Consider the following 56907-nt stretch of genomic DNA (forward strand, 5'->3'; position numbering starts at 1 on the left):
CAGGCCGTGGCATTGCCGGGGTGAAACAGCGATTGAATGACGATCACCGTGGCGAGCACAAAGGCGACGAAGCCGAGGATCGGCAATGCCCTGCGAAAGACCTTGGCGATCAGAAGAAGGCATACGCTGAGCAGCAGCCAGACCCAGGCTGCGTGGAACGAGGGCGCGATAAAGGGAACGACAATGGCTGCACCGATGTAGTACAGCTTGGTAATCGGGTCTACGCTGTGTACCGGCGAATGACGGTTAACGTATAAACTCATGGACTTCAAGGAACTTCACCGTCTTTCTTTCTGCTCGCGATGATTTTAAATCGATTCCGTCTTGTTGTTGTTTTTGTAAAGCATGGTCAAGCTCTGCGGCAAAATGCGATAAATCCCGTATGCCGCCAACACGGTGATCACCTTGTCCGGCAAGTCGACGACCAGTTCATCGAGGAACGAAGCCAGCCAAGTGGAGCCGGTCTGCGACATGACGTAGGTAAACAGGGCATCTCCCCAGAAATTGCCCGTCTGGCCTCCCCAAAACCAGACATTGAGCGGCGTAGAGATGATGACAGCCGTGATCCCGACGGCCAAACCGACAACGACCGCTTTTCCCCAGCCGGAAATCCAGCCCTTAAACGCCATGTAACCGGCGACTAGTCCCATAAAGACGCTGGTCAGCGCGTAAATAAACGAAATCGGATCAACGGTCAGGCCATAAATGATATTGTTGATCAAGCCGGACAGCGCCCCGATGATCGGTCCCGCCAGCATGCTGGACAGGACGGTGCCGATGGCGTCGAGCCACAGCGGCAGCTTGAGGACGCCTGCAAACAATTTGCCGATGTAGTTAATGCCGACCGCGACCGGAATCAGAACAATCGCGGCGACGGAGAAGCGGAAAGACCAGATGCTTTGGTTCGCGCTCATTTCACAGCCTCCTCGCAAGTTGTTGCTTCATTATGGACACTTACAATCGTCTCTAGTGCCACCAGAATTTCTCTCTCCTCGCCCTGTTTGCAGGCGGCACTGGCGTCTACATACTCGTTGATGCCTGTTTCCAGATCGCCGTCAGCCTCAACCACGACATTCAGGATGGAGGCGACCTTCAAGCCTTTTAAGCCGCCGATGACAAACAGAGCGGCGGTCTCCATATCTGCCGCCAATATCCCCTTGTCAGACCAATAGCGGTCGATTTGTTCCTCCCTGTCCGTGTAAAAACTGTCGTGGCTGCGAACTCTTCCGCATTGGTGGCGAATATTCAGTCGCTTTGCCGTCTGATTGAGGTACATCAGCAATCGGTGATCAGGAATGGCGGGATACGATTTTTCTATATAGGTAGTCGAGGTTCCGTCATCCCGCACCGCCCCGGAAGCGATGACCAGATCCCCCGGCAGGAGCCCTCTTTGCAAGGCGCCGCAGCTGCCGATGCGGATCATCGTTTCAACGCCGATCTTTTTCAATTCTTCCACGGCGATTCCCAGGGAGGGGCCGCCGATCCCGGTCGAGGTCACGAGTACCCTTACCCCTTTGTACATGCCGGATACGGTACGAAATTCCCGGTTGTACATCAACTCTTTCGGTTGCTCCAAAAATCGGGCGACTACGTCGACCCTTTGCGGATCTCCAGGCAGTATGGCGTATCTTGCGCTGTCAGCTGCGCCGATGCGAATGTGGGGTTGGACCGAGTCTGCCACGAATGATGACACCTTCCTTCAGGCTGTGCAAGCCAAATCACTGAAATTTGCTCGCTATTTTCTCTTCCTTTAATTTTTCGATATCTCTGATGAAAATACCCTGACTATGAAGATCGATGATTCCTTTTTCCTTCAGGCTTTGCAAAATCCGGTTGATACTCCGCTGGGTTACGGCAAACTGGCTGCTGAGCTGCGTCTTGTTGACGTTTATCCACAGCTCGTTTTCTGCTTTTCCGGTTTGCACCAGGGATTCGACCAAAAAACTGCATACGCGATGGTACAAAGAATAAAGCGTGTCGTCTCCTACCTTTTGGGATAAATTGTAAAATGCTTCAGACAAGTACTTGATCATCAGCCGATTCAAGTTCATGTCTAATTCCAGCCACCGAAAGAACAGCCCCCTTTCCAATCCAATCAGCTTCAGATCGGTAAGCGCCTTCACGTTGCAGACAAATGGTTTCCGTTCGAAGATTTCCAACTCGCCGATGAGATCTCCCTTCTGGTAAACCGTAAGCGAGTACTCCCGGCCATTCTCAGCCAAAATATTGATATCGGCCGAACCTTCCACGATGATGTGCAGGCAGTCTTGCACGTCTCCCTGGCGGAAGACGGTCGAACCGCGGGGGTACTCGGCGAGCTTCCACTGCCGCAGGATGTCATAAGGACAGTGCTTCAGCAATTGATAGATCTTCGGCTCTTCTTCGATCAGTTTGATAACAGCGCTTACATCCATCTGTTCACCCCCTATCATACCGGTTTCCATACTGGATAAACAGGACGGCTGTCCCCGTCCATCAACATTATAAGGCTATTTTGAGCCGAATTTGCAACCACTTTGGGAAATATGTCCCGATCGCAAGCCCCAGGACCTTTGTCCGGGCCTCACTCCGGTTTTTGCTGAAAGTACTTGTCGTAAATCTCCTGCAGCTTGCCGTTTTCCTTGATCGTTTTGAGCCCTTGATTGATCTTGTCCAGAAACTCGGCATTTCCTTTCCGCACCATAATCCCGTAATACTCTTTGTCAAAAGAATCGTCCCGCAATAGTTTGTACTTTTTCTCTTTCATTTTCGGCAGAAAGTACTGCAGGAATCCGTTATCCGCGATCACCGCATCCACCCGGCCGTTAAAAAAATCTTCGATTGCCCCCAAAAAGTCATCGTAGCCCCGCAGGCCCTCATAGGTCTTGCCAAAGGCCTTTTGCAGGACGACTTCCCCTGTGGTGGCCGACTGTACGGCAATTTGTTTCCCCTTTAAATCAGCCAGCTTGGCAGCAGGCGAATCCTCCGGCACCATGATCAGCTGGGTCGCTTCAAAATACGGGTCGGAGAAATCAAATTTCTTCTTCCGCTCATCCGTGATCGTAATAGCGTCAATACCGGCGTCGATCGAACCTTTCTCAATTCCGTCAAACAGCGGATCCCAGCCGGTGGGCATGATCTCGATCTGGAAGCCGGCTGCTTCTGCGATCGCGGTAATCACGTCCACGTCGAAGCCGGCAACCTTGTTTTTGTCCATCATCTCAAACGGCGGAAAGGTCACCTCCATTGCGACGACGTATTTTTTCTCCGGAACGGCTACCTGCTTTGTCCCTGCCTCCTTGCCCGACTCCTGCCCTGCTTTCTGCCCTGCCGTCTGATCAGCCGTGCCGCATCCGACAGTAAGCAGCGAGAGCAGCATCAGTGTCGTTAGCGCTTGCAGCCAATATCTGTGAATTCTCACGTTCATCACCCTCCTTCTAGGCGCTATAGTTATGAGGGTATTTGTGTTCAAATATTTTGTCAATTGTATTTTTCCCTGCATTCCCCCCACCTTCTGGTACTCTAACGAACGGAAGGAGGTGAGAGTGATGGATAAGCATCTGTACTTTATCGTCAGCCTGAAAGATGCTGTGCGGCTCAACAGTGAACTGCTGCGGCGCGGGATTTCCCGCTACTATCTCCAGCCCCACGGTGAGGGAGTGGCATTCGTCTTCGAGAAAGTATCCCGTTTTCGACGAGTCACGTTGCAACATCTCTTCCGTACAGATGGCGAACTCCAGTAGAATGACGGCCAGCCCCTCCTTGCGGGGGGCTGGTCAATCCACTACCGCTTTCAGACAATATCTGATAATAATTAGGAATGATGAAAAAGAAAGAGTGATATTCATGACGAACAGAGTACGGCTTCGCGACCTTGGCCTCTCGATTGGAAGATATGAAACAGGCAAATGCAATGCGATCACGGATATTCCCGGCGTCATGGTCGGGCATGTCACCCTGTCTGAACAAATCGCCGATGACCGCGCGATTCGCACCGGCGTGACAGCCATCCTCCCGCACCCGGACAACCTCTTCCGGGAAAAGGTGCTGGGAAGCTGCCATGTGATCAACGGGTTTGGCAAAACGGCGGGAACCATCCAGCTGCAAGAGCTGGGTACGATCGAAAGTCCGATCCTCTTGACCAATACCCTTTCCGTCCCTGCCGTACTGGAAGGCACAATTCGCTACCTCCTTGGGCAAAATCCGGAAATTGGCAATACGACGGGAACCGTAAATGCCATCGTGGGAGAATGCAACGACGGCTATCTCAACGATATACGCGGACTGCATGTCAGACCGGAACACGCCTGCCTGGCGATTCAATCCGCGAAATCCGGCCCGGTGGAAGAGGGCTGCGTCGGGGCGGGCACCGGGATGTCCTGTTTGGGGTACAAGGGCGGGATTGGAACCAGCTCGAGAATCGCCGCGTTCGGACAGCGGCAGTACACCATCGGCGCGCTGGTGCTGAGCAATTATGGCGAGAGGGCAGATTTGCGCCTGCCCGGCGGCGGAACGCTGCTGCCTCGTTCATCGGCCGATCCCGAAAAGGAAAAAACCCCGGATGGGTCGATCATGATCATTCTCGGAACAGACGCTCCGCTAAGCGAGAGACAGCTCGGGCGGATCGCCAAGCGGGCCGCTTTCGGACTGTCCCGAACCGGCTCTTACGCGGCACACGGCAGCGGCGACATCGTCATCGCCTTCTCGACGGCCCACCGCATTCCCCACCGCCCCGAGCCGGAGCAGGAAACCCTCCCCTACGCCTTTTTGAGAGAAGACGGGGAGTGGATCTCCCGCCTGTTCGAGATGACAGCGGAAGCGGTAGAGGAAGCGATCTGGAATTCCCTGTGCATGGCGTCTACTACGGTGGGACAGAAAGGGCGGGTGCGGGAGGCGATTCCGTATCATATCCTGCTGACGGAGAGGGTTTGACAACCTTCTCCCTGTTGAAACTCACGAGAAGAAACGTCAGGAAGAGCCTCCCTGTTTAAGCATAGCGGGAGGCTGTCTATTAACTGTGGAAAAAGGGAGGGCTGCCCTTGGTAATGTTGAATTTAGAGTAATTTGGGTGGATTTGGCGCAATCAACCGCCTTAAGCCATACCAAGAAATCGGGAGTATTTGTGAGAAAAGAATGGATTTTATTGATTTTTTTACCCGACGTCGACTTTCACTTTCTTTTCAAAACGACCAGGTTGCCCTTCATTCCTTCTTCGCTATAGCCTTTTCCGACCGTCATCTGGATCGGCAGCACCGGGCCGCGTTTAAAATACCGGCCAAAGTGCCGGTCCACCGATTGTTCGGTCACGACGACAAAATGTCCTTCCTCTGCCTTGTCGCGACAGCCTCTGAGCAGCATCACCCCGCCGGGTTTGAGCACCCGCGCGACTTCCTCCGCAAATCGCCCTCGATTTTCTTCGGAGATACTGTGAAAACAACCGCGATCATTGACCATATCCACGCATTGGTTTTCCAACGGCAAATCCAAGGCATCGCCCAGACGCCAGTCCACCTGAACCTCCGCTGTGTTTGCCCGTTCCCTGGCGATGTTCAAGGCGGCGGCACTCAAATCGACGCCGATTACGCGATATCCCCGCTGGGCAAGAAAAATGGCTTCGCTGCCCGCGCCGCAGCCTACATCCAAAGCGGTAATGTCAGGGGGAAGGTCCATGCAAGCCACGAACGCGACCAATTCTTGAGACGGGTGCGGGAGATCCCAGTAGTCTCGAAAGTTTCCGCTCGTATACACTTCATCCCAATCTCTCATCCTGTCAACCTCCGTTCTTTTGTTAATTGTAATTATCGCTTATCACGGTCGTCAAAGGACTGCACTGTGTCCGATTGAAGCCGACAACAGGTTTTGCACAATGAATCGACTGCCTGCAACCCTCAAGACCTCACCAACTCACCCGCATGCTTGGCAATTACCGCTTTGATCGCCATGTAGTCGACTTCCTTCGGCAGCTGCTCCTTGATTGGCTTTAGCTTTTCGGCGCCCAGTTCGCGAATGGCATCCAGAATGGCCGCTTCATGGGCTGCGGGTATAAACGAATCCCAATCCACGTCATGCCCCTCCTGACCGCAGCGGATCAGATGATCCTGAATCGTCACAAGCCCCAGCTTTCTTTCGGCAGCGATCTCTTCCAGCGTTTTTCCCTCTTGATACATCTGCAGCGTCAACAGATGGCTGGAGACCTTTTCCCTTTTCGCCTCGTCAGCAACATCCGTCTGCTCCTGCCCGCTGTCAGCGCGGGACAGTCCGTGCTCCTCCACATATTGATGGATCGCCGCCAAAAACGGGGCGGCGTATTTTTTCGCCTTTTGTTCGCCTACTCCTTTTACCTGCAAAAACTCTGCTTCGCTCATCGGGCAGCTTTGGCTCATTTCCCGCAAGGCGCTGTCCGCGAAGATGATGTAAGGCGGAACCTTGTCCCGCTGGGCAAGTTCGCGGCGGAGCTGGCGCAGCTGTTCGAACAGCGTGTCATCGCCGCTTTGCCGGACCTGCCGCATCCACACGCGCTGGTAGACCCGCTCCTCACCTCCAAGCACCGGAAGCGCCTTCGGCAGCAGGGAAAGTACCGGATACTGACTGTCCGTCATCCGTATGTACTCTTCCGCGATCAGCAGATGGATGAACTCGCTGATCTGGGCCTCCGTGTACTCCGCCATGATCCCGTATGTCGACAGCTGCTCAAACCTGAACTGGCGCACCTTCTGGGTGTTGGCTCCCTTCAGCACCTGGGCCACCAGTTTGACGCCAAAGCGCTCGTTCATCCGCCGGATGCAGGAGAAGATCTTCTGGGCGATCGTCGTCATGTCCGTCAATTCTGCCTCGCTGCTGCAATTGCTGCAGACGCCGCACTCCAGCAAGTCCTGTTCGCCGAAATACTGCAGCATGTACTGCTGCAAACAGCGGGTCGTATGGCAGTAGCCCACCATGCTCTGCAGTCTTTCGTATTCCAGCGGCTTGCGGTCTGCCGCCTCCACCGACTGCTCGATCAGGTACTTCTGGATCTGCACGTCCTGCGGAGCGAAGAGCAGGATGCACTCGCTCGGTTCTCCGTCCCGGCCGGCGCGGCCCGCCTCCTGAAAATACGCTTCCATATTCTTCGGCAGATTGTAGTGGATGACGAAGCGAACATTGGATTTGTCGATGCCCATGCCAAATGCGTTGGTGGCAACGATCAGCCGAATCTCGTCAAAGAGGAACGCTTCCTGGCTGGCCGTCCGCTCCGCGTCGCTCATGCCTGCGTGGTATTTGCCTACAGCGTACCCCTTCCTCTGCAGAAACGCGTGCAGGTTATCTACCTCTTTCCGGGTCGCGGCGTAAATGATCCCCGCCTGTTCCGGATGGGCGGTGAGGTACTTCAAGACAAACTCAGACTTATTCCCGCTTTTCACCACTGAAAACGCGAGATTTTCCCGATAAAATCCCGTGACAAATACTTCCGGGGCAAATAGCGACAGCCGCTCCACGATGTCGGCCTGAACCTCAGGGGTAGCCGTCGCCGTAAAGGCCGCCACGATCGGCCGGGCGGGCAGTTTTTCCACAAAAGCGGCGATGGCCAGATAGCTGGGGCGAAAATCATGCCCCCACTGGGAGACGCAGTGGGCTTCATCGACGGCGACCAAGGAAATCGGCAGCTGATCCACGAGTGTGCCAAAGCTGTCCGTCTCCAGCCGCTCCGGAGCCACGTAGATCAGCTTGAACTCCCCTTTTCTTGCCCGGGAAATCCGTTCAGCCGCCTCCCGATAATCCAGCGAACTGTTGATGTAGGTCGCCGGGATGCCGACGCTGTGCAGTGCATCTACCTGGTCTTTCATCAGCGAAATCAGCGGCGAGATAACCAGGGTAACCCCCGGCAGCAGCATGGCGGGAATCTGGTAGCAAATCGACTTGCCGCCGCCCGTCGGCATGATGGCAAGCGTGTCTTTTCCTTGCAGGATGCTGGTGATAACCGGTTTTTGTCCGTCCCGAAAGGTCTGATAGCCGTAGTAACGTTGCAATGCTTTCTCTGCTTCATGCAGCATATACGAGACCTCGCTTTTTCTGTATTGCTTCTATTATACAAAAAGACTGAGAAAATCTCCTAACAGCCGGATGGGCAAAGCAATTTTTGTCAGGAGCACTTCCTGAAAAGACGGAACCATTCTGGCGCAAAAGAAAACGGGCCTGCCGATCCTATTTTCAGGATGGGCGAGCGCCGCCAAATCAGGCCAGTATGATGTCCCTGATCCCTTGAATGTCTGACACAAGATACGTCGGATTTTCCCGGAGCAGTTCTTCCCTCGAACCGTATCCATACGTGACGGCGATCGAGTCGATCCCCGTGTTGTATGCCCCGATTACGTCGTACTTTCTGTCGCCGATCATGATGAAGCCGCGTTTTTCCCTATCAGGATACTGCTCCAGCGCGTACTCGATCACCTCTGTCTTTGCGAGCCGGGTGCCGTCCAGATTGCTGCCGACCACCAGATCAAAGTAATCGTCAATCTGAAAATAACGCAATATCTCCTCCGCAAACGGCGTCGGCTTTGAGGTGGCCACCACCAGCTGCCGCCCGGATCGCTTCAACTCCTGCAGTAGCCCGGGAATCTCCGGGAACAGCACGTTTTCGTACATCCCCTTCTCCTTGAAGTACTCTCTGTAGTAGTGGATGGCCCGGTCCGTCTCCTCCGCGTTGAACCCGTACCACTCAGGAAAGGAATCCTGCAGCGGAGGCCCGATAAACGGCTCCAGCTTGTCCAGATCTGGCTCATCAATGCCTAAGTTTTTCAGGGCGTACTGCACTCCTCTGGTGATGCCGATCTTCGGGTCCGACAAGGTGCCGTCCAGGTCAAATAGAATCACTTGATAGCTGCGCATGTTGCTCCCCCTGACTGTTATTAAGTGTACTTCCGCCATTTTAACACAGATGGGCGGGGCAAACGCGTACCTGGTTTCCGCTCGCGCCATATACATAGTCTAACGAAAAGCCTAACGTCAGGAGGAAAACGTCATGGCGATCATGCCGCCTATCCTGCGGCAGGGAGATACCATCGGCATCGTCTCGCTCGGCAGCCCGCTTTCGTCCAATACGATCGCGGCGCGGGTCAACACGCTGCGGGGCATGGGGTTTGAGGTCGTATTCGGCCAATACGTCTTTGGCAACCTCGGGCTGGTCTCCGCCACGAAAGAACAGCGGGCTTACGACCTGATGAACATGTTCGCAGACAAGGACGTGAAAATGATTCTGCCCGTCCGCGGCGGAGTCGGTGTAGCCGATATCCTGCCCTACCTCGACTATCGTATGATTCGGGAAAACCCCAAGATCGTAACCGGCTACAGCGACATTACGGTGCTGTTGAACGTACTGGCCCAGAGAAGCAGGCTGATCACCTTTCAAAGCCTCATGCTGATCGACTTTCGGCCAACCACTCCCGCCTACAACTTCGAACAGTTCTTTACCGCCACCTCTACGGTCACCGCTCCCCGGCTCATTCAGAACCCGCCGGGCATGCCGCAGATCAGCAAAGTGCAGGGAAACGTCACCGGCCCCATCGTCGGCGGCAACCTTACTTCCTTTGTCGACACCTTGGGAACAGCGTTCGAGATCGACACCAGAGGAACGATTCTGCTGCTCGAAGAGACCCATGAGCCTGCCAATCACGTCTACCGCATGCTGGAGCACCTGTGGCTGGCGGGAAAATTGGACGATTGCCTGGGCATTGTCATGGGAGAATGCACCAACTGCGAAGTATCCTACCGGACGTCTTACGATGATTTGATCAATGATGTACTCGTCCCGCTGGGCAAGCCGCTGATGACGAACGTAGCCACTGCACACGGGCTGTACAAGGCGGCGATCCCGATCGGCGCCAGGGTGAACCTGAACACGTTCACCAATTCCCTGACGGTGCTGGAGCCGACCGTTGCTCCTTAAGCTTCGTCGCCCCTATTTCGCGAGAGCAAGTCCCTGGTGAAACGGAGCCATTCCCGAGCGGCAAAGGACAGGTAGCGGTCTTTGTGCCAGATGACTGCGAGATGCCAGGGGATTTCCGGGTCGACCAGGCGAAGCGTGCAGACGCGTTCCTCGTCCAGCTCCCGGCAGATTGTCTCCGGCAAGAGCGCTATTCCCAGATTGGCCGCCACCATCTCGCTGATGAAGTCCCACTGCGAGCTTTCGTAGACGACACGGGGCCCGAAGCCGGCGCGAATGCATTCAGCGAGGATCCGGTCGTGCAGAGCGAAGTCCTCCCGGAACAAGATAAACGACTCCCCCGACAGCTCCGGCAGGGAAACCCTCGACCGGCCGGCCAACGGGTGGGACGGGTGGACAAGCAGTCTCAGCTTTTCGTTGACAAAGGAAAAATGGTGGAAGATCTCGCCCTTGGTCGGCAGTACGACGACGCCTAAATCGAGCGTCCCGTTTTCCACGTCAGCCTCTACTTTCTTCGCACCGTCCTCGACGAGCTGGATCGTCACGTCCGGGTATTTCTCGTGAAAGCTGCCGATCACCCGGGGAAAAAAGCTGGCCCCAACCATCGGCGGCAGTCCGATGCGCAGGTGGCCTCGCTTTAGATTCATCAGGTCGCCCAACTCCGCTGACAAATGCTCAAACGATGAGACGATGGGCTGGGCCTGGGAAAAAATCACCTGGCCGGCATCCGTCAGCTCCACCTGCTTGCCCGACCGGTCAAACAGGACAACCCCCAGCTCCGCTTCTATGCTTTTGATCATTTTGCTGATCGTCGGCTGCGTGATGTGCAAAGCCTGTGCCGCCTTGGTAAAGCTCTTGCTGCGGGCAACCTCGAGAAAATACTGCAGATGGCGGATATCCATGACAACTCCAACCTCCAGACTATAGATAAAATGAATCGAGATGATTCCATATATGTATTTTACCTATGATTATAGATGGCGTACACTGTACCTGGAGAGGAGAGAAAACCGTGTCCACTGTAATAAAAAGAATCTGGCAGATCGCCCTGCTGATCGTCATCACGATGGTGATGAACGGTCTGGTCAGTATGTTTCACTTGCCCGTACCCGGCAGCATCCTGGGCATGATCGCCGTCTACCTGCTGCTGCAGGCACATATCATCAAGCTGGAGTGGCTCGAACTGGGCGGCAGTTGGCTGTTGTCGGAACTGCTGCTGTTTTTTATTCCCCCGGCCGTCGGCGTCATCCAATTTGCCCAAGTGCTGAAGGCGGATGGAGAGCGCCTCTTGCTAGCTGTCATTCTGAGTACGGCTGTGGTCATGGCCTGTGCCGGACTGATCGTGCAGTATATCGCCAAGCGAAAGGAGAAGGGACGGACATGATGACCGGCCTGATCAGTTTTATTCTGACGATCGTCATCTACTACGGTGCGAAGCGGTGCTACGCCCGTTGGCCGAAAGTGTATCTGTCGCCCCTCTTGGTCACGCCTGTCCTGTTAGTCGCTATTCTGACCTGGACTCATCTTCCTTATCAGGCGTACAATGAAGGCACTCGACCGCTGAGCTACCTGCTTCAGCCAGCGACGGTGGCGTTTGCCATCCCGCTGTACAAGTACTCCGCTGTCTTGAAGAAACACGCCGTCGAAATTGCCGCCGGGGTGCTGTCCGGCTCCGTCGCCGCGGTGTTCTCGACCGCGCTGCTGGGCGGCTGGCTGCACGTCAATCCGCAGATGATCCACAGCCTGATCCCCCACTCGGTAACGACGCCGATCGCCATGGGGGTATCGGAGCGAATCGGCGGTGTGCCCACGCTTACCGCCGTGTTTGTAATCATTACCGGGCTGGCCGGCGCGCTGATCGGTCCCTGGCTCATCCGCTTGCTTCGCATTCACAGCGAAGTGGCCCGCGGTGTGCTTCTCGGTACGAGCGCACACGGAGCGGGGACGTCGAAAGCGTTTGAGATCAGTCAGGTCGCCGGGACCATCTCCAGCATCTCGATGATCCTCGCCGCGCTGATAACGCTGTGCGCCGCGCCGTGGATGGCTTCGATCCCCATCCCGTAAAGAGAAAAAAGCTTCCGCGTCACGCTGAGCCAAATCGTGACGCGGGAGTTTTTTTGACGATTGCTGGGGGATTATTTTTTAGGCATATGCTCCAATTCTTTTACCTGCACTTCGATCGGGATGATATCCATGTTGACGTGCAGGGCAGTCGAAGCGTACTCATCGCTGTCGTAGTACCCCTTCGTCTGCGCGGTCTTGCTGAACACGACGGAGAAGCCGCTGCCTTTGCCGTTCTTCTGATCGAGGGCGAAAGTCAGGCCCCGGGCTTCCTTGGCCGTATTGTCCATCAGATCGTCCAAAAGGGCCGTCTTGGCAGCATCACTTCCAAAGATGTTGGTATTCAGCTCATTGCCCTCGTAGTATTCCTGGCCAGGGCGGATCAGCGTCTTCGAGGAGTGGACCGTAAACTCCTTTGTGGCAAAGTTGTACCGGTCGCCTTTTTCCAGGTAGGATACGTCTATTCCCAGGTAGGCCCCCTTCTTTGTGAAGTCAGCCTTTGAGGCATCGACCAAAAACATTCCGCTTGCCCCGATGACTTCAATCTCATCGCCGCTGACGACCATCGCCGAGTTTTCGTCAATCCCGAACCCGTAATTGATTTTTTCATGCACTAGGGCGACGACCAGGCGGCCGAGCCTTCCCCGCTTGCTGAAGTGCTGGTCGGTAATCCCCGCCTCAAAGAATCCGAGGCCCTTCGTCACCCAGAGACCAGGCTTTTGCTCGTCATACGTGACGCCTTTTTGCAGCGCCTCAAGCGAGGTGGCATTCAGGATCATCGGATCAGACATGATCGCCGCACCCGCGGAAGAGCCTGCAACCAACCCGCCCTTCCTGTACACGTCCCAGACGGCGTCAAGCGCCTTGGAGTTGGAGCCGTCCTCATTGTAGAACGCTTTGGTAACCCGCGACTGGTCGCCGCCTACGAAGTAAAGTGCCGTACATTCAGAAATGGCCTCGACGATTTCGTCGTTATTCACTTGATCTTTGTAGTTTTTCTCAGTAATTTCGATGATCCGGACATTTTCTGCCGGCACACCGTAATCCTCAAAATCCTGCTTCATGCTCCGCGATGAAGACATGGATGCGCTGGCTGTAGGAAAAATGCCGATGACCGCATCCTGCTTGCCTCCGGCCAATTCAATCATTTTATTGTAAATCTCGGCGTTGCCGGTCTCCAATCCCCCGCCGATGATGACGAGGCTCCCCTTGACAGATGCATCGGCCGTCTCTTCTTCCGCTGCAGCGGACGACATGCCGACAGTCAACAACGCAACGAGCAGCACAGCGGATAAAAAGGATGAAAAAATCGATCGCAGCTTGTTTTTCATTTGATAGATTTCCCCTCTCATTTTATAATTGTTATTTCTCGTCCCGCTACATCTCCGTACACTTCACTCCTTTCAATTGAAAGACCGGTTCGAGCCTGCCGACGGTCTCTCCCCTCCTGTTTTTGATCGCAGGAAGGCGATATGCATGCAGCATCTCTTCTTCCTGTGGGGTCAGCACTCCCAGTTGTTTGAGCGCTTCAGCGGCAGCGGGATAGGAAGCACGCGGCGTGCCGTCCTCTACCTTGATCGCGATCCCGATGCCTCTATCTAGCAATCCCAGACAATAGACGCCCTCTGCTCCGCCCTTTGCCAGGACCTTTCCCCCGCATGTTCGCATGACATCCGTACAAAACTCATTGGTACCGCTGACCATCTCCGGATACCGCACCATCGCTTGGGTAATTCTCTTTACCGCCAGTCTCGTCAAGTTGGATTCCAGGCTTGCGGGATTGGAGAGCCGGGCGTACATATAGGCCAGCTTGTCCAGGGGCAGGGCGAATGTGGGTACCCCGCAGCCGTCAATTGCCGTCTGCAGCTCTTCCCCGGCCACTCCAGACAGTTCGCTAACAGCCTCCGCTACCTTCCTCTGTACAGGATGATCTGCGTGATGGTAACGAGCGGCATCGCTTTGCAGATGAAGGGCCAGCGCCAGCATTCCCGCGTGTTTTCCAGAACAGTTGTTGTGCACCGGCGTCGGCTCCCCTCCCCTTTTCAACAGGGTGAGGTAGCTCTCATGGCTGTACGGCGGATGTATGCCGCACTGCAGATGCTCCGCCCCGAGTCCAAGCCGGAACAGGATCGACTCGACCACCTGCGTATGCTGTTCCTCGCCGTTGTGGGAAGCGCAGCACACCGCAATTTCCTTATCGTTGAACAGGTAACGATCCGCCGCACCGGATTGGATCAAGGGGATCGCCTGGACCGGTTTTAACGACGAGCGGCTAAACGTCAATCTTTGGACGTCGCCGATCCCGAACAACAGGTTGCCTTTCTCGTCAACGACAGCAATGCTGCCCGTGTGTCTGCTTTCAATGTACTCTCCGCGCTTTGCTACTACGATGGTTTCGGCCATGAATATCTACTCCTTATCGTAAGAGATGACATGCTACGTAATGGTCTTCTGCCGCTTTTTGCAGGGCTGGCCTCTCGGTTTTGCAGATGTCGAGCGCTTTCGGGCAGCGTGTGACAAAAGCGCAGCCCTGCGGCGGATCGACGGGAGAGGGAACGTCCCCGCGCAGGATGATTCTTTCCTTTTTTACCCGCGGATCGGAGACTGGGATTGCCGACAGCAGGGTCTCTGTATAGGGATGGAGCGGATCCGCGTAAAGCTTCTCCGCTGAACCGATTTCCGCCAGCCGGCCCAGATACATCACCCCTACCCGGCTGCACAGGTGTTTGACCACTCCCAAATCGTGCGAGATAAATAAGTAGGTGAGCCCAAACTCCTCCTGCAAGTCCTGGAGCAAATTGAGGATTTGCGATTGTATGGAGACGTCCAGGGCCGATACGGGTTCGTCGGCCACAATGAGCTGCGGCTTGAGAATCAACGCCCTGGCAACGCAGATGCGCTGCCTCTGCCCGCCGGAAAATTCATGGGCATACCGCTTCAGGTAGCTGCTGTTCAGGCCGCATACATCCATGATCTCGGCGATCCGCTGCTGCTGCTCGTCCCTATCCGCCACATGATGCGCCTGCAGAGGCTCGGACAGAATCTGCTCAACGGTAAGGCGGGGGTTTAGCGAGGCATAGGGATCCTGAAAGACCATTTGCAAATCTTTGCGCTTTTTTCGCAGCTCTTCTCCAGACAGCATCGCCAAGTTAGCTCCTGAAAAGTTGACCTGACCGGAAGTCGGTTTGATCAGGTGCAGAACGGCTCTTCCGGTCGTAGACTTTCCGCAGCCCGATTCGCCGACCAGCCCCAGCGTTTCCCCGCGAAAGATCTCAAAGGAAACATCGTCCACTGCCTTGACGAATGACCTGGTGCGGCGAAACAGGCCGCTTTTCACGGGAAAATGCACCTTCAGATGATGTACTTCCAACAGTGGTTTTGCCATGACTCTCCCCCCATTCCTTAAGCGTGCAGCCAGCAGCGGCAGGCGTGTGTTTCTCCGATGGAAATAAGCTCTGGTGCTTCTTTGGCGCAGCGTTCCATGACAGAAGGGCATCTATCCCGAAACCGACAGCCCTGGGTAATCGATCCCGGCGCGGGCACTTGGCCGGAGATCGAGTACAGCCGGCGTTTTTTTTCTTCGATCTTGGGGATGGATTGCAGCAATCCGCGGGTGTAGGGATGTTTTGGATGGTGGAACAGCGTGTCGACATCCGCTTCCTCGACGATCTCCCCCGCGTACATGACCATCACCCGGTCGCACATCTCCGCTACCACACCCAGGTCGTGGGTGATAAACAGGATGGCAGTCTGTGTCTTCGCTTTCAAGCTTTTCATCAGATCCAGGATTTGTGCCTGAATCGTCACATCGAGCGCTGTCGTCGGTTCGTCGGCGATGAGCAGCCCGGGATCGCAGGCCAGACCGATGGCGATCATCACCCGCTGCCGCATCCCCCCGGACAATTCGTGCGGATAGCTGGCGTATATCTGCTCCGCTCTGGAAATCCCGACCAGCTTCAACATTTCAATCGATCTCGCTTTCGCCTGTTTTTTGGTCAGGCTGGTGTGCAGGCGAATCACTTCGTCCAGCTGCCGCCCAATCGTAAAGACAGGCGTGAGGGAGGTCATCGGCTCCTGAAAAATCATCGATATCTCGTTGCCGCGGATTTTATTCCAGTCTCTTTCTTTTAGTGCCAGCAGATTGGTGCCGTTATAGCGGATTTCCCCTTCGACGATCCTGCCCGGCGGCGACGGAACGAGTCCCATGATGGACAGGGACGTGATGCTTTTTCCGCAGCCTGACTCCCCGACCAGACCGAGCGTCTCACCTTTGCGGATATGGAAGGAAATGTTATTTACTACGGTGTACTCCTTGCCTTCATTGCGAAAATTCACTTTGAGATTTTTTACATCCAATACGATTTCTGTCACGACTCACACCACCTAATCCTTTAATTTGGGGTCCAGCGCATCCCGCAGCCCGTCACCCAGCAGATTGAAGCTGAGCACGGTCACGACGATGGCAAGACCGGGAAAAAAGGTGGGATGAAACAAATTGCGGCTGTTGTCCTTGGCTGCACTCAGCATGGCTCCCCACTCCGGTGCGGTAATGTCGCCTCCGAGTCCCAGGAAGCTGAGCGAAGCGCCGATCAGGATCGCCGTGCCAATGCGCATGGTCAGGTATACCATGACGATCGACAACGTCCCTGGAAAGATGTGGCGCATGAGAATGACCCGATCCTTTACGCCGATCGACTTGGCTGCCTCCACATAGGTCATTTGTTTTAAGGAGAGCGTGCTTCCCCGGACGATCCGGGTAAAGATGGGAACGGTAAACACTGCGACGGCAAAGATAATGTTGACGATACCCGGCCCGAGCAGAGCGATGACGGCGATCGCCAGCAAAATCCCGGGAAATGCCAGCAGCACATCGGTGCATCTCATAATCAACGCATCCAGCCAGCGGCCGTAGTAACCGGCCAGCAAGCCGAGAAGTGTTCCGACGGCAGCCCCGATCGACACGGAGACAAACCCGATCAACAGCGTCTCCCTCGTTCCGACCAGGACTCGGCTGAAAATATCCCGGTTCTGATGATCCGTTCCAAACAGGTGCAGGCCGGAAGGCGGCTGGTGCTTGTATAGATTGATCAAGTCTAGCGTCAGCTCCCCCGGCACCAATTTGGTCACGATCGGCTTGGACAGCGGCTGGTTCACCGCTAGCGGGATGAGCGCGGAAACGCCATCCAAAGACACCTTTACAGCCGTTTCTCCCGCTCCGACGGCTTTGATGGCGCCATCACTGCCCGCCTGCACCACATCCGGCTGCAAAGAAGTAAAGGTCAAACCCCGACTGTCACTCGATACCCTGGTATTTCCGAAGCCGTCATTGGCCGCCGGTTTTACCGCCGGCATGGCTGCGTTCTTCTCGATATAGGCGGTAATTTCATTTAAGCCCGACAGTTCGGTACCGTCCGTTAATACAGCTTTTACGGCTGCTGTTTGTTCGTCGCCAAGCTCCAGTGAATGCTGCGGGACGTCGGCGATCAGTTGGGAGACGTACGCCTGGCCGTTGTCCGTACCCGAGACGACCACCTTAAAGCGGGACGCTGCCTCCCCGGCTGAGAGGAGGATCGTGGTCGCACCGTCGCCATTCGCGTTGACGATGACATACTCCCCTGCCTTTCTCGCTGACGCGATCTGTCTGTCATCGCTGTCAAGCTTCAATTGGCCGAGCTCCTCCGCGCGTTTCACCGTTCCGTCGCTCATCACCGCTTCCACCTTCACGCTCGCACTGGTGAGCGGCCCTGCTTTAATGCCTTTGGCCGCGTATTGATCTGTCACCGGCCGATAGGGATCATAGGGAACAAGCCAGGGAGCGAGCACCGCCACAGCGATGATGCCAAGGATGATGATCAGTGAGATGACAGCAAACCGCTGCCTGAGAAACTTCTGTAAAAAGACCTGAAAAGGAGATGGCGATTTTTGCTGATTCATCATAATGGTTCTCCCTCTTACTCGTAGCGAATTTGCGGATCCAACAGGCCGTAGCTGACATCGACCAGCAGGTTCACGACCAAGAACTGGACGGAAAACAGCAGGATAAGCGCCTGGATGACCGGGTAATCGCGCGTCAGGATGGAATCGATCAGGTACGACCCCAACCCCGGCCAGGCAAACACCTGCTCGACCACGACCGCCCCGCCCAGCAAAATGCCGAATTGCAGTCCGGTCATCGTCACCACCGGGATGAGCGCGCTGCGCAGAACGTGCGTCATCACGATGACCCAGCCTTTTTGCCCTTTGGCTCGTGCCGTCCGTACGTAGTCCTCGCGAAGCACATCAAGGACGCTCGACCTGGTAAATCGCGCGACGATCGCAGCCACTCCCAACCCCAAAGTCAAGGAAGGCAGGATGAGATGCTCCAGCCCGCCGCTGCCGCTGGTCGGCAGCCATCCAAGCTGTACGGCAAAGATCTGCATCAGCACGAGGCCAAACCAGAACTCGGGAATACTCAGTGCCGTAATCGTCGTGACCATGCCCAGCCTGTCCCAAATCGTATTGCGCTTCGTCGCCGAGATGATCCCTACGGCAAGTCCGATCACCACTGCCCACAGCATGCTGGCCAGCGTCAGAACGAGGGTGTAGCCGTATCGCCTCACGATCTCCTCTGACACGTTTGACTTCGTCCGATAGGAGATGCCAAAGTCGCCCTGTGTCACGATCTTCTTGATGTAACGGCCATACTGCACGTACAAGGGATCATTCAGCCCCTCTTTTTGCTTGAGCATTTCGTATGCCTCTGGACTGATCTCCGTCCCGTACAGGACGCGGATCGGGTCTCCCGGCGTCAGGTGAACAAATAGAAAGGAGATAATCGAAACGACGATCAAGAGCGGAATCATTCCGGCGACCCGTCTGACAATGAAGCTGAACAATCCGTTCACCTCTTCTCGTGAAACGGTGAGCCAACCGGGCTGCTCCAGTGGGCAGCCCCGGACGGCTCCCGTTTACCCGTTAGTTCTTTTCCGCATCGTTGACGAGCACCGTGTCGCTCGGCAGCACGGTTACGCCCGAAACGTCCTTGGATTTGGCCACGACGTTGTCCGGGACGTGCAGGAACACCCATGGCGCATCCTCGTAGATGATCTGTTGAGCTTGCGCGTATTTTTTCAGTGCCTCTTCCTGGTTTGGCGTGATGAGTGCGTCGTCCAACAGCTTGTCTACTTCTTTGTTGCTGTAGAATCCGGAGTTGTTGAAGCTCGGCGCGAAGCTGGCAGTGTGGAAGTTGGGACGAAGCCCGTAGTCCGCTTCCCCGGTTCCCGGGGACCAGCGGCCAATCCAGAGATCTGTCCCCTTTTCATGGTCCAGCATGTCGAACAGCGTGCCGCTTTCATACGGCTGTACCTTTGCTTTAATTCCAATTTTTTCAAGTTGGATCGCCACATTTTCTGCAATCGCGATGAATTCGCTTGAGTTTCTCGTCCAGAGCACAGCGTCGAAGCCGTCTTTGTAGCCCGCTTCCACCAGCAGCTGTTTGGCTTTGTCCGGATTGTACTCGTATACTTTTTGCTGGCTGTAGCCGAAGGTATGGGGGGCAATCGCGGAGTCAGCCACCTGGGCATAGCCGTCGACCACTCCAGCGATCAACTCATCCTTGTTGACGGCGTAGTTCATCGCCTGCCTGACCCGCTTGTCCTGGTATTTTTTCAGCTTCAGGTTCATGCCGACGTAGTAGACATTCAGCGACGGTGCGGTAAAGAGGTTGAAGCTGCTGTCCTGGCTGATTTCTTTGGCGCTCTGTGTCGGCAGTTTGGAGATGACGTCCGCTTCCCCGGCCTTCAGCATGTTAATGCGCGTGCCCGCTTCAATCACCGGCTTGTAGACGATGCTCTCCACCTTGGCTTTGTGTGCCTGATCCCAGTAGTTCTCATACGGGACGACCTTTACGTACTGGTTGTCCTTCCATTCGGCGAACTTGAACGGCCCGGTACCGACAGGATTGCGGTCCAGGTTGAAGCTGGGATCGGCTTTCTTTTTGTTCAACACCTCGAGAGATTTGAATGCGGCGGACGGGTGAGCCAGATACGATACCATCGCCGAGTTGGGTTCGGCAGAGACGATCGTGACATGGGTCGGATCTTTGACGATCACTTCTTTGATAAAGGAGAAATAATTATTGCGGGCCAGCCCGTTCTTCTCGTCGCGGACGAAGTCCAGATTCGCTTTTACCACCTCTGCGTTAAACGGCGACCCGTCGTGGAACGTGACGCCTTCGCGCAGCGTAAACGTCACCTCTGTCGCATCGTCGTTAAACTTGTACTCGGTCGCCAGCATCGGGACCGGCTTCATCTGATCGTTGAACGTCATCAGCCCTTCGAACATCGGCCGCTGTACGGTGAGTGAGTTGCCGTCCGTCACGTTTTGCGGGTCCAGCGAGACCGGTTCCGCTTCCACTGCGACGGTGATCGATTTTGGCTCCGCGCTTTGCTTTGCCTGACTGCTCTCTGGTGCCGGCGCCGCACTGGTATTGGGCGGCTCTGTTTTGGTTTCAGTCGGTGCCGGCGAACACCCGGCGAAAAATCCGGCCGCCAGCATAATACCAAGTCCTAAACGCATACCTTTCCACTTTGCCAACAAATGCATCGACCCCCTGATGATTTTTTGTAAATGATCTTGCACCGTAATGAAGTAGCAATCCTTGTGCCAATGAGACGGCGGAATCAATCGTGCAGTAATTCGTTAAGATAAATCGTTATATTTTGAATTTTTCTATTACGCGGGCGATTTAATGGTTATAATAATGAGAAAAAGATCAGACAAAAACAACCATTTAGACCCATATAGGAAAGGACATTTCCCGCATGCCCGTAAAAGAGATTATCCTCCTCACCGGAACGAAAGAAACGAGAAAAACCCTGGTTAAACAGCTGGAAGAAGTAATCGGAGATTTCGTCCGCATCCATCACGAATCGCTTGAGGAGAACATATCCGGTGTCTTTTCAAACAAGTTGATCATCCTTTCCTCTCCCGAGATCACGGAGGAGACTGCTCCCTACATCGGAGAGAGCTGCAAAGTGCTGGTTGCCAAGCGTACCGTTAATTTTGAACATATCGACAAGCTGTTGTTTCTGGCGCCCAAGACCAAAGCACTCTACGTAAACGACGGGCCTGACACCGTCTACGAATCGATCGAAACGCTGCTGCAGCTAGGCATTAATCACATCGAGTACATCCCCTGTTACCCGGGGAAGAAAAACATTCCCGAGGTGGAGTTCGCGATTACGCCGGGAGAGGTGGATTTGGTTCCTCCCTTTGTTAAAGAAGTGGTGAACATCGGCCCGCGATTGATCGATATCACGACGGTCATGACGATCCTGCAGGAGCTTGACCTGCTGAAACAAAAGGGGGATATCGTCTCGGACAAGTACATCAGGAAAATCATCGACCTGAGCAAGAAATTGTCGATGACCAGCCGCCAGTCCGACCAGCTAAACAGGCATTTGAAGCACGTGCTTGACGGGGTGAACGACGGAATACTGGCCGTCAACAGCAAGGGGATGATCACGGTATGCAACGAAAACCTGACGAACATGCTGGGCCTCTCCCCGGGAAAAACCGTCGGCCGAACCCTTCAGGATGTCTTGCGAAACGCCGAGTTGGCATCGTTCATTTTGAACGACTCGGAGGAAGAGACCGGATGGTTTTCGCTTCACTCCGGAGATGTGCTCATCCATCGCTTCCATCTCAAGACAGAGAATACGATCGTCGCTACCTTTCAGAATGCGCACGAAACGATCGAACTGGAAAAATCCTATCGCCGCGAGCTGTTAAAAAAAGGATACATCGCCAAATTTACCTTTCAAGATATCAAGGGCGTGAGCAGCAGCATCCATAAAACCAAGGAAATCGCCAGGAAAATCGCTAAAACCAATCTGACCGTGCTGATCGAAGGAGAAAGCGGAACCGGAAAGGAATTGTATGCGAGCGCAATTCACAACGCTTCCCTGCGGCAGGAAGGGCCGTTTCTCGCCGTCAACTTCAGCGCTCTGCCGGAAGATCTGGTCGAGAGCGAACTGTTCGGATACGAAGAAGGGGCATTTACCGGGGCAAAAAAAGGCGGGAAAATCGGCCTGTTTGAACAGGCCAGCGGCGGGACGATCTTTCTTGACGAAATCGGCGATATCAGCCTGAAGCTGCAGGCCAGGCTGCTTCGGGTGCTGCAGGAAAAAGAGATCATGCGGGTCGGTGGAAACAAGATCATCCCCGTAGACGTCCGGGTGATTGCAGCCACCAACAAGGATCTGCTGAAAATGATCGAGGCCGGCACGTTTCGCGAAGACCTGTACCACCGCCTGAAGATACTCTACATCCGTCTGCCGGAGCTGAGAACCCGCAAGGAGGACATCTATCCGCTTATTCGCCACTTTATGTTCCAGAGCGGCCGCAGCCAGATCGAGATCAAGCCTGACGTCCTGGAGAAGCTCATGCGCTACCAGTGGTACGGCAATGTCCGGGAATTAAAAAACACCATCGACTACATGCTTGCCGTCTGCGACGGCAACGTCATCACCACCGATGACATCCCCAACGAGAGCTTCTTTCAGCGGAAATCGCGGGAAAATCTAGAGGTGCAGCCAGCAGCTGAAGAGCTGCCTGCCGATCGGGAGGAAGCGTTGTTTATCCTGGAGGCTGCTTTTCATGCGAACGAGGCGGGGCAGCCTATCGGGAGGAAAAAACTGGCGGAAAGAAGCGCACATTGGCGAAGGCCTCTCAGTGAGCAGCAGATACGCAAGCGCCTGGCCCTTCTTGAGGAGCGCGGATACATTGTCACCAACAGAGGCCGTACCGGGATCAAACTGACCCGGCTGGGGGTTGATTACCTATTGGCAAATCGGCCTGATTTGATCGGGAAGCTGTGAGGTAGCCGTCAGTCACAGTCAGCTTTGACTTTTCCCCATCGAGGTGGGATTTATGTATTGTTCCGTTTGGCAGGATAGTTGAGATTGATACGCCTGCGGACTGCTTCCCTATGATTCGCCAGCATTTCACTACAAAACGAATGTCTTTATTTCCTTTTTCAGAACAGTTCATGCAGATCAGGCGGCGCGACCGAAGTAATGTGCCCGGGTGAGAGCCCCCGGAGGAACGACATGTTAGTTACCCGGAAAGGGACAAAACCTTACAGACAGTGTACCTGCTGTATGCTTCCATAAAAAATATGCTGCAAAAAAAGACTCTGAACAAAGTGGCGAGACATCTGTTGTTCATGGGGTGCACAACGATCGGCCTGTACTCGGTCGCCGTTTCTATGCAGCGTATCATGATCATGTTTTCCAGGAACTTGTACATGTCGATCACAACTGAAAACGTATGGATTCTGTTCATCGGAATTGCTGTAAGTCAATTTCGTAAATCGGGCACACAACTTTTAATATGTCATTCGAAAATAGATAAGGAGAGCAACTTTTAGTCGAGTACTCTCCCCTTCTGGTTTGAATCTATAAGAGCTGGTTGTCGCGCTGAACGGACGCCACTGGTCTTGCCTGTTCGGCGAAAACCTGGTCTTTCAAAGTTTGGCTCGAATCGGGTGCGGAAGCCGGCTTAGGCGCAGCCTTATCTGATTGGGTGCCCTTTGCATCGTGCGGTTGTTTGGTTTCTGACATGTTGTACCCTCCATCATTCGTAGATGATAGCTTTACTGTTGCCGGAAAACTGGGATTTCATGTATCAAAGCGCATTGCAGTTGAACTGGCCTCAGCATTCGTGGACAGATGAGCACCTGTTGGAAAACGGGAGAATTACATTTATGTTCGTTGCTTTTGAAGGGGCGCCCATGATCCTCCGCCTGTACGGCAGGGGCCGAGTCATACTGCCGGAGTCGCCTGAATGGGACGAATGGATCAAACGCTTCGATCCGCTTCCGGGCATGCGGCAGATCATTTTTGCGGACATCCATGAAGTCAAGACTTCATGTGGAACTGGCGTACCGTTCTTTTCTTATACGGAAGAACGCGATGCTCTCCATAAGTGGGCCGAAGCCATGGGCGAGGAAGGTCTTGATGCTTATCATCACAAGAAAAACCGGATCAGTATGGACGGGCTCGTAACTCCCATCGGTCAAAAATGGAAAGACCGACTGTAAATGGATAAACAGCAGCCCAAAACCCGCCTCTCCTGCGAGTATTGGACTGCTGTTTTTGTTACGAGCCTTGATCTGGAATCGCGCCCTGCTGTGTCAAATACGCCAAGATAAGGCGAACTGACTCCTCGACGGACACCTCTCCGCTCTCGATTACCAACTCTGGAGCTGCCGGCTCCTCATACGGGGAAGTAACGCCGGTAAATTCACCGATCTCCCCGCTCCTCGCTTTCTTATACAGTCCTTTGGGATCCCGCCGCTCGCACTCCTCAATCGGGCAGCGGACGTAAATCTCTGCAAACTCGCCTGGTTCGAGCAAGCTGCGGGCCAGTTCGCGGTCTTCGCGGTAAGGCGAAATGAATGCCGTCAGCGTAATGATACCGGCGTCGACAAACAGTTTGGCCACCTCGGCGATCCGCCGGATGTTTTCTTTGCGGTCTTCCGGGGAAAAGCCGAGACCGCGGTTTAACCCGTGCCGGATGTTGTCGCCATCCAGCACATAGCTGTGCAAGCCGCGCTCGTGCAACTGCTGTTCGACGGCATTGGCCAAGGTGGATTTTCCCGCACCCGAGAGTCCGGTAAACCACAAGACGCAGCTTTTGTGACCATAGAGCCGCTGCCGGTCGCGCTTGGTGACAGCGGCGGGATGCCAGACGAGATGGGGTGCCGTTTCAAGGGTCATCTGTTTCTCTCCTCTCCCGCTGTCATCGAGGCGATGCCCGCAGCCCGGCAATCAGTACCTGGACGACCTCCGGCCGGCTGAATTCCGGCGGCGGCGCTTCCCCTCTCGACAGCATCTCCCTTACTTTAGTCCCGGACAGGGCGACGTGGTGAGCGCTGTCGTGCGGACAGGTCTTGCTCGAAGCCATGTTTCCGCAGCTTTTGCAGTAGAAGCTGTTCTCAAAGAACAGCGGCGTAATGCCCAGCTCGTCGGGACTGAAGCGGCGAAAGATGTGCTGGGCGTCATATGTGCCGTAGTAGCTGCCCACACCGGCGTGGTCGCGGCCGACGATAAAGTGGGTGCAGCCGTAGTTTTTCCGCACCAAGGCGTGGAAAATCGCTTCCCGGGGGCCGGCGTAGCGCATGGCGGCGGGAAAGACGGCAAGCTGTACGCGGCTGGCCGGGTAGTAATGGCGCAGCAGGACCTGATAGCTCCCCATGCGGACATCGGCGGGGATATCATCTGCTTTGGTCTCGCCCACGAGCGGATTGAGGAAAAGTCCGTCGACGATTTCCAATGCCGCCTTTTGTATGTACTCGTGGGCGCGGTGCACCGGATTGCGCGTCTGAAAGCCGACCACCGTCTTCCAGCCCCGCTCGGCAAACAGCTGCCTGGTCTCGGCCGGATCGAAATAGTGCGAGGCAAACGCCCCCTTGTCCGGCCTCCTCAGCAGGGTTACCGGTCCGCCGAGATACACGCCGGGGCGTTCCAGCAGTTTTTTTACCCCCGGATGATTGATGTCGTCCGTGCCGTATACCTGCCTCGCTTCGCGCACCTTGTCCGGCCGATAGATATCGGTGATTTGCATAAGGCCATACACTTCGCCCTGGTACTCCAGCCTGACCTGGTCGCCTACGGCCAATTCGGCCGCAGCTTCTTCCGGCACCGGCAGGGTAATCGGGAGGCTCCATACCTGCCCGCCGGCAAGCCTCATCTGCTCCACGACTGAATCGTAATTAGCCCGGTCCATAAAACCGCTGATCGGGCTGTACGCTCCGATCGCGATCAACTCCAGGTCAGAGAGCGCGAACGCGTCCAGCTCCACTTGCCGCGATGCCTGCGACAGATCGGCCGATGGATCGAAGCGATTGATCAATGTACCGCCGTGCGGTTGGCTTGTACTCATCGTGATCCGTCCTTTCTCCTATTTCGATGACGCGGGCGGCAGATGCAGGCCGCATTCCGTTTTGCCGCTGAACGCCCACCGCCCGGCCCTCGCGTCCTCTCCTGCTTCAACTGCCCTGGTGCACGGCTGGCACCCGATGCTGGGATAGCCTTGGTCGTGCAGGGGATTGTAAGGGAGCCCGAAAGCGTGCAGGTACTCCCAGATCTCCTGCCACGTCCAGTGAATCAGCGGACAGATTTTCAATGAGCGGAATTTCTCGTCCCGGTTGACAAACTCTACATTCGCCCGCGTCGGCGACTGCTCCCGCCGCAGACCGGACAGCCAGGCCAAAGCGCCATCCAGCACGCCGGCGAGCGGACTCACCTTGCGCAGTTGGCAGCAGAGGTCAGGCTGTTTTTGCCACAGCTCCTCCCCGTACGCGGCCGCTTGATCGGCAAGCGTCAGCTCCGGCTGAGTCATGGTGATGCGCAGGTCGGGGTACCGTTCGCGAACGCGTTTGATCAGTTCATAGGTTTCGGCGAAGTGGAGATGGGTGTCGAGAAAAAAGACGCGCGCATCCCGTTTGACCTGACTGATGTGGTCCAACAGCACGATCCCTTCCGCGCCAAAGCTGCAGGCGTACACCAGCTCATCGCCAAAGGCGGCGTATGCCCACTTGATCACGCCCATCGTGTCTGTGGCGGACAGCTCTGCGTTGACAGCAGCGAGTAGTTTGTCTGTTGCCGATTCATAACGGATACTCATATTCCCCCTCCTCGCCCGTTAAAATTGGGAAGTTTCGATCACATACCCTACTCCTTGCCGGCCCAGCGGTTTCTTTTCCACCAGGCTGAGCTGTTTGATCGCCATTGGAGCGATCGTGTGGCGCAGGATATTGTTTTCCGCCGAGCTGAATGCTTTTTCGTCGGATGACGCTATAACCACAACGGTCAGCAGCCGCTCCTGTTCCAATACCGCCTCCAGCTTATACAGGTACGTCTCTGTTTGCTGTTCCCCCATGTTTTCCTCCCCCTGTTTGGCGTTCCTTAAGCTGTTTGCAGGATCGCATCAACCTGCCGCTGGATCGCCTCCAGGCCGACGCGCTCTACGTAGCGCCAGTACGGTTCGCCACCCTGCCGCTCTTCTTTGTAGATCGCGATCAGCTGCGCAAGGAACGGTCCAAGATCGTCAGCCATGATCCGCGCTTTCAGTTTTTGATTGAACCGCGCCTCTTCCAGCGTGCCCCCAACGTAGATGTCAAAGGCGTCAACCATGCCGTTTGGCGTCTTGACCAAAGCCCCCTGCAAGCCGATATCGCCAATCTGCCGCTGTCCGCACGAATTGGGGCAGCCTACCATGTGAATCCGCAGCGGCGTGTCGAGCGCCACCGTCTGGTCCAGGTACTCCGCCAGCGTGCGCATCCGCTCTTTTGTCTCGACGACAGCCAGATTGCAGTACTCGATCCCCGTGCAGGAGACGGCGTAGCCGACAAACGTCTGGGGAGCGAGCGTAAAGCGGGTCGCAATGATCGGCTCGGTGCGGAAGGCCTCCAGCTTTTCCTCGGGGATCTGGCGGATCAACACATTTTGCGAATTGCAGGTGCCGATCGTTCCGTCACCGTACTCGTCTGCCAACCGGGCCAATTCGGACAGTTCGTCCGCGTTCATCCGCCCCACGGGAACAGACAGGCCGGCGTAGTAGAAGCCTTTCTGCCTCTGTTCGTGAAGGCCGTAAAAATACCCGGCATTCCATCCCTTCAGCAAGTCTTCCCCCCGCGTCTCCAGCGGGCCGATCAGCTTCACCAGCTCCTCGCGAAACTTTTCTGCGCCCCAATCGGCGACGAGGAATTTGAGGCGGGCGTGTGTCCGCTTTTGCCGGTAGCCAAAATCTCGGAACAGCGTGGTCACGCCTGCCGCTACCTTAACCACCTCTTCCGGGCGGCAGAAGACGTCCAGCTGCTGTGCCAGATACGGTTTGGCCGACAGTCCCCCGCCGACCCAGACGTGAAAGCCGACCACTTCTTCCGTGCCGATCGTCTTTTTAGCCGGAGAAAAGGCCAGGTCGTTGATCTGGGCGTGGGCCGCATTGTACACATTGGCCGAGATCGACATCTTGTACTTGCGCGGCAGATTGGAAAAATCCCGGTTCAGCAGGAAAAACTGCTCCAATTCCTTGATGATCGGACGCGTATCCAGCACTTCATGCGGGTCAATGCCGGCAAGCGGATTGCCCACGATCGTCCGCGGACAGTCCCCGCAAGCCTCAAACGAGGACAACCCGACTTCCGACAGCCGCGAAAAGATGTCGGCCAACGATTCCACCGTCAGCCAGTGAAACTGCACCGCTTGCCGCGTCGTCACATCCACCAGATCGCGGCCGTAGTCTTTTGCAATGCCTGCCAGCGTCCGGGCCTGCTGGCTGGTCAGGATGCCTCCGGGAATGCGGACGCGCATCATGAAGTGACCGTCTTTCGGACGCTGTTGGTAGATGCCCGCCCACTTAAACCGGTCGAAATCGGACGGCTCAATCGAGGTATACCCTTCTTTCGAGTAGCTGTTGACGATCGTCTCGATCACGTCCAGCCCGTCTTTTTCCAGTTTGGTCAACTCCATTTTGTTCAGATTGGGATCATCTGCCCATTTCCACTTTCTTTGCTCGGACACGGGTAAACACGCTCCTTTTTGACGAAATATTCGGACCTCAGTTCACAGCGGTGAGAAAGATGCTTACGAATGATTATAAACGATAATTCCTATATGTTTAGTATGAATTATAGTCAGGTTATTTTTTTCTGTCAATGAGAAAAAATTCGAAAAAATCGGAGTCAGACCTGATCGCCAAGCAGGAATGGAACCCGCCGAAGCAAATATATGTTCCTATGATCAGATGAAAGGGTGAGCATGATGAATCTCTCTCAAGAAAATCATTTTTTACAGATAAACTGCCAAACCTGGAATCAAGAGGCACACCGTTTCTTCGGCAGAACGCCGCTACCCGATTATGGTCCCTTTGCACCAGGCGAGGAAGAACTTCGGTTGCTTGGTGATGTGGAGAATAAAAGGGTGTTGGACATCGGCTGCGGCAGCGGCCATTCGCTGCAGTACATGGCTTTGCGAAAAGCAGGTGAGCTGTGGGGTTTGGATTTATCAAGTACACAGATTGAAACCGCCAGGCAGCTGTTACAGGATAAAACGCCACAATTACGATTGTTTGCGTCACCGATGGAGGCAGACCCTGGATTGCCGCACGGCTATTTTGATATTGTCTACTCAATATTTGCTCTCGGCTGGACGGTAAACCTGCATAAAACCTTCAATAACATTTGGAATTATTTGAAGCCGGGAGGCGTGTTTGTTTTTAGTTGGGAACATCCTTTGTATAACCGGGTTGAATATCAGGATGATTCTTCGATTTTTCACAAGTCGTATTTGCAGGAAGGACCTTATTACCATGAAAAATGGCCCGCACCAGCCGTTATGCATCAGTACAAACTGAGTACATATGTAAATGAGCTGATTGGCACGGGCTTTCAGATAGAGAAAGTAATCGAAGAAGTCTCAATCCCCGATGATTCGAGTGAAAACAACCGAAACGCATGGTATTTTATAGAGAAAGCAAAGCTTGTTCCCGCTACTCTCATTATGAAAAGCAGAAAGCCCGGATGAGAGCTGTTTCATTCGAACAACCTCCCGGCTCTGCAACGGGTAATATGCCGTTTCAAGCCGGGAAAGCTGTTAAAATATCTACTTCAGATACAGTTCTCCAGAACCGATAATGACGCAATTCCCCCCGATCTTTACTTCCTTGTATGCGTTCCCCTCCTTCACAATCGTGATGTCAATATAACTGGGCCTCCCCATTTCCATTCCCTGTTCGCTTCTCATGAGATACACTCCGTTGTCAGTTGGCGGGATGACAGCATGTTCGACTAAATAAGCTCCTAAAGGACCGCTCGCTGCTCCCGTAGCCGGATCTTCCGGAATTCCCATGGCGGGCGCAAACATCCTGCTGTGAACGGAAGAGCGGGATTCCTCGGTTTCCGGCGTAAATGTAAAAATATGTTTTGTCTCGGGATTGCCGCTAAAATACTTCTCCCATATGTCCATACGGAATTGCATCTTTTGCATGGCTGTGAGTGAGCGGACCGGGATAAACAAAAACGGCACTCCTGTGGAAACGGTCTGAATCGGCAACGCCGGATCCAGATCTTCTGCGGATAGGGACAGCAGGTCTGCTGCTAACTGAGTCTCACCGTATTTTTCACCAAAAACAGGCAGCGGCTGATTCATTTCCACTCTGGAGATTTGAGCATGGACCTTAAAAACAGTTACGGGGATATCCCCTACTCCTTCCTCTATGATCCATTCATTCGCTCCTTCTTTTGTCCCCAACAAACCTTTTTCCGCCAAGACGTAAGCGGCCCCGATGGTTGGATGTCCGGCCATCGGCAGTTCAACTTTTGGCGTAAAGATTCGAAAACTCTTTGTCTTTTTTGGATCACGCGCCGGTCGGATAAAGACGGTTTCGGAAAGGTTTAGTTCCCTGGCGATTTTTTGCATGGTTTCTGTGTCCAAGGCTGCCTCTTCTTGAAAAACAGCCAGCTGATTGCCTCCAAAGGGCGCAGCGGTAAAGACGTCGACCAACGTGTAAGGCAAGGTTTTCATACAAATCCTCCCTGCTTTTTTCTTTCATCATATTCCGGTTCTTTACATTAATCAAATGAATGTTCATAATAATTATCATGAAATTAATTCATAATTGGAGTTGATGGGCTATCACATTGCTGCAATTTGAAATTTTTCGGGCCGTTGTCGATGCGGGAAGCTTTACAAAAGCGGGAGACAAGCTTGGCCTGTCCCAATCTGCTGTCAGCCATGCCATCAAGGGTCTGGAAGCCGAACTGAACCTTACCCTTTTGCACAGGGGGCGTTCAGGCATCTCACTCACTTCCGAAGGGGAAGCGATGATGGCGTATGTGAGGCAAATTCTGCATCTGACAGAAAAAATGAAACAAGAGGCTGGCCGGTTGAATGGGATGGAGGTCGGAACACTTCGAATAGGAACGTTTCCCAGTGTTTCAGCGTCCTTGCTGCCTTCCATTTTGGAAAAATTCCATTCCGCGTATCCTGGGATCCACGTTGAATTCCATGAAGGTGGTTACACGGAACTCAAACAAATGGTATCATCAAATATCATTGACATCAGTTTTCTCACTTCAAACGATAGCGCGAACCTCGACTTCATCCCGTTGTTTCAGGATCATCTGCAAGTGATCCTGCCGGGAAATCACCCCTTGCAAACGAAGAAACAGCTAAGTGTTCGAGACATCGCATCCTACCCTTTTATCATGCCAAAAGACGGATGTGACGATCTGATCAAGCAGCTGTTTGCAAAACATCATCTGCAGCCGAAGGTTTATTGTGAAATCGCAGACAACCAGGCGATCATCGCGATGGTGCAAAAAAACTTAGGTCTCAGCATCGTTCCGGAATTAGTGGCGCATGGCAATCACGACGGTCTAAGCAGAGTGCGGTTAAAGGAACAGTGCTTTCGAACGGTGGGATTGGCTCTTCAAAACCTTCCTCAAGTTTCTCCCGCCGTTGCTGCCTTTATCAACTTGACCAAATCCGTAGTCGGCGGCCATATCATTCATGAAGGTCGTAAATAGAGTAACCCCAAAAAGAACGGAGGAATCTCATATGAAATATCGCAGATTAGGCAAAACGGAAATGAAAGTCTCGGTAATCGGACTGGGCACCTGGCAGTTTGGCGGCGAATGGGGCATCGATTTTTCCCAAGAGGAGGCAGACCGGGTCTTAAACCGTGCAAAGGAACTGGGAATCAACCTGATCGATACGGCGGAGTGCTACGGGGATCACCTGTCGGAGCAGTTGATCGGGAACTTCCTTAAAAAAGACCGCCGGGAAGACTGGGTCGTCGCCACCAAATTCGGCCACCAGTTTCACGATAAATTCAAACGGACGGACAAGTACGGGGCACAGGATGTGCAAAAGCAGTTGGAAGACTCGCTGCGGGCACTGCAAACGGATTACATCGACCTGTATCAATTCCATTCCGGTCCGGATCAGGCATTTGACAACGACGACCTCTGGACCTATCTCGACAAGCAGGTGCAGGCAGGCAAAATTCGCCACCTGGGCCTCTCCTTGAACAAGCAAGCCAGCATGCATCAGACCGGGTCGGCGACAAAGGTGAAGGCGAGTACGATTCAAGTGGTGTACAACCGCCTGGATCGAAAACCGGAAGCGGAGGTATTCCCCTCCTGCCAAGAGCAGGATTTGGGCGTCTTGGCCCGCGTACCTTTGGCGAGCGGCTTTCTGAGCGGAAAATACAAGCCGGGTTCCGTCTTTGCGGCAAATGATGTGCGGCAAAACCACGATCAGGCGCAGGTGGAGCAGATGCTGAGGGAAGTGGAGCAGATCAAGCAAAACGAGGTGTCGCAAGGGGTGGACATGGCGCAGTGGGCTTTGGCCTGGTGCTTGCGGCATCCAGCGGTGACGACAGTCATTCCGGGCTGCAAAAATCCGGCGCAGGTGGAAGCGAATGCGAAGGCGGCTGAGTATGTAGAGGAAGATCATCCTCAGGCTTGGCGAGAATAGCCGGATACGCAGGGGGAAATGCCCCCTGCTTTTTCTTTGGAGTACATTAGGGATGGAAACAGAAAAAAATGGGCTCGCTTCGTTCGTGGCACGCCTGCGAGGAAGCGGGACTGGCCGTCTACATTACAAAAAACGGCACGTCGACCAAAAATGACTGGGAGTCAATCAACGTAGAATTTGGCCGACAAGCGTGTGCCGTTTTTTTTCGTTCCGACTGGGTGGGCGTGCCAAGGCCTCTGCTTGCTCCTAATGACAGCCTGTTACCTTCTGAAACAATCCGTATGCTTCGTTCCATAGCGCTGCTTCCTGGGGTTCATAGCTCTTGATTGCCAGCGATTCGCGAAGGAGTGCTCGGGCCTCGCGGATATCGCGGAGTTGGCCGTGGGCGATCAGTTGGACGGCGAGGTTGCCAAGCGCAGTCGCTTCGGCGGGGCCAGCCCAGACCGGGCAGCCGATGGCATTGGCGGTCCATTGGCACAACAGGGCGTTGTTTACGCCGCCGCCGACCAGGTGCAGGCCGGCGAAATGCTTCCCGCTTAGCAGCTCTGTGCGCACCAGGACGAGGCGGTACTTCATCGCCAGGCTCTCCAGCACGCAGCGCAGGATCTCGCCTTTCGATTCGGGAACGGACTGCCCGGTGTCCCGGCAGTACTGCTGAATCTGCTTTGGCATATGGGCCGGATGCAAAAACATCGGATCGTCCGGATCGATAAAGCGTTGAAACGGCTTGGCGCCACCTGCCAACGCGACCATCTCTTCGTAGCCGAGACGAGTCCCGCCGACCGCCCAGCAGCGCCGGCACTCCTCGAACAGCCACAGCCCCATGATATTCTTGAGCAGCCGAAACGTCCGATTGACGCCGCCTTCATTGGTAAAATTCCACTCCAACGCCTGATCGTTGATCACCGGCTGCGGCACTTCCGTCCCCAGCAGCGACCAGGTGCCGCAGCTCAAATAGGCAAAGTCCGGAGAGAGTGAGGGGATCGCCGCCACGGCCGAAGCGGTATCGTGCTCCCCTACGGCGACCACGGGCAGCGGCGGACACTCCAGCTCCGCACACAGGGAGGGCTGCAGCGCGCCGACAACCTGCCCGGGCTCGACTGCCTCGGCGAACATTTCTGCTGGCAGGCCCAAGCCTTGCAGGATGTATTCGTCCCATGAACGGGTCAGCGGATTGTACAGTTGGGTCGTGGAAGCGTTGGTCCATTCGCTCTTCTTTTCTCCCGTCAGGAAATACCGCAAGAGGTCGGGCATCATCAAGAAGCTCGCTGCCTGTTCGAGCAGCGGGGAACCCGACTGCTTCAGCGCATACAGCCGATACAGGCTGTTGATTGGCATAAACTGGATACCCGTCCGGGCAAAAATCTCCCGCTTCGGCAGGATGGCGCACACCTCTTCCAATTTGCCGTCGATCAGGCTGTCGCGGTAATGATAGGGATTGCCGAGCAGCTCCCCGTGCGTGCCGATCAAGCCAAAATCGACTCCCCAGGTGTCGATGCCCACGCTGTGCAATTCTGAAAAGCCTGTCTGGCGGGCTTTTAGCAACCCCTGTTTTAATTCGTGGAACAATCGCAGAACATCCCAGTACAGCCGCTCCCCTACCCGCACTGGGCTGTTTTCAAATCGGTGAACCTCCCAAAATGCCAGTCTGTTTCCGTCCACCCGCCCGGCTACCGCTCTGCCGCTGCTTGCGCCCAAATCAAATGCGAGTACGTTCACCAGCTCGCCCCACCTTTGCCGCGGCTGAGAATCTGATCGGCGTAGCCGCTCTCCAGATACGCTTTCATCGGGTCGGCAGGCAGACCCATTTCCTCCCGCACGACACCAAGCAAGGGACGAACGTCGCACTCGAACGCCTCCCTGACGATATTTTCCGCGGCGAGGACATCTTGGGACTCCTGGGCCCTCGCAAGCTCCTCTAAATTGACTAGCAGCGCTTTGGCGTACTGGGTCTGGACATTGATCACAGAGCGAATCATCGCCGGAATCTTCGGTTCAATCGCGTGGCTCTGATCGATCATGTAGGCGATCCGCTCTGCCGTGCGCCGAACGCCGGGGCTTTCGTCGGCCGACGCGGCGATGATTTGGTGGAAGATCAGAAACAGCTCATACGGGTTGATCGCCCCAGCGATCAGGTCGTCATCTCCGTATTTTCTGCTGTTAAAGTGAAAGCCGCCCAGCTTTTGTTCATCCAGGAGGTATGCGACGATGTGCTCCACGTTCGTCCCCTGCGGGTGATGCCCTGTGTCAACCAGCACCTGGGCCTGTTCCCCCAGCTTTACGGCTGCGTTGAACGCCATGCCCCAATCGGCCAGGTCGGTGTGGTAAAAAGCTGGTTCGTAGAATTTGTACTCGATCAGCATGCGCATGTCGGCCGGCATCGCCTGGTAAGTCTCAGCCAGCGCCCCCATCAGCCAGTGCTTGCGTTTTCGCAAATCCGCCTGTCCGGGGTAATTGGTACCATCCGCCAGCCAGATGCTGATGACCCTGGAGCCAACCGCTTTGGCGATCTCCACGCACTCCAGAAGATGGGCAAGCGCCTTTTTGCGAACGCGGGGGTCGGCGCTGCAGACACTGCCGAAGATGTAATCGTCTTCCTGAAACAGGTTAGGGTTGACCGCACCGATCGCGATACCCAAATCCTCGGCGTGCTGTTTCAGCTTGGCGTAATCCTCCACCTTGTCCCAAGGGATGTGAATTGCCACGGACGGGCAGGCTCCGGTCAGCCGATGCACCTCGGCGGCATCGGCCAGTTTTTCATAGGGGTCCCGGGGGACGCCCTGCTGCGCAAACACCTTGAATCTCGTGCCGGAATCGCCGTATCCCCAGGACGGCGTCTCCAGTTTGAACGCTTTTACTTTGGCTTTCACCTGTTCCACATCGATTCCCCGATCCCGCTGCTGCTCTGCAAACAGCAGGTAGGCACGATCACTCATGACTTCTCCTCCCTTCCTTAAGCCCGGCAGCGGCTCACCGGGTAAATGCCGCCGGGATGCCGCCGTCAACCGTAATCATGCAGCCGGTCGTCTTCTTTGCCCTGGATGAAGCCAAAAACGCGATCGCTTCGGCGATATCCTGTGGGTAGACGTTGACTCCCAGCGTCGTCCGGTTGCGGTAATGCTCTTCCAGTTGGTCTGGCGAAATGCCGTAAGCCGCCGCCCGTTCGTTGCGCCATGCGGAACTCCAGATCGCCGAGCCCTGCAGGACGGCGTCGGGCAGGACGGTGTTGACGCGAATCCCGGCACTTCCTCCTTCTGCCGCGATGCACCGGGCCAGATGAACCTCGGCCGCCTTGGCGGCGCTGTAGGCTGCCGCGTTTTTTCCCGCATAAAGTGAATTTTTTGAGCCGACAAAGACCATGCTTCCTCCCATATCCTGCTGTTTCATCACTTTGTAGGCCTCTCGCGCGACGAGGAAGTACCCAGTCCCGAGCACGTTCATGTTCACTTCCCATTCCTCCAGCGTCGTCTCCTCAAACGGGCTGGACGTCGCCAAGCCAGCGTTGTTGACCAGAATATCGATGCCGCCGTAGGTCAAGACCGCCTGGCGAATCGCCTCCTCGACCTCTTGTTCCCGGGTGACATCCAGCTTTAGCGCCAGCGCCCTGCCCTCCCCGTACGCCTGGTTGATTTCCCTGGAAACCTCCTCGGCGCCTTCCAGGTTCAGGTCCGCGACGACCACGTGAAGTCCCTCTGCCGCCAGCCGTTTGCAGGTGGCGCTGCCGATTCCGCCCGCCCCGCCGGTAACGAAGCCCACCTTGCGGGAAAATTCAGCTTCCGGTGGTGCCAGGGTCAACTTGTACAGCTCCAGCGGCCAGTATTCCACGGCATAAGACTCTTGTTCGCTCAGGGAGACAAATTGTCCGATCGCCGAAGCCCCCCGCATGACGGCGATGGCACGGTGGTACAATTCGCCGCTTACCTTGGCCATTTGGCGGGACTTGCCCGAATTGACCATGCCGATCCCGGGTATCAGTATGACTCGCGGTGCCGGGTCTCCCATCTTGTCCTGCTCGGCCCGGTTTCTCTCGAAGTAGCGTCGGTATTCCTGCACAAAGCGGGCGATCCCTGCCTGCAAGGCTTGCTTGAGCAGACCGGCGTCCCGGCTCGCCGGATCCCAATCCACGAACAAAGGAACGCGTTTCGTGTGCACCAGATGATCCGGGCAGGCCGCTCCTACCTGTGAAAGCCGCAGCGCATCGCGACTGTTGACAAACGCCAGCACCTCCTCGGAATCGTCGAAGGTGAGCAGCGTGCTTCGCTCCTTGCCCACCATCCCGCGGATCACCGGCATCACCTCTGCCAGCAGTTCCCTGCGCTCATCGGGCGGGAGGGCTTGATGCCTGGTACCGCCAAACACTTCCGCATCTTCTGTCCGGGAGTCAAGGTACTCCTCCGCTTCCCGAATGACCGCGATCGTCTTGGCGTAGCACGCTTCCGCTGTATCGCCCCAGGTGACCAAACCGTGCTTTTCCATCAGCACCAGCTCGGCATGCGGATTATTCTGCACCGCTTCGGCGATCAGCTTGGACAGGGTGAATCCGGGGCGGACGTAGGGAACCCAGACAAAACGCCCGCCGTATATCCTCTCAGCCACCTGCCGGCCGTTGTCGGCGCAGCACAGGCTGATAATCGCGTCAGGATGGGTATGGTCGACGTGAGCGAACGGCAGGAAGGCGTGCAGCAGCGTCTCGATGGACGGACGCGGATGACGGCTGTCGATCATGCAGTGGCGCAAGTACTCCACCATCTCATCGTCAGACATCTCTTCGCGCTCGATCAGCGGGCGAATATCGTTCAGGCGCAAGCCGGTAAACTGGTGTGCCTGCATCGTAGCCAAGTCCGACCCGCTTCCCTTCACCCACATGACTTCGATTTCACGGCCGCGAAAGTCGGTTTCCACGGTTTTCAGCGAAGTATTGCCGCCGCCCCAATTGGCTACCGACCGGTCCGCTCCCAGCAGATTGGAACGGTAGACCAATTCGTCCAAACCGCCGGTTCTTCGCTTTGCTTCGGCTGGATCCCAGAGATTTTTGACCACTATATACGCCTCCTGTCACTGTTTTTGGTATAAAATGGATTTTTCTTGCGGCAAAAAGGAAGCAAGGTATCCCCTTAGGGGAGGAACCCTGCTTCAATTGTCTCGTCCATGACCTGGCGACAGAGGTGTTAAAATTTGTAATCTCCGGCGTTTTCCTTGGTGAAGTCGGTGGGAGGGCCCATGATGATGGTCTTCCCGTCGGATTTCACCTGGATTTTGCCGACACCCGGCACCTCCTGCCCGTCGGTAAGCTTCTTGCCCTCAGCCAGGTCCTTAGCCACGGCAACGGCCAGATACCCCAGTTTTTCCGGGTCCCACAGCGTCGCTACATCGAGCGAACCGTCATCGAGAAAAGGCTTCGAATCGGTCGGCAGGGCCGTGCCGACGACGGCAATTTTGTCCTGCAAGCCTTTTTCCTGCACTGCCTGAGCCGCTCCAAGCGGGGCTGGTGTAGAGAAGGCCATGATTCCCTTTACGTCGGGGTTGGCTTTGATCAGATCCAGCGTCTTTTGGTACGCGACCTGCTGCTTTTCATCGGAAGCGATCTTGTCGCCGATAAACTTCAAGTTCGGGTATTTTTCCTGTGCCTGCTTTGTCGCCCAGTCGATCCAGGTGTTCAGGTTGGCAGCCGACAGTCCGCCGGTGACAACCGCGATTTGCGCCGAGTCGGTTCCCATTTTTTCGACGAGCAGATCGGTGACGTGCCGTCCGTACACCTCGTCGTCTATCTGGTGAACGGAGTACTCGACGAGCGATTGGTCAGCCGGCGTATCCCAATCGATCACGCGGATCCCCTGTTCCTTCGCCTTCTTCAAAACAGGGGTCAGCGATGCCGGATCGTTGGGGGCCACGGCGATCACATCCACCTTTTGAGCGATCAAATCTTCGATTACCTTCACCTGCTGGGCCGCATCCGCTTGGGTGGGTCCGGTATAAATCACGTCCACGCCGAGCTCTTCACCCGCTTTTTTCGCGCCTCTCTCCGACGCGTTAAAGTAGGGAATGCCGATCAGCTTCGGGACGACGGCAATCTTCAGCTTGGCATTCCCCTTGGGCGCCTCCGGCTGGGCTGCCGGCTGCTGCGCGGGCGTGCCGGACGAAGAGCCGGAGGAATTGCCGGACGGGGCGCTTGCCGGCGCATTGGCGCCGCAGGCAGTCAACATCCCGATCGATACGATGAGCGATAACAATCCGGACCATTTTTTCATCATGCATACTTCCCCCTTACTGTTTTCTTTTACACCTGAGCCTGACGAAGCACCCACCTTGTCTTTCCCAAGCACTCCCCCTTTTGCGGTCCTTGAGCGAATAAACTCTGGCGTCAGATCACCCCCCGCTCCGCCAAGCGCTTCTGCCGCGCTTTCGCCGACAGGAAGTTAAGGACGAGAACAAGGATGAGGATGAGTCCCATCATCATGTCGACAACGGTCCTCGGCACGCCCAGCAGGTTGAGGCCGTTGGACAACACCTGAAAGACGCCGACGGCAAAGACCGTGCCCATCACTTTCCCGTATCCCCCGGCAATCTCGGTGCCGCCCAGCACGGCAGCGGCGACGCTTTGCAGCAGATAGGACGAGCCGAGATCTACTTTGGCGGAATTGTATCGGGAGATCATGATGATCGACGCGACTGACGCCAACAGGGCGGAGAACAGGTAGACTCGCATCAGCACGCGCCGGGTATTGATCCCGGAAAACAGCGTGGCCAGCGGGTTGCTGCCGACCATGAAGACGCAGCGGCCCCACTTCGTCTTGTTGAGCAGGATCGAGGTGCCAAGAGCAATCGCAAAGAAGATCAGGATCGGAACCGGGACAGAAGCGATCGACCCGTTCCCGATCACGGCAAAGGCGTCGGGAAATCCTGAGATGGCATTCCCTTTGGTGATGCCAAGGATCAACCCTTCAAACAGCACCATCGAACCCAATGTCACCAATATCGGTGAAACGCCGATCACCGCCACAAAAAAGCCGTTCATCAAACCGCACAGGGCCGCTGCCGCCACGCCTGCCAGAACGGCGACGAGTATCGGGCTCCCCTTGGACAGAAGGAGGGCGATCACGACACCGGACAGCGCAGCCGTAAAGGTCAACGAGAGGTCGATGCCCGCCGAGATGATCACGACCATCATGGCCAGCGCCAAAATGCCCAGCTCAGGCAGTTGGAACATCATGTTGCTCAAGTTGTAGGCATCGAGAAAGCCTGGCGCACACAGCGCCATCAAGGCGAACAGCACTGCGAAAATCAAACCCAACACGGCTTCCTTGGAAAAGCTTTTCACCACTGCCCCCCCTCCCCTTCTACCTCCACTTTCATCAGCTTCTCTTCCGCTCGCTTGCGCTGCAGGTGGTCGTAGGAGACAGCTGCCAGAATCACCAGCCCGACGACGACCTTCTGCCAATACGTATCGATATGCAAGAGAATCAGTCCGTTCTGCATCACGCCAAGCAGCAGCGCTCCGAGCAGCGAGCCTGCGACCGAGCCGCTGCCGCCCAGGATGTTGGCCCCGCCGATGACGACGGCGGCAATTACGGTCAGTTCAAACCCGAGCAGGCCGTTCGGATCGACCGCTTTGGTGTAAGCGGTCTGGGCAACCGCCGCTACGCCCGCCAAAAAACCCATGTACCCGTAGACGAACAACTGAATCCGGTCGAGGTTGATGCCCACTCTGCCTGCCGCCGTCCGGTTCCCGCCGATGGCGTAGACAAAGCGGCCCGCGACCGTGTGCTTTAAAATGAACCAGGTCAAGAGCGCAACGGCGAACAGGATGTAGATCAGGATCGAGACGCCGAACAGCTTGCTTTCCGCAAAGCTGATAAAGACCTTGGGAAAATTGGTGCTGTTCAGGTACGCGCCATTGGTAAAAAACAGGATGGAGCCGTTAATGATGCTCATCGTCCCCAGGGTCACGACGATCGGGGGAATCTTGATCTTGGCGACGAGCAGACCGTTTATGAGCCCAAGCACAATTCCGCACAGCGGGGCCAAAAGAAACAGCAGCACCAGCGAGAGAAAGCCGTCCGGGAGGCCAAGCATCACGTGCCCCAGGATGACGGCGACGGCGCTTGTTACGGCCGCGACCGACACGTCGATTCCGCCGGTGATGATCACGAGCGTCATACCGATCGCCAGGATGCCCAGCACGGCGTTTCCCTTAACGACATCGATCACGTTGTCAAAGCTTAAAAAAACGGGGTTGATCAGAGAAATCACGGCACACAGCAGCAGGAGGACGGCTGCGATCCCAAACTCTTTTTGCCCAAAAAGCTTGCCCACGCCCTACACCTCCTCTCCTGCCGCGGCAGGTCTTACCGGGTATTCGCTCCCCGCCGCACGATCGCCTAACACAGCCAGGTTCATGATCGCCTCCTGGGTGGCCGACTCCGCCGCCAGCTCGCCTACGATCCTGCCGTGCCGCATAACGGCGATGCGGTCGCTGACCGCCAGGATCTCCGGAAGTTCAGAAGAGATCATTACGATGCCCATCCCCGCCTGTGCCAGCTGGCGCAGCAGTCTGTGGATTTCCGTCTTCGCGCCGATATCGATGCCGTTGGTCGGCTCGTCGATCAGCAGTATTTTCGGTTCGGCGGCGAGCCATTTGGCGATCACCACTTTCTGCTGGTTTCCTCCCGAGAGCTGTTCGACCGGCAGCTGCGGCAGCTGCGGACGGATGTCCAGTTTGCCGATGTACTCGTTTGCCAGGCCGATTTCCTTTTGGCGCACCATGAATGCCCATTTGTTTGTCAGCTTGTCGAGGATGGCAAGGGAGATGTTATTGACGACCGACTGCCTCAGAACGAGCCCCTGCAGCTGCCGGCTTTCCGGGATGTAAGCAATGCCGTGCCGCACCGCATCCTCCGAAGTGCGAATGACTGCCCTCTCGCCGCGTATGAAAAGTTCTCCCCGATCCGGCGTGCTCAGTCCAAATATAGCCTGGGCCAGCTCTGTGCGTCCTGAACCGACAAGTCCGGTGATCCCTAATATCTCGCCGGCGTGCAGGGTGAACGAAACATCCTTGAAATTCCCTTTTTTGCTCATTTCTTTTACGGTCAAAAGCGGTTCTCCGGGGACCTGTTTGTCCCGCTTTACGTGTTCCAATTTTCGTCCCACCATCAGCGAGATCAGCTGTTCCTCGTCGATCTGCTGTTTGGGGTACGTGCCTACGTACCTGCCGTCCCGCAGCACTGTGAAGCGATCGGCGACAGCGAACAGCTCCTTCAGCTTGTGGCTGATGAAAATGATGGCAATCCCTTTTTGCCTCAGGTCGGCGATGACGCGAAACAACAGCTCCACTTCTGCGGATGACAGGGAGGAAGTAGGTTCGTCCATGACGATCAGCTTGGAGTCGAAGGCGAGCGCCCTGGCAATTGCGACAAGCTGCTGCCGGGCGATGCTCAACCGGGAGATGGGAACTGTCACATCCAGTTCTACGCCCAGCTCCCGCAGAGCTCGTTTGGCCGCCTCCCGAACCCCTCGCCAATCCATCCTCTGCCGCCAGCTCCCCGTGCTGCTAAGACCCATGACGATGTTCTCGGCCACCGACAGATTGGGAAAGAGACTGAGATCCTGGTAGATGATCGAAATCCCTTTCAGGGCGGCATCCAGCGGCCGGCGGATGTTGGCAGAGGCCCCGTCAAAGGTAAATTCGGCCCCAGGATCCGGCTGTTCCACACCGGCGAGAATTTTCATCAGCGTCGATTTTCCCGCGCCATTTTCCCCGATGAGCGCGTGGACCTCGCCCCGGCTTACCGTCAGCTGTACGTCATCCAACGCTTTCACCCCGGGAAATGTCTTGCTGATACGGCGCATCATGAGCAAATCCGACATGTTACCACCCCCTTCTGCCCGTGCCTAGCGCCTAGGCCGAGTGATTCTCCATCAAGTAATGCGTCAGCCGCCGCTCGCGGCAAAAATCGTTCACTTCCTGCAGCGTCGGAATTCCCGCTTGCGCTCCCATCCGCCCTACCTTCAACGCCGCGGCAATCGTGGCAAAGCGGGCGGCGGCAAACAAGTCCTGGCCGTCCGCCAAAGCGCAGGCGAGCGCTCCGGCGAAGACATCTCCCGCTCCCGAGGTGTCAACCGGGAAAATCGGAACCGCTTCGACGTGTTCCCATTGCCCGTCGACGTAGACCAGCGCCCCTCCCTCTCCCATTTTGATAATCGATTGCTTGACGCCCATTCCGGCAAAGTACCTGGCTGCGTCCAGAGCCGATTCGGCATCAACTGGATCGATCCCGGTCAGGTGTCTGGCTTCCTGGCGATTCGGGATCACCACATCGGCCAAATCCAGCGTCCGGACGGTCACTCCCTCTGCCGGGGCGGGATCGAGAATCACGCAAAGCCCGGATGCCCGCGCCTTGGTCATAGCCTGAATCACTGCCTCTTCGGGAACCTCCATTTGAACCAGCATCACACGGCATTGCTCAATCTCCGCGGCGCACCTGTCGATATCCTCTGCCGCCAGCGCATCGTTTGCCCCTTTGACGACCAGGATGGTGTTTTCCGCCGTCTCATCGATCGTGATCAGCGCGACCCCTGTGTGAATGTGGTCGGCCCGCTTGATCCGGCTAATGTCTACACCGTTTCGGTGCAGGGTATCGATCAATCTGTCGCCAAACACATCCCTTCCAACACAGCCGATCAGTACCGCCTCTTTTCCCAGTTTGGCGCACGTTGTCGCCTGATTGGCTCCCATCCCCCCCGATAAAATCTCCACGGACCGGCCAAACATCTTGTCCCCGCGCCCCGGATACTGGTCGGCCACTGCGACGATATCCGTGTTGATACTGCCAACAACAGCGATTTTCATGGTATTCGACCTCCAGTCAGGAGCGTCGCCTACGGTTGCAGGCTTGCTCCTGTACGTATGAAATGGCGCAGCTCAGAGGCGGCGGATCCCACCTCCACCCCCGGCCGAAACAGGCTGGATGTGCCGCAGACCAACATCGACGCACCGTTTTGAAGCACCCGGGGGATCGTTTCGAAGCTGACATTTCCGTCTACCTCGATAAGAATCTCTTCCCTGCTCTCTTCGATGATCCGTTTCAGCCGCGCGATCTTCGCATAGATACTGGGAATAAACGTCTGTCCGGCAAAACCCGGATTCACGGACATGAGACAGACGTAATCCGTCACATCCAGGACGTAATCGAGCACACAGAGAGGTGTGGAAGGATTAAGCGCCACCCCAGCCCTCAGTCCGTGACTGCGAATGCGCTGCAGGGTTCGCTGCAGATGTCCCTTCGCCTCCGCGTGGACACTGATCATATCCGCTCCGGCAGCCGCGAACAGGTCGATGTGCCGCTCTGGTTCGTCAGCCATCAGATGAACATCGAACGGTTTGCTCGTGTAAGGTCGCAGCGCTTTTACCATATCCGGCCCCATCGTAAAGTTGGGGACAAAGCTTCCATCCATGATGTCGAAGTGATAGTAGTCGACTCCCGCCTGCTCCAACGCCTCCACCGTTTCTTTCAGTCTGCCGAGATCGGCGCACATCAGCGACGGTCCTATCAGAGTCACGCTCCTTGCTCCTTTCCTCTGGATGTTTCGATGCAAAAATCAATGCCAAGCCTCTTATCGTCAACCTGAGTAAAACGGTTTCAAGTTTTATTCTGAATATATTATAAATTCGATCTATTTTGTTTTCAACATAATTTCTCTTCAAACAAAAATAAAACCAACTAAAGTAAACAAAAATGGTAGTGTTTTCAAGTGCCCGTCATGTCACAAAATCAAAAAGTGATTTGTCTTCATCTATGAAGCGGGAACGAAAGGAGCCCGCTGAACACGTAGAGTATGGGGAGTGAATCTACCGTACCGGTAAAGAAAAACTTCATGAGATTGAAAATCCAAAATAGTAGATTAAGGAGAGGAAGAAAATGGAGAAACTACTCGTTATTAATGCACATCCAAAGGTGGATACCGATTCATCCGTAAGTTTGCAAGTTCTTCGGCATTTTCTGGAGACTTACAGAAAATGTAATCCAGGAGGAACCATTGAACAAATCGATTTATATCGTGAACACATTCCCTACATTGACCATGTCTTCCTGAGTGTGCAGGATAAAATAAGGAGGAATGAACGCTTGAGCGTAGAAGAGCAGCGCCTGGCCTCCCGCATGTCGGATATTCTTCGACAGTTTAAGAGTGCGAAAAAGTACGTCATCGCGATGCCGCTGCATAATTTCAATATTCCATCGAAGCTTAAAGACTACATGGATAACATTCTGATCGCGAAAGAAACTTTCGCCTATACGGAAAATGGATCGGTCGGTTTGCTTACCGACGGCCGAAGGGTACTCGTCATTCAAGCGAGCGATGCAATATATACAAACAACGACTGGTATACAGAGGTGGAATACTCACATAAATACTTGAAATCCATGTTCAATTTTATAGGGGTTGACTATCAAATCATTCGTGCGCAGGGAAACTATCTCATGGACAGGGAAGAGGTTTTGTCGAAAGCGTTTCAAGAAGCAGAATTGGCGGCTGCTTCCTATACAGAGGTCCGAAATTGAAAAGGGGATAAGAGAATGAAGGCTGCCTATCCAATTCATCGGCAGCCTTCACACCGAGTTCAAGGTCGAAATGCACAATTAACATGCTGCTGAGATTAACGAAAAACGTTGTACTCACTTATGATTCGTATCATCGAAGCGCGAAATTCGAAGGCACGTTCCCCCTCTACCTGCCTTATGATGAAGTATCGCTTGCCGCGATACTTCACCAACGTCAGATAAAGGGGGAACCACGCATGTGCCTGTCGTTTCACGACAGACCTGTTACGGCTCCAGCCTAGCAGAACCCCAACACAAAAAAGCATCTAGCCGCAAATGCGCTACACGCTGTTCATAGATACTTTGAACACGATATTCTAAAGCGAGAGTTACTCCTCCCATTGTTACAAACCTTCATTGTGAAGGTTATACGTGGCGTGGTGACCGTTTGTTCGCGCTCAAGTGAAGAAGGAACCGCGTGGCTCCCTCAAACGAATTTCAAATAATACCTTTCTCCTTCATACTCGAATGTTGAGTAGTTGATACAATAACGAAATCGAGCAATTCAATGCCAATCAGCTCCCCCACAATTTTAATGCGTTTGCCGATTTCCATATCCTCATCCGAAGCGGTCGTATCGCCACTTGGATGATTGTGGGCAATAATGATGCTAGCGCTATTCGATAAAATAGCCGCTTTAAACACTTCGCGTGGATGAACGATAGCTGCGTTCAAACTGCCAATCGCAATCGTTTGAATGGTAGTCACCTTGTTCTTCGTGTCCAAACAAAGCAAAATACAATGCTCGCGATCCTCATCCCCGATAAAGGCTTGCGCCAATTCAAAGGCGTCTTGGGGGCAGCGAATCCGATTGGTCTGATAAGAAAGCGAACCTTCCTTGACCATACGCAGAGAGATGATATTTAACCTTTTCATTCGTGTTCCTTTGACGGCTTCATTCAGTTGTGGCATGTTATAATCGCTCCTTATACATGTATTGGTTTTCTTGGATGATTCCGCGAATACGAAACCCGCGGCGCACTTCACCCGCTATAAAACAGGCAAAGCTTGTCCGAACAGGATGAACGGACAATTTAAGCAGTAAGACGCAGACATTATAATTTCAAAAGCCCGATTGTCAACAAAAAGATTGACAGTCAGGCTTTTTCTTTTACTATGCTCACCAGAAAGGAAGTGAAGTAGATGTATCAGTTTATGAAAGATTTAGAGGTATTAAAATGCCCGCCGCTCATCATCAAAGAACGGGAGCTACCGGAGAATGAGAGCATCCGTAAGAAATTTGCTTTGGAGGAAACGGATATTCGCCCTGACTACGGAAAGGAATTTCTGGAACAGGGATTTGTCATTTTCCCCGTCTATCGAGATGAACGCATGTTGCCCTTACAATATGGCGCGAAATTTTGTGACTACCGTGTGATTCATTATGGCGGGGGATTATGCGAAATCATACAGGAGTATGGCAAACTCGAAGTGAATCCTCAAGACACTCGCTATACGAAACCGACGAGCAATTGTCCCAAGCCTCGTTCTTTCTGGTTTTATTATGACAACACGGAAGGACGCTACAAGCATGAGAATAATGAAGCTCGATGGAAGAGCCGACTGGAGGAAATGAACACGGTTAAAGAAAGTCCGTTTATCCATGATTTGGTTTGGCGATTTTACGATTTCTACGATGAGTTTTGGATTAACCGTGTGGAGTTTAAAAAGCGCTACCACGTAGACCATATGCCGTCTCACTTGGACTTGCTCGACTACATGTATTATGTGGATTGTCAGCTTGAGGATGTGAAGGCTTATTTGTTGCTCTTGCAAATCTTTGGTGAATTGTCAGAGGAAGACTACAATATCGCCGCCATCATGATTGCCGAACTTGAACGGAAGATTGAGAACGCGCGGCATTATCTTCATCGGAAGGAATTGACGAGCACATTCGATGTGTGGGATGAGAAACAACAAGGGAAGCCTGTCACGAAGTTTCATGCAATGGTCGAGCATCTTTTTAAGCCCGCCTTCTTAATCAATCCTGTTGAAGAAAAGCAGCATCCCAATATCGGTCAAATTTATGCGCAGCTACAAGCGACCAAGCATTATAGCAGTCCAGAAACGAACCGTATCAAGATGAACGACACAATGAAAAGCGCCCAACAAGCCTTCGCGATGAAAGGCGCGACACAAATAACCTCTATATTTGATTACAGCATTTACTATCTTAACGACTGATATGTTGCCATTGCAGAGCCTTCGCCACACGCAGGCTCTTTTCCCATCCGACGAGGAACAAAGTCAAAAGAAAAATGGGGTTCTGCCCCAAACCCCGTCCTCGCCGGAGGCAGGTGGTCTTTAGCCAAGACCACCGAATCGAGAGGATTTGGGGTTGGCGAGGGATTCAAGGGTCAAGATGAACTCGCTATGCTCGCCCTTGATTCCCGCACCATGCCTGCCTTGTCGATGCGTTCAGGTAAAGGCTTTTACCGAATTATGATGACGACAGTTTCAGCTTTAAGAACAAATCTATAAATGTGTCGCGCCCGATTCTTGAAGATTGGCTCATTGGAATGCCCTAATAATTAAGGTAATACTGCCACTAAGGCGAAAAATACGACTACTGAAAACGGAATAATATATAGACATTGCTTTTTTCTTTTCGGCACAAGAAGTAAAATTGTAATTATCATTAAAGCATATAATATTTCAGTGCCAAGCATATAAAAATAGTTTCCCTTACTTATAAGAACATTTTCGTATTGCATGAATTTTTCATAATAGTCTACCGTAGAAAGATAGATTTTATACCCTTCAAATGAAATTACAGAAATTGGTAATGCTATAATAATACTAGAAATTAAGTGGTCAGCACGAGAAAACCACATTATGTAGGCTGGAATTATTGATAGTAATGCAGCCAAGAACCAAAAAACAATATACTTTAATGGAAAAAGGTTAAGAATTAAGATCGTATACATGTAATACGAAAAAAGCATTGAAATAAGAAATACAAAAACACGTGTTGCGGCTAATTTGGGAGTGTAAGAATAGGCAGCTACCAAGGAAAGAATAAATATCCATACACCCAAGTTGCTTCCAATGAACCCTAATAATGAAAGTTCATAAGGAATTAAAGTCGAATCAAGTATTTTAGCAATAAGACCTGATGCAAATCCAAAAATGAAAGAAAATAAAACAGAATATGCTTTCTGCTTTTTGCCCATTTCATTATTAGGACGTATTCCATTAAATTTTAAAAATAAACTCATAATTAACCTTCCTTCTGGATTTAGAAGCACATTTTTGCGTCTGTCAAAGTTAATATTTTCCCCTGATAATCTTCAATAATCTGACCCGTTTGTGGAAGGCTCATATTATTGAAATACTGAGGATAATAAAGCCTGTATACCAAGTATAACATTTAATCCGATTTGTTTTCAAACACACAAAAGCCCGTGCGCTTAATACGTTCGGGCTTCAATGGTAGGTAAATGCGGCTCTAAATCAATCATTTCTCACGAACGACACACAGCACTCCACATGTGTCGAGTATTTCAGCAATTTAAGCTCCAACCTGCAAATTTAACATCGCCGCATCGACATTCAATTCAACTCTCTGCTTTACCACTATTTGTGATACGGTTCACCTCGAATAATCTTAAACTATCCTGCCCGTGTTTAACGCAGCTACCAGTCTACAACTTTTTTATCGCTGCTCAGTATTTGTGTTACAATTACCCTGCCAAATAAGCACAGGCTTTGTTCGTCCCGCATGCCGTCATAAAAAAACAAGCCGGAGTGCAATCTCTCGCATTCCGGCTTGTTTTTTGCGGTCGGCTGTCAATCCGCCACCAGGATATGTACCCCTTTTTGTTTTACTTCTTTTACACAGTTGACGGGCAGCTTGTTGTCTGTGACCAGTTTGTCCACCTTTTCCAATCCAGTCAGGCGAACCAAGGATTTGCGGTTGTACTTGCTGCTGTCCGCAAGCAAAATCAGCTGTTCGGAGATCGAGATGAAACTTTTTTTCACCTGTGCCTGCAGTTCATCCGCTTCACTGACGCCCCTTCGCAAGTCAAACCCGTGACAGGAGAAAAAATACTTGTCCACGTGGTATCCCTCGATCATGTTCTCCGTGGGAACACCCAACAGGGAAAGCGATTCCCGGCGAAAGTATCCTCCGGCCAAAATTACGTTGACATTCTCCCGGTTGGCCAGCTCCAGGACGACCGCGATCGAATTAGTCAGGACCGTCAGATGCAGGTCAGGCAGATGCTTCGCCAACTGAAGGCAGGTCGTACTGGCATCCAGTGCGATAATCTCTCCGTCTTCGACCAGGGATGCTGCGGTCACACCGATCGCCCGCTTTTCTTCTCTGTTCCATGCCTCCCGCTGCAAAGCAGGGATTTCCAGTCCCTCCTTGCGGTTGCGCACGGCACCGCCATGTACCCGAAGCAGCGCCCCTTCGCCTTCCAAACGTTCCAAATCCCTGCGGATCGTCTCTTCTGTCACTTGAAATCGCTTGCTTAGGTCCGCGACCCTGAGCGTCCCGCGTTCTTCCAACAAATCGATAATGGCCCGGTGGCGATCTGACGCCAATCGGGTTTCAACCCTCGCATTGATATCGTTTGCCATCCGCTTCGCCTCGCGTTTTCGTTTCCAAGACAGCCACTCCTGCTGAACTAGCCCGTGAAAAGCGGCTTACTTTCATTATTTTACTATTTTCAGATAAAATTTTCAATTTACATTTTTGTTTCAATTTTGGTTTACTTCTGTTTTTGTGACTTTCTGTTTGTTTCCTTATTTACATTACCCCTGAACAAAAGAAAAAAACGCATCCGCGTCACGCAAATCGCGCAGCAGCAAATCCGGCTCAGCCTTGTACAGCTCATCTGCACTGCTTCCTCCGGTCGCAACGGCAATTACGCGGGCGCCTATTCGCCTGGCAGCGTCAATATCCCTGGTGGTATCCCCGATGACGATGACATCTCTTTGCGCGAAGGCGACCCGGTAGTATTCCTCCGCGAGCCGAACTCCTTTTTGCAGCACGAGATGACGCTCCGCCTCCGACTCGGAAAATCCTCCAACCGGGAAAAACCGGTTGAGGTCAAACACCTGCAGCTTAATCCGCGCGCCGCCCTCGACGTTGCCGGTTCCCAGCGAATGGAAAACCGATCGCTCCCGGACGCCTCTTTCAAGGATGTCCAGTACGCCTGGCAGCAGTTCTGTTCGCCCTTCAGCCACTTCAGCCTCCAACGTCTGAAAGTATGCTTCCAGGAATGTATCGATCCGGGGTGCTTTTGCCTGATGCTTTGCAAACACCGCTTTGATAAAGGCATAATCCAATCCGCCCGCCATGTCCTCGACCAGGTCGAACGCATCACTAACGCCGTAAAGCTGCTGAAAAGCCTTGTTCATCGCTCTCCTGCCCGCTCCCCTGCCGCTGATCAAAGTCCCGTCAATGTCCCATAAAAGCAATGTAGAAATAGCAACCAACCTCCAAAGTTCAATCGTCTCCCCCATAACTTCTGCAAAAAGGGAGGTTTCCCCTCCCCCCTTTATCCATACCGCCGTATTTCCCGTTTGATCATGTTTCAAAATTCGGGTTTCGCCAGCACCGACTGGATTGCCTCTTTGATTTCCTGGTAGCCCGTGCAGCGGCAGATATTGGATTGCAGCCAATTTTCTACCAGCGGGTCGCTGGCATCGGGGTGAATCTCGTTCAGCGCATGGCCATTCATAATAAATCCGGAGGTACAGTAGCCGCACTGGAATCCCCAATGCTCCAGAAACGCTTTCTGAACCGGACTCTCCGTTAATCCCTCGATTGTGGTAATGCTCCGCCCCTCCGCTTCGACGGACAACATCATGCATGACTTCGTCGGCCAGCCGTCGACAAGAATGGTACAGGCGCCGCAATCGCCGTTTTCACATCCGGGTTTGGCCCCGGTCAGACCGAGCTGATCGCGCAGCGTATACAGGAGGGTATCCGCCGGACGGACCAGGACGTCCCGCTCTTCCCTATTCACATGGATCCGAAACGAAGCTTTTTCACTCATGTCTCCGCTCCTTCTAACGCTTGCAGTGCATCAAATAATGTATTTCGCAGCACGAACCTGCGATACCCGGCGGAACCTAAAGAATCGTCCAAAATAGGTGCAGGCAACTGGCGCAGCGCGTTGTCGATCCGTTCGGACGCGGGACTCTCCTTGTGGTTTAAGTACTGCTCGATCGCCGCTTGGCGAAACGGAAAAGCACACACCCCGCTTAGCGCAACCCTGATCTCGTCATCCACTTTGAGTGCGGCCAGCGTCAGCAAGGGATAGTCGATCTTGTCCAGCTTCGTCTTCTTTTCGCAGAAAAACGGCTGATCGGCCAATCTTTTCTCTGTGATGAGCTGAACGAGAAACTCCCCTGTCTTTAGCTGCAGCTGTTTGTCAAAAACCTCGTGAATCGAAACCTGCCGCAGGCCATCCTCTCCGGCGATGACGACGTCACTGTCCGTCAAGAGGGCAGGCAGGACAGCCTCCCGGTACATAATATTGCCGCAAATGTTGCCGCCAAGCGTAATTTTGCAGCGAGACGTGTGGTCGGCGATGTGGTGGCAGGCCTTGGCCAGCAAAGGAAATATCCCAAGCTCCTCGATTTGCGCCAAAGTGATCGCTCCGCCGAAGACAAGCTGCTCCCCCCGCTGTTCCAACACATTGCATTCAGGAATGCCTTTAATGTCAATGACCGCCTCCGTGTATACCTGATTCAGTCTGGCCATCGTAATGATCTCGGTTCCGCCGCTGTAGTAGAGCGGCTGTTTGCCCCGTTCGTGCAGCTCCAGAAACAGGGATACCGCTTCCTGGCAAGAAGCGGGTTTGTAGTAGGCAAAGTCAAATGGAATCACGAATCTCCCTCCGTTTTCAACCTCCAGATGCTCTCAGGTGTCAACGGCAGCTGGTTGAGATTGACCTGGGCGGCGGTTGAGAGGCTGTTGGCAAGAGCCCCCGGCATCCCAATGATCCCGTGTTCCCCCACGCTGCGGGCGCCATAAGGGGAATCCAGCTTGGGCGTTTCAATGAACTTGACGACATAGGCGGGATTTTCACCGAAGCGCATCAATTTGTAGGAGCGGAACTGCTGGTTTTTCACCGTGCCGTTGGCGTCGTAGAGAAAGCCTTCCCTGCTGGCGAGGCCAAGTCCCATGCACATCCCGCCCATCACCTGGCCCTGCGCTGTCTTGGGGTTCAACACCTTGCCGGCGTCGATCACCGACACCGCCGTCACGAGTTCGTAGGTACAGGTCCTGGGATCAAATTCTACCTCTACAGCTTGTGCCCCGACGGTCCACTCCGGGCCGGGTACGCCCGTTCCAGCGGCTTGATCGATATTGGTCAGATGCTTCATGATGTAGCTTCCCCGCCCGATGACCTGTCCGCCTACTGCGTTCCCATTGGAGTACATATAGCCGAAGGCGATGTCCTTCAGCTTGACGAACATCTGCGGATTGTGCCTGAGGAAAGCTTTCTCCTCGGCGATCTCCACCTCTTCAGGGTTACAGCGAAGCGCGATGGAAGCCGTGCTCTGAAGCTGCCGAATGGCGTCATCGGCGGCCTGGAGCACGGCGTTCCCGACCATGATCGCGGAACAGCTGGCAACGGTCTTCCAGTGTTCCGGGTTGACATCGGTGTTCACATCCATCGTTACGTGAACCCTGTTTACATCCATTTTTAATTTTTCCGCCAGCATTTGCGCCAGTACGGTTTTGGTCGCTTGGCCGATCTCCACTACGCCGCAGTTGAGGTTGACGCTCCCGTCCTTGTTGAACGTGACAATCGCGCCCGAAGAAGCATCGGTCGGGGTGATCGACGTTTTCCAGAGACAGCTGATCCCTTTGGCCCTGATCTTGCCTGATGCCATTTCCCTGCGCCGCCCCTCGTCCCAGTGAATCAATTCTTTAAGTTCGAGCAGGCACTTCTCCAAATCGCCGATGGCGCACTTCGTCACGACCGCCTGGGACGGATTGGTGTCGCCCGGCTTGATGACATTTTTCAAGCGGAGCTCGACTGGATCCATGTTCAGCTTTTCCGCCAGCATGTCCAATGTCCGTTCAATCGGAAAGTTAAGCTCTACATGCCCGTAACCGCGAAAAGCCGTAGCAAACGGATGGTTGGTGTACATACTGTAGGAGTCGCACTTGACGTTGTCGACCCGGTACGGTCCGGTGCAATCCAATGCGGCTACCTTGCTGATGTCCGCTCCTTCGTCCGTATAGGCGCCGCCGTCAAAGTAACAAGTGACCTCCGCTGCCTTGAGGATGCCTTCCTTGGTGCAGCCGAGCTTTACACTGGCATCCAGGCCGATGTGCACAGGGGATGCGATCATGTCTTCTTCCCTGGAATTGACCAGTTTGACCCGTCTGCCGCCGACCGCTTTCGAAGCTGCATACGCGATCAATTCAAGCTGGATCGCCGCCTTTCCACCAAATCCTCCCCCGACCAGCGGAGTATGTACAGTAATTTTTCCCATATCGATCTGAAAAGTTTTGCTGATGGTTTTCTTCACGATAAACGGGCCTTGGCTCGAGGCGTGTATCGTCACACAGCCATCAGGCAGGATTTCCGCCTGGACACAGCGCGTTTCCATCGCCGCGTGGTCCGTCTGCGGGAACGAAAAAGCAGCCTCGACGACAATATCGCACTCCGCCCACCCTTGTTGGATATCCCCTTTGCGGATCTTGGTGTGGTTGGCGATATTGGTACCGGGCTTGGGAGAAACCGTTTTAACCTGTTTGTACCTGCCCATCTGTTCATGGACCAAGGGAGCGTCCGGCATGATCGCTTCGCTGGGAGAATTAACGACAGGCAGCGGTTCGTAGTCCACTTTGATCTGACTGCACGCCTGCATCGCTTCATGTTCGCTGTTGGCCACGACGACTGCAATCGGCTCACCGTGATACCTGACCTTATCGATCGCCATGACGGGACGGTCTTCCAAAGGAGAGCCGGTCAAGACCGGGATATCCCTTCCCGTTACAATGGCCCGGACTCCCGGCATTTTCCTTGCTTCTACCGTATCTATCGAAATGATCCTAGCGTGAGCGTACGGGCTGATCAGCAGTTTGGCATGCAAAAGTCCCGGTACGGTCAAATCTCCCGTATAGATAGCCGCGCCAGTAACCTTATTGGCTGCCTCTTTCCGCATCACGTTTAGACCAATTGCCTTCACGGAACCTCCCCCTTTAAAAAGAGAACGTTTTTCCATTCGAGTAGTCTTCCCGGATGCAAAGGGGTTATTCGAAGAATACCGGCTATGTTTCATTCCACTTTTAGTATTGATAATTCCGAACACTCGAATAAAATTAGGTTAAACCCGCCCGCCTATACCGCCCAAACAAGGAGGCTTGAAGTCATGACAAATGAATCGAGCAAGAAAAGAACGGACTCTGCTTCGAGAGTCATCAAGGCATCACCGCAAAATATTTATAAGGCATTCATGGACCCGGAAGCTCTGATTTCGTGGCTCCCGCCCAAGGGTATGAAAGGCCATATCTTAGAGTTCGACGCTCGGGAAGGTGGGGCTTATCAAATGTCCCTAACATATCTCGAAACGGACCATACTACGCCAGGTAAGACCTCGGAACATACTGACGTCGTCAAAGGGAGGTTCTTAGAACTCTCCCCATATGAGCGAATTGTACAGTTGGCAGAATTCCAGTCCGACGACCCCGCTTTTGGAGGAGAGATGATTATGACATGGACCTTTGCAGCCGTTCCCGAAGGCACCATGGTTACCATCGTTTGTGAGAACGTACCCGAAGGTATACGGAAGGAAGATCACGATGTAGGTTTGAGGTCAAGTCTGGAAAATCTCGCCGACTATATCGAATAGTCGGTCAACGAGGCTGCCTGTTAAACACAGCCTATTCTAAAGGCAACCGTGACGGCATTGATATCTTCGGGCGGCTTTTGTTGGATAAGGGTTAGCCGTTATCATATTGTTTTGCCTGCACATGAACAGGGTAATACTCCAATGGTGATGATGATGACAGAGAGAAACAAATTGATATTGGAACAGCTTACAAGCCGGCTGCACCAGCTTTTATGGCAATACCGGCAAAAACCGTACCTGCCCATCTGGGGGGAGCTGTTTGTCGCCCTTCGCGAAGTCAGCCAATTGGCCATCGAGTCGGAGCAGGACGTAACCCTGTACGATATCCACCCGACCGGACAATTGACCTATCACGTGGAAAGAGGGAGGTTCGTCGCCCAAATCCCGGAGGTACACATATCTATCTCAATGGATGTGCATGAGTGCATCGAATCCTTGCTGGAAGGGAGATTCTCTCCGTTCCCGCTAAATTAGCCTGGCTTCGCAAACACGGCGACAGCCAGGCTTTCGTTTGTTCTTGCTATTCGAACACGAGCAAATTGCATCACCCCTGTTCAGGATATGGAGACACGCTTTCGGCCAACCTAACTGTATCTTAAAAACTACAGGGAGGAAAGCCATGATACCTGAAGATGTCAAACAACTTTTGCACGATATCAGGCTGATCGGCGGCGGTATGAAGCAGTACGAGCATCCTGATGACTGGCAGCTCATCCGCAACCTCATCGGAGATCAAATGGATGTCGATTTAATGGACGCTACCGATGACTACTGGAAACAAATGAAAAGCCTCCTGGAAAACGAAAAGGCAACAGCCCTGGAAAAGGCGGAAAAACGCTACTATCACGGACTTTACTATTACAACCCTTTCGTTGAGTAGGAGAGATAGGAGACGGTCTGCCGTCGAATACAGCTTCGCGATTGTGCCTTTGCCTGCCGACAGAGCCATCGCTCTTGTCATTGATGCATCTCGCTTTTTCGCGGATGCATCTTTCATGCTTTCTTTTTGGCAACGGGAATCCATATTTCACTTTTAAAAGTAGGAGAAGACACATCCTTGTCCGCATTCCACAATATCTCCGGCCCTTCTGCTGCCTCATACCCCGACGATGGGAACCATTCTGCATAAATCCGTCCCCACGTATTCTGCAGCGTCTCCGGAAAGGGTCCCACCGATGTGAAAACGGCCCAGGTTGAGGCGGGAACCTCAAGCTGCGTCAGGTTTTCCGGACACTCCCTGGTTGTTGCCACACCGATATAGTGATCGAGTTCCCCTTTTTCCTCCATCCTGCCTTCGGAAAAGTTCGCGGATGCTTGCAGAAGTCCAATCGGTTCCACATCGGATAGCTTTTTCAGCTGGTCGATGGTCTCGCCATCCAACATTTTCCACATGGAAGCTATTTCGGGGTTCACTCCATGGAAAACGATCGGGACCCTTTTCATGATACCCACGATACGAAATGCCTGCTTTTCTTCAATCCGGTAGTTCATTTCACTGCCTCCTTTGACTGTTAACTGAAAGGTCATGCGCGGATAGGCTTTTAAAGAATGGCCATTGCTTCTCGCTTCCGACGGCGTCACCCCGTGCAAGCTTTGAAACGCCCGGGCAAACGAGTCTGGCGAACTGTATCCGTATTTCACGGCAAGGTCAATCACCTTCACATCGCTGTCTCTTAGTTCAAATGCCGCCAAAGTGAGCCGTCTGCGGCGGACATACTCCGAAAGCGTCACCCCTGCCAGGAACGAAAACATCCTTTTGAAATGGTATTCGGAGCAGCAAGCCAGTCTGGCGACTACGCTCCAATCAATCTCATCAGCAAGATTGTCTTCAATGTACTGCAGTGCGCCGTTCATCTTTTCAAGCGAATCCATTGCATGGTCCCTCCTTGTCAACAGTAGGATAGCAAAAGCAGCAGGGATCTACCCGACATTTTGTGCACCATTCTGTGGGGGCTGTTTTTGCGGTCATGATGCTGTGAAGGCGTATCGGAACATGAAA

General features: G+C 54.0%; 56 protein-coding genes (2 of these 56 cut by a window edge). 15 read left to right on the forward strand and 41 right to left on the reverse strand.

Translation table 11 applies throughout. The annotated features are described in order from the left end of the window. The 5 genes from ACI7RC_RS04815 to ACI7RC_RS04835 all read right to left on the reverse strand — a co-directional run. Positions 1-272, reverse strand: partial view of an energy-coupling factor transporter transmembrane component T family protein gene (locus tag ACI7RC_RS04815; protein ID WP_408107104.1) — the 5' portion only. The gene continues 496 nt to the left of window position 1, outside the view; the window shows 272 of its 768 coding nt (coding positions 1-272); it begins with the start codon at positions 270-272; its stop codon lies off the left edge, out of view. Positions 273-308: 36 nt separating this feature from the next. After that, positions 309-914: an ECF transporter S component gene (locus tag ACI7RC_RS04820; RefSeq protein WP_408107105.1), complete on the reverse strand. Its 606-nt coding sequence runs from the start codon at positions 912-914 to the stop codon at positions 309-311. Further along, positions 911-1681 carry a nucleoside phosphorylase gene (locus ACI7RC_RS04825; RefSeq protein WP_408107106.1) on the reverse strand — a complete coding sequence of 257 codons (771 nt, stop codon included), beginning with the start codon at positions 1679-1681 and terminating at the stop codon, positions 911-913. Before ACI7RC_RS04825 ends, ACI7RC_RS04820 begins: the two co-directional genes overlap by 4 nt. Before the next feature lie 37 nt (positions 1682-1718). After that, entirely contained in the window at positions 1719-2414 is a 696-nt protein-coding gene (locus ACI7RC_RS04830; protein ID WP_408107107.1) for a Crp/Fnr family transcriptional regulator, read from the reverse strand. A gap of 149 nt (positions 2415-2563) precedes the next feature. Further along, positions 2564-3400, reverse strand: coding sequence for a basic amino acid ABC transporter substrate-binding protein (locus ACI7RC_RS04835; RefSeq protein WP_408107108.1), 837 nt, complete (start codon positions 3398-3400; stop codon positions 2564-2566). Positions 3401-3527: 127 nt separating this feature from the next. On the opposite strand from ACI7RC_RS04835, the gene ACI7RC_RS04840 reads away from it, so the two are divergent. Then, a complete protein-coding gene (locus tag ACI7RC_RS04840; RefSeq protein ID WP_408107109.1) occupies positions 3528-3722 on the forward strand; it encodes a hypothetical protein in 195 nt (64 codons plus the stop codon). A 103-nt stretch (positions 3723-3825) separates the two neighbouring features. After that, complete coding sequence (locus ACI7RC_RS04845) at positions 3826-4911, forward strand: DmpA family aminopeptidase (protein ID WP_408107110.1); 1086 nt, start codon at positions 3826-3828, stop codon at positions 4909-4911. A gap of 237 nt (positions 4912-5148) precedes the next feature. Here ACI7RC_RS04845 and ACI7RC_RS04850 read toward each other — a convergent pair whose 3' ends face one another. The 3 genes from ACI7RC_RS04850 to ACI7RC_RS04860 all read right to left on the reverse strand — a co-directional run bounded on the left by ACI7RC_RS04850 (position 5149) and on the right by ACI7RC_RS04860 (position 8844). Then, the gene (locus ACI7RC_RS04850) at positions 5149-5745 is read right to left on the reverse strand and encodes a class I SAM-dependent methyltransferase (RefSeq protein WP_408107111.1); all 597 of its coding nucleotides are present in this window, start codon (positions 5743-5745) and stop codon (positions 5149-5151) included. 122 nt (positions 5746-5867) lie between these two features. Then, entirely contained in the window at positions 5868-8009 is a 2142-nt protein-coding gene (recQ, locus tag ACI7RC_RS04855; RefSeq protein WP_408107112.1) for a DNA helicase RecQ, read from the reverse strand. 181 nt (positions 8010-8190) lie between these two features. Then, positions 8191-8844, reverse strand: a complete 654-nt coding sequence (locus ACI7RC_RS04860) for an HAD family hydrolase (protein WP_408107113.1) — start codon at positions 8842-8844, stop codon at positions 8191-8193. Between the two features lie 133 nt (positions 8845-8977). Between ACI7RC_RS04860 and ACI7RC_RS04865 the strand changes: the two genes are divergently transcribed. Next, positions 8978-9901 (forward strand): S66 peptidase family protein, encoded by a 924-nt coding sequence (locus tag ACI7RC_RS04865; RefSeq protein WP_408107114.1) that lies wholly within the window; start codon positions 8978-8980, stop codon positions 9899-9901. Here the strand turns inward: ACI7RC_RS04865 and cidR are convergent. Beyond that, positions 9898-10800 (reverse strand): cidABC operon transcriptional activator CidR, encoded by a 903-nt coding sequence (gene cidR / locus ACI7RC_RS04870; RefSeq protein WP_408107115.1) that lies wholly within the window; start codon positions 10798-10800, stop codon positions 9898-9900. The two genes, ACI7RC_RS04865 and cidR, sit on opposite strands and share 4 nt — an antisense overlap. A 110-nt stretch (positions 10801-10910) precedes the next feature. Here cidR and ACI7RC_RS04875 point away from each other — a divergent pair, with 110 nt between their 5' ends. Both ACI7RC_RS04875 and ACI7RC_RS04880 read left to right on the forward strand, forming a co-directional pair. Further along, on the forward strand, positions 10911-11282 hold the full coding sequence (locus ACI7RC_RS04875) for a CidA/LrgA family protein (protein WP_408107116.1): 372 nt from the start codon (positions 10911-10913) through the stop codon (positions 11280-11282). Further along, positions 11279-11962 carry a CidB/LrgB family autolysis modulator gene (locus ACI7RC_RS04880; protein WP_408107117.1) on the forward strand — a complete coding sequence of 228 codons (684 nt, stop codon included), beginning with the start codon at positions 11279-11281 and terminating at the stop codon, positions 11960-11962. The genes ACI7RC_RS04875 and ACI7RC_RS04880 overlap by 4 nt, the downstream gene beginning before the upstream one ends. A 71-nt stretch (positions 11963-12033) precedes the next feature. On the opposite strand, the gene ACI7RC_RS04885 is transcribed toward ACI7RC_RS04880, so the two are convergent. The 7 genes from ACI7RC_RS04885 to ACI7RC_RS04915 all read right to left on the reverse strand — a co-directional run bounded on the left by ACI7RC_RS04885 (position 12034) and on the right by ACI7RC_RS04915 (position 20542). Beyond that, the gene (locus ACI7RC_RS04885; protein ID WP_408107118.1) at positions 12034-13290 is read right to left on the reverse strand and encodes a cyanophycinase; all 1257 of its coding nucleotides are present in this window, start codon (positions 13288-13290) and stop codon (positions 12034-12036) included. 46 nt (positions 13291-13336) lie between these two features. Next, complete coding sequence (locus tag ACI7RC_RS04890; protein ID WP_408107119.1) at positions 13337-14362, reverse strand: asparaginase; 1026 nt, start codon at positions 14360-14362, stop codon at positions 13337-13339. Positions 14363-14375: 13 nt separating this feature from the next. After that, positions 14376-15344, reverse strand: coding sequence for an ABC transporter ATP-binding protein (locus tag ACI7RC_RS04895; protein WP_408107120.1), 969 nt, complete (start codon positions 15342-15344; stop codon positions 14376-14378). A 17-nt stretch (positions 15345-15361) separates the two neighbouring features. Then, the gene (locus tag ACI7RC_RS04900; protein ID WP_408107121.1) at positions 15362-16330 is read right to left on the reverse strand and encodes an ABC transporter ATP-binding protein; all 969 of its coding nucleotides are present in this window, start codon (positions 16328-16330) and stop codon (positions 15362-15364) included. A 12-nt stretch (positions 16331-16342) separates the two neighbouring features. Further along, positions 16343-17893 (reverse strand): ABC transporter permease subunit, encoded by a 1551-nt coding sequence (locus tag ACI7RC_RS04905; RefSeq protein WP_408107122.1) that lies wholly within the window; start codon positions 17891-17893, stop codon positions 16343-16345. Positions 17894-17910: 17 nt separating this feature from the next. Next, positions 17911-18834 (reverse strand): nickel ABC transporter permease, encoded by a 924-nt coding sequence (nikB, locus tag ACI7RC_RS04910; protein WP_408107123.1) that lies wholly within the window; start codon positions 18832-18834, stop codon positions 17911-17913. Between the two features lie 79 nt (positions 18835-18913). Further along, positions 18914-20542 carry a glutathione ABC transporter substrate-binding protein gene (locus ACI7RC_RS04915; protein WP_408107124.1) on the reverse strand — a complete coding sequence of 543 codons (1629 nt, stop codon included), beginning with the start codon at positions 20540-20542 and terminating at the stop codon, positions 18914-18916. A 218-nt stretch (positions 20543-20760) separates the two neighbouring features. Here ACI7RC_RS04915 and ACI7RC_RS04920 point away from each other — a divergent pair, with 218 nt between their 5' ends. After that, the gene (locus ACI7RC_RS04920) at positions 20761-22818 is read left to right on the forward strand and encodes a sigma-54 interaction domain-containing protein (RefSeq protein WP_408107125.1); all 2058 of its coding nucleotides are present in this window, start codon (positions 20761-20763) and stop codon (positions 22816-22818) included. A 579-nt stretch (positions 22819-23397) separates the two neighbouring features. On the opposite strand, the gene ACI7RC_RS04925 is transcribed toward ACI7RC_RS04920, so the two are convergent. Continuing rightward, positions 23398-23562 carry a hypothetical protein gene (locus ACI7RC_RS04925; RefSeq protein WP_408107126.1) on the reverse strand — a complete coding sequence of 55 codons (165 nt, stop codon included), beginning with the start codon at positions 23560-23562 and terminating at the stop codon, positions 23398-23400. 143 nt (positions 23563-23705) lie between these two features. Here ACI7RC_RS04925 and ACI7RC_RS04930 point away from each other — a divergent pair, with 143 nt between their 5' ends. Continuing rightward, entirely contained in the window at positions 23706-24041 is a 336-nt protein-coding gene (locus ACI7RC_RS04930; RefSeq protein ID WP_408107127.1) for a pyridoxamine 5'-phosphate oxidase family protein, read from the forward strand. Positions 24042-24099: 58 nt separating this feature from the next. On the opposite strand, the gene cysC is transcribed toward ACI7RC_RS04930, so the two are convergent. The 5 genes from cysC to ACI7RC_RS04955 are packed head-to-tail and all read right to left on the reverse strand — an operon-like array spanning position 24100 to position 28476. Further along, positions 24100-24720 carry an adenylyl-sulfate kinase gene (cysC, locus tag ACI7RC_RS04935; protein ID WP_408107128.1) on the reverse strand — a complete coding sequence of 207 codons (621 nt, stop codon included), beginning with the start codon at positions 24718-24720 and terminating at the stop codon, positions 24100-24102. Between the two features lie 22 nt (positions 24721-24742). Further along, positions 24743-25885, reverse strand: coding sequence for a sulfate adenylyltransferase (sat, locus tag ACI7RC_RS04940; RefSeq protein ID WP_408107129.1), 1143 nt, complete (start codon positions 25883-25885; stop codon positions 24743-24745). An 18-nt stretch (positions 25886-25903) separates the two neighbouring features. Next, positions 25904-26629, reverse strand: a complete 726-nt coding sequence (locus ACI7RC_RS04945; protein ID WP_408107130.1) for a phosphoadenylyl-sulfate reductase — start codon at positions 26627-26629, stop codon at positions 25904-25906. 18 nt (positions 26630-26647) lie between these two features. Beyond that, a complete protein-coding gene (locus tag ACI7RC_RS04950) occupies positions 26648-26884 on the reverse strand; it encodes a DUF3906 family protein (protein ID WP_408107131.1) in 237 nt (78 codons plus the stop codon). A 26-nt stretch (positions 26885-26910) separates the two neighbouring features. After that, on the reverse strand, positions 26911-28476 hold the full coding sequence (locus ACI7RC_RS04955; protein WP_408107251.1) for a nitrite/sulfite reductase: 1566 nt from the start codon (positions 28474-28476) through the stop codon (positions 26911-26913). Positions 28477-28767: 291 nt separating this feature from the next. Between ACI7RC_RS04955 and ACI7RC_RS04960 the strand changes: the two genes are divergently transcribed. Continuing rightward, complete coding sequence (locus ACI7RC_RS04960) at positions 28768-29529, forward strand: class I SAM-dependent methyltransferase (RefSeq protein ID WP_408107132.1); 762 nt, start codon at positions 28768-28770, stop codon at positions 29527-29529. A 78-nt stretch (positions 29530-29607) separates the two neighbouring features. Here ACI7RC_RS04960 and ACI7RC_RS04965 read toward each other — a convergent pair whose 3' ends face one another. Continuing rightward, positions 29608-30528: a PhzF family phenazine biosynthesis protein gene (locus tag ACI7RC_RS04965; protein WP_408107133.1), complete on the reverse strand. Its 921-nt coding sequence runs from the start codon at positions 30526-30528 to the stop codon at positions 29608-29610. Positions 30529-30644: 116 nt separating this feature from the next. On the opposite strand from ACI7RC_RS04965, the gene ACI7RC_RS04970 reads away from it, so the two are divergent. Together ACI7RC_RS04970 and ACI7RC_RS04975 are read left to right on the forward strand one after the other, a co-directional pair. After that, positions 30645-31532 carry a LysR family transcriptional regulator gene (locus ACI7RC_RS04970; RefSeq protein WP_408107134.1) on the forward strand — a complete coding sequence of 296 codons (888 nt, stop codon included), beginning with the start codon at positions 30645-30647 and terminating at the stop codon, positions 31530-31532. A gap of 31 nt (positions 31533-31563) precedes the next feature. Further along, positions 31564-32484 (forward strand): aldo/keto reductase, encoded by a 921-nt coding sequence (locus tag ACI7RC_RS04975; protein WP_408107135.1) that lies wholly within the window; start codon positions 31564-31566, stop codon positions 32482-32484. Between the two features lie 246 nt (positions 32485-32730). On the opposite strand, the gene ACI7RC_RS04980 is transcribed toward ACI7RC_RS04975, so the two are convergent. The 9 genes from ACI7RC_RS04980 to rpe form a co-directional block, all read right to left on the reverse strand. Then, complete coding sequence (locus ACI7RC_RS04980; protein ID WP_408107136.1) at positions 32731-34203, reverse strand: rhamnulokinase; 1473 nt, start codon at positions 34201-34203, stop codon at positions 32731-32733. Next, positions 34200-35420: an L-rhamnose isomerase gene (gene rhaI / locus ACI7RC_RS04985; RefSeq protein WP_408107137.1), complete on the reverse strand. Its 1221-nt coding sequence runs from the start codon at positions 35418-35420 to the stop codon at positions 34200-34202. Before rhaI ends, ACI7RC_RS04980 begins: the two co-directional genes overlap by 4 nt. A 34-nt stretch (positions 35421-35454) precedes the next feature. Further along, the gene (locus ACI7RC_RS04990) at positions 35455-37524 is read right to left on the reverse strand and encodes a bifunctional aldolase/short-chain dehydrogenase (protein WP_408107138.1); all 2070 of its coding nucleotides are present in this window, start codon (positions 37522-37524) and stop codon (positions 35455-35457) included. Positions 37525-37652: 128 nt separating this feature from the next. Next, positions 37653-38735 (reverse strand): autoinducer 2 ABC transporter substrate-binding protein, encoded by a 1083-nt coding sequence (locus tag ACI7RC_RS04995; protein ID WP_408107139.1) that lies wholly within the window; start codon positions 38733-38735, stop codon positions 37653-37655. Positions 38736-38845: 110 nt separating this feature from the next. Next, positions 38846-39802 carry an ABC transporter permease gene (locus tag ACI7RC_RS05000; protein ID WP_408107140.1) on the reverse strand — a complete coding sequence of 319 codons (957 nt, stop codon included), beginning with the start codon at positions 39800-39802 and terminating at the stop codon, positions 38846-38848. After that, the gene (locus ACI7RC_RS05005) at positions 39799-40797 is read right to left on the reverse strand and encodes an ABC transporter permease (RefSeq protein ID WP_408107141.1); all 999 of its coding nucleotides are present in this window, start codon (positions 40795-40797) and stop codon (positions 39799-39801) included. Before ACI7RC_RS05005 ends, ACI7RC_RS05000 begins: the two co-directional genes overlap by 4 nt. Positions 40798-40800: 3 nt before the next feature. Then, positions 40801-42348: a sugar ABC transporter ATP-binding protein gene (locus ACI7RC_RS05010; RefSeq protein WP_408107142.1), complete on the reverse strand. Its 1548-nt coding sequence runs from the start codon at positions 42346-42348 to the stop codon at positions 40801-40803. Between the two features lie 31 nt (positions 42349-42379). Next, positions 42380-43330 carry a ribokinase gene (gene rbsK / locus ACI7RC_RS05015; RefSeq protein ID WP_408107143.1) on the reverse strand — a complete coding sequence of 317 codons (951 nt, stop codon included), beginning with the start codon at positions 43328-43330 and terminating at the stop codon, positions 42380-42382. A gap of 29 nt (positions 43331-43359) precedes the next feature. After that, positions 43360-44040 carry a ribulose-phosphate 3-epimerase gene (gene rpe, locus ACI7RC_RS05020; RefSeq protein WP_408107144.1) on the reverse strand — a complete coding sequence of 227 codons (681 nt, stop codon included), beginning with the start codon at positions 44038-44040 and terminating at the stop codon, positions 43360-43362. Positions 44041-44399: 359 nt separating this feature from the next. On the opposite strand from rpe, the gene ACI7RC_RS05025 reads away from it, so the two are divergent. Then, positions 44400-45041 (forward strand): FMN-dependent NADH-azoreductase, encoded by a 642-nt coding sequence (locus ACI7RC_RS05025; RefSeq protein ID WP_408107145.1) that lies wholly within the window; start codon positions 44400-44402, stop codon positions 45039-45041. Positions 45042-45518: 477 nt separating this feature from the next. Here ACI7RC_RS05025 and ACI7RC_RS05030 read toward each other — a convergent pair whose 3' ends face one another. Continuing rightward, positions 45519-45992: a JAB domain-containing protein gene (locus ACI7RC_RS05030; RefSeq protein ID WP_408107146.1), complete on the reverse strand. Its 474-nt coding sequence runs from the start codon at positions 45990-45992 to the stop codon at positions 45519-45521. Positions 45993-46223: 231 nt separating this feature from the next. On the opposite strand from ACI7RC_RS05030, the gene ACI7RC_RS05035 reads away from it, so the two are divergent. Next, the gene (locus ACI7RC_RS05035; RefSeq protein ID WP_408107147.1) at positions 46224-47264 is read left to right on the forward strand and encodes a hypothetical protein; all 1041 of its coding nucleotides are present in this window, start codon (positions 46224-46226) and stop codon (positions 47262-47264) included. Between the two features lie 347 nt (positions 47265-47611). On the opposite strand, the gene ACI7RC_RS05040 is transcribed toward ACI7RC_RS05035, so the two are convergent. The 6 genes from ACI7RC_RS05040 to ACI7RC_RS05065 form a co-directional block, all read right to left on the reverse strand. Next, the gene (locus ACI7RC_RS05040; RefSeq protein ID WP_408107148.1) at positions 47612-48298 is read right to left on the reverse strand and encodes a hypothetical protein; all 687 of its coding nucleotides are present in this window, start codon (positions 48296-48298) and stop codon (positions 47612-47614) included. 571 nt (positions 48299-48869) lie between these two features. Then, positions 48870-49664 carry a DeoR/GlpR family DNA-binding transcription regulator gene (locus ACI7RC_RS05045; protein ID WP_408107149.1) on the reverse strand — a complete coding sequence of 265 codons (795 nt, stop codon included), beginning with the start codon at positions 49662-49664 and terminating at the stop codon, positions 48870-48872. Positions 49665-49838: 174 nt separating this feature from the next. Beyond that, positions 49839-50552 carry an HAD family hydrolase gene (locus tag ACI7RC_RS05050; RefSeq protein WP_408107252.1) on the reverse strand — a complete coding sequence of 238 codons (714 nt, stop codon included), beginning with the start codon at positions 50550-50552 and terminating at the stop codon, positions 49839-49841. Between the two features lie 71 nt (positions 50553-50623). Continuing rightward, positions 50624-51088, reverse strand: a complete 465-nt coding sequence (locus tag ACI7RC_RS05055; protein WP_408107150.1) for a (2Fe-2S)-binding protein — start codon at positions 51086-51088, stop codon at positions 50624-50626. Beyond that, positions 51085-51924 carry an FAD binding domain-containing protein gene (locus ACI7RC_RS05060; RefSeq protein ID WP_408107151.1) on the reverse strand — a complete coding sequence of 280 codons (840 nt, stop codon included), beginning with the start codon at positions 51922-51924 and terminating at the stop codon, positions 51085-51087. Before ACI7RC_RS05060 ends, ACI7RC_RS05055 begins: the two co-directional genes overlap by 4 nt. Further along, the gene (locus ACI7RC_RS05065) at positions 51921-54281 is read right to left on the reverse strand and encodes a xanthine dehydrogenase family protein molybdopterin-binding subunit (protein ID WP_408107152.1); all 2361 of its coding nucleotides are present in this window, start codon (positions 54279-54281) and stop codon (positions 51921-51923) included. The genes ACI7RC_RS05060 and ACI7RC_RS05065 overlap by 4 nt, the downstream gene beginning before the upstream one ends. 147 nt (positions 54282-54428) lie before the next feature. Here ACI7RC_RS05065 and ACI7RC_RS05070 point away from each other — a divergent pair, with 147 nt between their 5' ends. From ACI7RC_RS05070 to ACI7RC_RS05080, 3 genes are all read left to right on the forward strand, one after another. Then, positions 54429-54908 (forward strand): SRPBCC family protein, encoded by a 480-nt coding sequence (locus ACI7RC_RS05070; protein WP_408107153.1) that lies wholly within the window; start codon positions 54429-54431, stop codon positions 54906-54908. Positions 54909-55049: 141 nt separating this feature from the next. After that, positions 55050-55382, forward strand: a complete 333-nt coding sequence (locus tag ACI7RC_RS05075; RefSeq protein WP_408107154.1) for a hypothetical protein — start codon at positions 55050-55052, stop codon at positions 55380-55382. 145 nt (positions 55383-55527) lie between these two features. Continuing rightward, positions 55528-55788, forward strand: a complete 261-nt coding sequence (locus tag ACI7RC_RS05080) for a hypothetical protein (protein WP_408107155.1) — start codon at positions 55528-55530, stop codon at positions 55786-55788. Positions 55789-55901: 113 nt separating this feature from the next. Here the strand turns inward: ACI7RC_RS05080 and ACI7RC_RS05085 are convergent, their stop codons facing one another. Together ACI7RC_RS05085 and ACI7RC_RS05090 are read right to left on the reverse strand one after the other, a co-directional pair. Further along, on the reverse strand, positions 55902-56780 hold the full coding sequence (locus ACI7RC_RS05085) for an AraC family transcriptional regulator (protein ID WP_408107156.1): 879 nt from the start codon (positions 56778-56780) through the stop codon (positions 55902-55904). Positions 56781-56873: 93 nt separating this feature from the next. Further along, positions 56874-56907, reverse strand: the end of a protein-coding gene (locus tag ACI7RC_RS05090; protein WP_408107157.1) for a hypothetical protein. The gene runs 431 nt beyond the window's last position; the window shows 34 of its 465 coding nt (coding positions 432-465); its start codon lies off the right edge, out of view — the gene reads right to left on this strand; the stop codon is at positions 56874-56876.

The sequence above is a fragment of the Brevibacillus sp. B_LB10_24 genome, assembly GCF_046036945.1.
GTDB lineage: Bacteria > Bacillota > Bacilli > Brevibacillales > Brevibacillaceae > Brevibacillus_C.

What these genes read in the sequence shown, in the direction of transcription:
- ACI7RC_RS04950 (WP_408107131.1), bottom strand. Translation starts at nt 26,884, where the DNA reads ATGGGGGAACAGCAAACAGAGACGTACCTGTATAAGCTGGAGGCGGTA.
- ACI7RC_RS05045 (WP_408107149.1), bottom strand. Translation starts at nt 49,664, where the DNA reads ATGGCAAACGATATCAATGCGAGGGTTGAAACCCGATTGGCGTCAGAT.
- recQ (WP_408107112.1), bottom strand. Translation starts at nt 8,009, where the DNA reads ATGCTGCATGAAGCAGAGAAAGCATTGCAACGTTACTACGGCTATCAG.
- ACI7RC_RS04930 (WP_408107127.1), top strand. Translation starts at nt 23,706, where the DNA reads ATGTTCGTTGCTTTTGAAGGGGCGCCCATGATCCTCCGCCTGTACGGC.
- ACI7RC_RS04945 (WP_408107130.1), bottom strand. Translation starts at nt 26,629, where the DNA reads ATGAGTATCCGTTATGAATCGGCAACAGACAAACTACTCGCTGCTGTC.
- rhaI (WP_408107137.1), bottom strand. Translation starts at nt 35,420, where the DNA reads ATGAGTGATCGTGCCTACCTGCTGTTTGCAGAGCAGCAGCGGGATCGG.
- ACI7RC_RS04895 (WP_408107120.1), bottom strand. Translation starts at nt 15,344, where the DNA reads ATGGCAAAACCACTGTTGGAAGTACATCATCTGAAGGTGCATTTTCCC.
- ACI7RC_RS05065 (WP_408107152.1), bottom strand. Translation starts at nt 54,281, where the DNA reads ATGGAAAAACGTTCTCTTTTTAAAGGGGGAGGTTCCGTGAAGGCAATT.
- ACI7RC_RS04845 (WP_408107110.1), top strand. Translation starts at nt 3,826, where the DNA reads ATGACGAACAGAGTACGGCTTCGCGACCTTGGCCTCTCGATTGGAAGA.
- ACI7RC_RS05050 (WP_408107252.1), bottom strand. Translation starts at nt 50,552, where the DNA reads ATGGGGGAGACGATTGAACTTTGGAGGTTGGTTGCTATTTCTACATTG.
- ACI7RC_RS04840 (WP_408107109.1), top strand. Translation starts at nt 3,528, where the DNA reads ATGGATAAGCATCTGTACTTTATCGTCAGCCTGAAAGATGCTGTGCGG.
- ACI7RC_RS05030 (WP_408107146.1), bottom strand. Translation starts at nt 45,992, where the DNA reads ATGCCACAACTGAATGAAGCCGTCAAAGGAACACGAATGAAAAGGTTA.
- cidR (WP_408107115.1), bottom strand. Translation starts at nt 10,800, where the DNA reads ATGGATATCCGCCATCTGCAGTATTTTCTCGAGGTTGCCCGCAGCAAG.
- rbsK (WP_408107143.1), bottom strand. Translation starts at nt 43,330, where the DNA reads ATGAAAATCGCTGTTGTTGGCAGTATCAACACGGATATCGTCGCAGTG.
- ACI7RC_RS05075 (WP_408107154.1), top strand. Translation starts at nt 55,050, where the DNA reads ATGGTGATGATGATGACAGAGAGAAACAAATTGATATTGGAACAGCTT.
- ACI7RC_RS04830 (WP_408107107.1), bottom strand. Translation starts at nt 2,414, where the DNA reads ATGGATGTAAGCGCTGTTATCAAACTGATCGAAGAAGAGCCGAAGATC.
- ACI7RC_RS04925 (WP_408107126.1), bottom strand. Translation starts at nt 23,562, where the DNA reads ATGTCAGAAACCAAACAACCGCACGATGCAAAGGGCACCCAATCAGAT.
- ACI7RC_RS04905 (WP_408107122.1), bottom strand. Translation starts at nt 17,893, where the DNA reads ATGAATCAGCAAAAATCGCCATCTCCTTTTCAGGTCTTTTTACAGAAG.
- ACI7RC_RS05055 (WP_408107150.1), bottom strand. Translation starts at nt 51,088, where the DNA reads ATGAGTGAAAAAGCTTCGTTTCGGATCCATGTGAATAGGGAAGAGCGG.
- ACI7RC_RS04885 (WP_408107118.1), bottom strand. Translation starts at nt 13,290, where the DNA reads ATGAAAAACAAGCTGCGATCGATTTTTTCATCCTTTTTATCCGCTGTG.
- ACI7RC_RS04960 (WP_408107132.1), top strand. Translation starts at nt 28,768, where the DNA reads ATGAATCTCTCTCAAGAAAATCATTTTTTACAGATAAACTGCCAAACC.
- cysC (WP_408107128.1), bottom strand. Translation starts at nt 24,720, where the DNA reads ATGACCCTTGAAACGGCACCCCATCTCGTCTGGCATCCCGCCGCTGTC.
- ACI7RC_RS04860 (WP_408107113.1), bottom strand. Translation starts at nt 8,844, where the DNA reads ATGCGCAGCTATCAAGTGATTCTATTTGACCTGGACGGCACCTTGTCG.
- ACI7RC_RS04880 (WP_408107117.1), top strand. Translation starts at nt 11,279, where the DNA reads ATGATGACCGGCCTGATCAGTTTTATTCTGACGATCGTCATCTACTAC.
- ACI7RC_RS05035 (WP_408107147.1), top strand. Translation starts at nt 46,224, where the DNA reads ATGTATCAGTTTATGAAAGATTTAGAGGTATTAAAATGCCCGCCGCTC.
- ACI7RC_RS05040 (WP_408107148.1), bottom strand. Translation starts at nt 48,298, where the DNA reads ATGAGTTTATTTTTAAAATTTAATGGAATACGTCCTAATAATGAAATG.
- ACI7RC_RS04965 (WP_408107133.1), bottom strand. Translation starts at nt 30,528, where the DNA reads ATGAAAACCTTGCCTTACACGTTGGTCGACGTCTTTACCGCTGCGCCC.
- ACI7RC_RS04915 (WP_408107124.1), bottom strand. Translation starts at nt 20,542, where the DNA reads ATGCATTTGTTGGCAAAGTGGAAAGGTATGCGTTTAGGACTTGGTATT.
- ACI7RC_RS05070 (WP_408107153.1), top strand. Translation starts at nt 54,429, where the DNA reads ATGACAAATGAATCGAGCAAGAAAAGAACGGACTCTGCTTCGAGAGTC.
- ACI7RC_RS04920 (WP_408107125.1), top strand. Translation starts at nt 20,761, where the DNA reads ATGCCCGTAAAAGAGATTATCCTCCTCACCGGAACGAAAGAAACGAGA.
- ACI7RC_RS04975 (WP_408107135.1), top strand. Translation starts at nt 31,564, where the DNA reads ATGAAATATCGCAGATTAGGCAAAACGGAAATGAAAGTCTCGGTAATC.
- ACI7RC_RS05080 (WP_408107155.1), top strand. Translation starts at nt 55,528, where the DNA reads ATGATACCTGAAGATGTCAAACAACTTTTGCACGATATCAGGCTGATC.
- ACI7RC_RS05085 (WP_408107156.1), bottom strand. Translation starts at nt 56,780, where the DNA reads ATGGATTCGCTTGAAAAGATGAACGGCGCACTGCAGTACATTGAAGAC.
- ACI7RC_RS04850 (WP_408107111.1), bottom strand. Translation starts at nt 5,745, where the DNA reads ATGAGAGATTGGGATGAAGTGTATACGAGCGGAAACTTTCGAGACTAC.
- ACI7RC_RS05010 (WP_408107142.1), bottom strand. Translation starts at nt 42,348, where the DNA reads ATGTCGGATTTGCTCATGATGCGCCGTATCAGCAAGACATTTCCCGGG.
- ACI7RC_RS04995 (WP_408107139.1), bottom strand. Translation starts at nt 38,735, where the DNA reads ATGATGAAAAAATGGTCCGGATTGTTATCGCTCATCGTATCGATCGGG.
- ACI7RC_RS04955 (WP_408107251.1), bottom strand. Translation starts at nt 28,476, where the DNA reads ATGGAGTTGACCAAACTGGAAAAAGACGGGCTGGACGTGATCGAGACG.
- ACI7RC_RS05025 (WP_408107145.1), top strand. Translation starts at nt 44,400, where the DNA reads ATGGAGAAACTACTCGTTATTAATGCACATCCAAAGGTGGATACCGAT.
- ACI7RC_RS04820 (WP_408107105.1), bottom strand. Translation starts at nt 914, where the DNA reads ATGAGCGCGAACCAAAGCATCTGGTCTTTCCGCTTCTCCGTCGCCGCG.
- sat (WP_408107129.1), bottom strand. Translation starts at nt 25,885, where the DNA reads ATGAGTACAAGCCAACCGCACGGCGGTACATTGATCAATCGCTTCGAT.
- ACI7RC_RS04890 (WP_408107119.1), bottom strand. Translation starts at nt 14,362, where the DNA reads ATGGCCGAAACCATCGTAGTAGCAAAGCGCGGAGAGTACATTGAAAGC.
- ACI7RC_RS04865 (WP_408107114.1), top strand. Translation starts at nt 8,978, where the DNA reads ATGGCGATCATGCCGCCTATCCTGCGGCAGGGAGATACCATCGGCATC.